This window comes from Miniphocaeibacter sp. (genome assembly GCF_049276255.1).
Classification (GTDB): domain Bacteria; phylum Bacillota; class Clostridia; order Tissierellales; family Peptoniphilaceae; genus Miniphocaeibacter.
In genome coordinates, this window is record NZ_JBASWB010000003.1 from 1 (window position 1) to 56,908 (window position 56,908).

Below are 56,908 nucleotides of genomic sequence, written 5' to 3' on the forward strand. Positions count from 1 at the left end.
CCTCCGATTGGTATTTTGTAGTGAATTTATTGTATCGGAAAATGGTTGTTATGTCTCTTTTTTTAAATAAAATGGTGTTGGAGAAGATTTTCATTTTCCTTCACCAATACCATAAATTATAGAACCATTATTAGAGGTCTTTTTTTGTAAAAATTTAGAAATAAAAATCAGAGTAGAAAAATTTAAATTCCACTCTGAAAAAAGCCAAATTTTTAGAATATATTATGAATTAATCCTTTTTATATATCTCTATATAAACCTATAACTTTACCTAGTATTTCAACTTCTTTTACTATAATGGGAAACATTGTTGAATTTTCAGGTTTTAATTCAACATGATCATTTCTCTTATAGTATCTTTTTACTGTAGCAGATTCATCAATCATAGCTACTACAATATCACCGTTATTTGCAGTTTTTTGTTGTCTTACTATTATTTTATCCCCATCTAGTATTCCGGCTTCTATCATAGATTCACCTTGTACATTTAGAATAAATAAGTTTCCCTTTGCTGATAATTCAATTGGTAGGGGAAAAGTATCTTCTATATTTTCCAATGCTAAAATAGGTTCACCAGCAGTAACTTTTCCAACAATAGGAACATCAAAAGTTTCCTTTTTCGAATTGATTTCGTCATATTCTGTATCTATTATTTCTATTGCTCTATTTTTTAGTGGGTCACGTCGTATATAACCTTTATCTTCAAGTTTTACAATATGACTATGTACAGTAGAAGTTGAACTAATATTTAGTTTAGTACATATTTCTCTTATAGCTGGGGGATAGCCTTTATATTTTATATAGGATTTTATATAGTTTAAAATATCTATTTGTTTTTTTGATAAATCATCATACATTATTAAACACCTCAAATTTTCTTAAATAAAGTATATCATATTAAAACTTTACAAACAAACAATCGTTCGGAAAAACTTGACAAGCGAACATATATTCGATATTATATATAATACAAGAACAAATGTACGGAGGATGTTATGAAGAAATATAAAGTAGTTAATAAATTTAGATTTTATAGTTTTATAACTATATCTTTAGCTATAATTTTGTTTTTAGTCTTATTATTTTTTAATATAGGAAGTTCTTTTGGAGCTAATACTAATAAAACAAAATATGAATATTACACTGTAAGAACAGAGGATACTGTTTGGAATATAGCAGAGAAATATAATAATAAAAATAAAGCAGATATAAGAGATTTTGTTAATTTTATAATAGAAGAAAACAACATACATGATTCCAATATTATACCTGGAGAAAAAATAAAAGTACCAATTATTTAAATAACTGGTACTTTTATTTTTTATAATATTATAAATCACCTAAAGGATTTTTATTAATTGCACTCCTTAGACTTTCGTCATCTACATGAGTATAAATTTGAGTAGTAGCTACAGAAGTGTGTCCAAGAATTTCTTGTAGTATTTTTATATCAACATCTCCATGTTTATACATTAAGGTAGCAGCAGTGTGCCTTAATTTGTGAGTAGAGTATATAGATGTATCAAAACCGGATAATTCCAAATAGTAATCAACTCTTCGTTGAATAGCTCTATTACTCATTTTACTTTTCCTAATACTTAAAAATAAAAATTCATCATCAGTTTCAGGTCTAATTTTTAAATATTCATCAATAGCTGTATTACATGATTTATTTAAATATATAGTTCTTTCTTTATTTCCTTTTCCTATAACCTTTAAAGTATCATCTTTTATATCCGATATTTTAATATTGGATAATTCAGACAATCTCATTCCACAGTTTAGAAATAGGATTAAAATAGCCTGGTCTCTTTTTCTTATTATTTCATTTTCAACATTTTCTACAGATTTTATCAATCTTATAGACTCATCTAAGGTAAGGTAGACTGGATTACGTTTTTGTTTTTTTGGTATCTCCAATTCTTCACTAGGGTTAATATCTATTATTTTTCTAATATTTAACAAATATTTAAAAAAAGACCTTATACTAGAGGCTTTTCTAGCTCTTGTAGTAGCACTATCATTATAATTCCTGTCTAAAAAAGCAAGGTATGAATGTATATCTGAAAGCTGAATTTTTTTCAAATATTCTTCAGGGAAATTAGAAATATCAATTTCATCAATATTATTATCTGTAAATTTATTTAAGTTGAATCTATAAGTAATAAATTTTAGAAATTTAGAAATATCATATCCATATTCCTTTGTAGTATTAGGGGAGCGACCTTTAATGGTTTCCATATAGTCTAAATAATCGTTTAGTATTAATGGGTAGTTTAACAAAGTAGGGCCTCCTTTAAAATTTTTAAGTAGTCACAAAATAATAGTTTTGTGACTACTTAAACTATAAACCATAAAATAGTAATTGTAAAGAGTTAAATACAATATTTAAACAAATAGCGATCTTTATAGTTAAAGATTAAGCATAATTAAAAAAAGTAAACTATGTATCTAGTTTACTTTTTTAGAAAGGTCAATTAATCTTTCCAATGCTGTTTTTATTGTATTTTTATCAGTTGCATAAGAAATCCTTATGTAATTATCGTTACCAAAAGCAATTCCCGGTAAAATAGCTACTTGAAAATCATCTAATAGTATATTTGCCAAATCAGATGCATTATTAATTTCTAAACCATTATATTTTTTTCCAATAAAATATTTAATATTAATGAAGCCATAAAAAGCTCCTTGTGGTCTAATCATATCTAATGTACCTGAATTACTAATTAAATCATATACTAAATTAGAGCGATTTTTAAATTGTACAATCATATCTTCAATTTCATTTTTTTCATCTTTTAGTGCAATATATCCAGCATATTGTGCTATTGAATTTGCACAGGAAGTTGCATGGCTTTGAATTTTATTCATTAATTTAATTAAATCATCATTAGCTGTACAATAGCCTAAACGCCATCCAGTCATTGCATAGCTTTTAGAAAAGCCACCAATAGTAATGGTAATATTCTTAATTTCCTCATTAAAGGAAGCAATACTATAATGTTGACTAACAAAATTTAATCTTTCATAGATTTCATCTGATATAATAAAAATATTATTTTTTAAAGCCCAATTTGCAATTTCCATTAGTTCATCTTTGGAATAAACTGCACCAGTAGGATTAGATGGATTTGTAATAATAAGAACTTTACTTTTACTAGTTAAATATTTATCTAAATCAGAAACAGTTACTTTAAAGTCATTATTATAGCTTGTTTCTACAGTTACAGGTACTCCACTTGCAATTTTTGTCATTTCAGGATAGCTAACCCAATAAGGTGAAGGAATTAACACCTCATCTCCAGGATTACAAATAGCCATTAAGGCATTGAGAAGTGATTGTTTTGCCCCAGTTGAAACTATAACGTTATTAGGTGAATAATCTAAATTATTAAAAGTTAAAAGTTTCTTACATATTTCCGTTCTTAATTCTATTGTGCCATTTGCAGGTGTGTATCTTGTTAATCCTTTATTAATAGCGTCAATACCTGCCAATCTAATATATTCTGGTGTATCGAAGTCTGGTTCACCAGCTGTTAAATCCAATACAGGTATACCTTCTTTTATTAAATCCTTTGCTTTTGTTGAAAGAGCTAAAGTCATAGACGTAGCTAAACTTTCAATTCTTTTACTATATTTCATATATTTTATATCCCCCTTGTTCTTATTTTATGAAGAGCCTTAATCCTCTTAATATTTTTATTGTTTAAGGTAAATTTTCCTATATATTTATAGTTGTTAATAACTTTACCATGACAATCACTGCCGCAAGTTTGTATTAAGTTAAATTTACTGGAAATATTATAATATTTTTCAATTTGTTCTAAACTATGTTTAGAATTTATAATTTCAAGGCCATCTATTCCATTCATAATAATATCATATACAATACTATCATCGCCAATATCGCCAGGATGAGCTAAAATAGAAACTCCTCCAGATTTTTTTATTGTATTAATAATATCTGTATATGAAATAGAAGTCTTTTTAACATAGGCTAATCCATCGTTACCTAAATATTTTTCAAAGGCCTCTTTAATAGATGAGCAAATTTTTTTATCGACTAGAATTTGTGCAAGATGACTTCTGCTTACTATATCTTTACTTGAATATTGTTCTATTTCATCTTGTCTAATATTTATATTTAAATTAGAAAGTTTTTCTATAATTTTTTTTGTCCTAATAATTCTATTTTCCTTAGCTATTTTTATTAAATCATTAATGTCTTTATTGTGTATGTCAATATAGTATCCTAAAATGTGTACTTCTTTGTTATCTATTGTAACACTGAATTCAACTCCAGGAATAAAATCTAACTTATATTTTTTAGAAAGCTCAATAGCTTCTTTAATTCCGTTAATAGTATCATGGTCAGTTAAAGAAAAACCCTGTAAATTTAAATTAAAAATATTTTTAACAATATCGTCTACTGTATTTATACCATCGGAATAAATAGAATGTAAGTGTAAATCGTACATTATCTTCTCCTAATATCTATTAATTGTCTAAATATATTATATTATAGTATATTGAATAAAAAAAAACTATTACATAATTATGTAATAGTTTGATTTTTTATTTTGCATAATCTGTTACTCGGCTTTCCCTTATAACATTGACTTTGATTTGACCTGGATATTCTAATTCATCTTCAATTCTTGTAGAAATATCTCTAGCCAAAACAATCATTTCATCTTCAGAAATTTCTTCAGGTTTAACCATTATTCTTAATTCTCTACCTGCTTGTATAGCAAAGGATTTATCTACTCCTTTGAAAGAGTTTGAAATTTCTTCCAAGTTTTCTAATCTTTGAATATAATTTTCAATAGCTTCTCTTCTAGCACCTGGTCTAGCAGCTGAAATTGCATCAGCAGCTTGTACTAAAACAGCCTCTATAGTTGTTGGTTCAACATCACCATGATGTGACTCAATACAATTAATTACTTCAGGTTTTTCCTTAAATCTTTTGGCAGCCTGTACACCTAATTCTACGTGAGGTCCTTCAATTTCGTGATCAATTGCTTTACCTATATCATGTAGTAGTCCGCCTCTTTTAGCAAGTTTAACATCTGCTCCTAGTTCAGCAGCCATCATTCCTGCAATATTAGAAACTTCAATTGAATGTTTTAAAACATTTTGACCATAACTTGTTCTGTAGTGTAACTTTCCTAATAATTTTACAATTTCAGGGTGAATTCCATGTACATTGGTTTCGTCACATGCATTTTCACCATTTAATTTTATGGTGTTATCGACTTCTTTAGTAGCTTTTTCCACCATGTCCTCAATTCTTGTTGGATGAATTCTCCCATCTAAAATTAATTTTTCAAGAGCAATTCTTGCTACTTCCCTTCTTACAGGATTAAAAGCTGATAAAACTACTGCTTCAGGTGTATCATCAATAATTAAGTCAACGCCGGTAAGTGTTTCAAAAGCTCTTATGTTTCTTCCTTCTCTACCTATAATTCTACCCTTCATTTCATCATTTGGTAATGAAACGACTGAGACAGTAGATTCAGCTACGTAATCGGCAGCATATCTTTGAATAGATGTGGTAATAATTTCTCTGGCATAGGAATCTGCCTTGTCCTTGGTTTTAGCTTCTAACTCCTTAATAATCATAGCTTGTTCATGAGTAACTTGTTCTCTTAAATCATTAAGTAAAACAGTTTTAGCTTCATCTTGAGTTAAATTAGCAACTCGTTCTAATTCTTGAAGTTGTTTATCTACAATTTCTTGAATTTCTTTTTGTTTAATTTCAATATTTTTTAGTTCAGTGTCTAATTTAGTATTTTTTTTCTCTAAAGCATCACTTTTACGTTCAAGATTTTCTTCTTTTTGTAGAATCCTTTTTTCAGATTTTTGAATTTCTAATCTTCTTTCACGATTTTCATTTTCTTGTTCGGTTCTTAATTTAAAAATTTCATCTTTTGCTTCTACTAACATAGCTTTTTTAGTTGAGTCAGCTTCTTTATTAGCATCTTCAATTATTTTTGCTGCATGAATTTCAGCACTTCCGATATGTTTTTCGGAAATATTTTTTCTCATTAAAAAACCGACTAACAAGCCGATTATAAGGGTAACTATACTAGCTATTGTAGTAATTAATACGTTATTCAAATAACGCACCCCCTAAATAATATTTAATTTTCAATATTCATAAAAATATAACAAAATATTAAAATTTTGTTATATTTACATACTAAGTATAAGCTTTCGAGGCTTAAAAGTCAAGAAAGATGCTTTAACAATCAAAAGTTTATTGTTTCAATTTTTGAAATTAAATCTTCTTTTATTATTCTATAACCTTTATTTCCGATTGAGGCAATATGCTCATTATGAGATATTAAAATAATTTGTTTATCGAATTCTTCGGAAACTTTTTTTATAAAATTCGAAACATTAAATATATAATCCTCACTAACGTGTTTTGCCGGTTCATCTAAAACTAAAGGACCATCAATACTTGGTTTATATTTTAATAAAAATGCTAGTCTTAAAGCTAGGGAAAGTATGTCTATTACTCCTCCCCCCCTACTATCTTGAAGTTTGTATTTATATACATTATCATCTTGTCTTTCCAATATGAAAAATTCTGCACTATTTTTTCCTCTTGATTGACTTAATTCAATTTCAAATTCTAAATCGTTATTAAAGACTAATTTAAGGCAACTTGTAACAATAGATTTTATTTGTAAACTAGCCTGTTCTCTAGAAAAATCTGCTGTTTGTTTCAAAAGGGTATCTACTAGAAGTAAATCTTCATTATTCTCAATTAGTTTATTTATTCTATTATCAATTCGATTAATATTATCTTCTATAGCTTTTTTTTGTCCAAGATTTAAATGATATTTTTCTTTTTTCAAATTAAACTTAGCTAGTATTTCATTATAATCTATGTCTATCATTAAATATCCTCTGATAATAACTTACTAGCTTCAAATAAAAGTCCGTCAATTTCATTTTCTAAGTTTGCTATTTCAATTTCTAAATTTTCTGGTTTAACACCTAATTTTTCAATTTCAACTAAAAGTTCTTCCTTTTGTTTATTTAAACTTTCTAAAGTTGATTCAGCTCTTGCTCTTTTAATTTTTGCATCATCTAATCTGTTTTTTAAATTACTAATCTCTTTACTATAATCCATTTTATACCTCATATTCACTTATAATTTTATTTAAATGTCCTTCATCTAAATCATTAAAACAATATGGACAAATTGAAGATTCTTTTAATAAATCAATATATTTTTTAAGAAGATTATTGTTAAAAGTAGAATCTTTTTTTATTTTATCCTCTAAATAATTTATATTGTTATTAATTTCTTTTAAATTTTTTTCATATGAATTTAATTGTTCAAGAATAGTTTTAATAGAACTAATTGTATTATATTTAGTATTTAACTCTTCTAAATTTTCAAATTGTTGTATATAAACATTACCATTTTCAATTCTAGTTTTGACTTCAACTAAATTTTTATTTAACTTAAAAAGTTTAAGATACTTATTTTCTAAATTATCTAATTCTTTTATTTTTAAATTTAAATCTGTTACCTTACTAGTTTTAATTAAAGAGCTGTATTTTATAATATTATCGTTTAATGGCGTTAGCTTCTTAAAAATTAATTTTAACTCATTATATTTATTAATTCTTTTTATTATTGAATCATATTTAACAACAACTTTATCAAGGTTTTTTGTTTTATTTAATATTAAGTTATATTTATTTATTTCTTTATTAACTGATAATAATTTAAAATGAAGATTTTTTAAGTTATTACATTTGTCTAGAATTAAAGACGCTTTTTCAACTATACTTTCATAATTTAAAAGTTTTGAAAGCTTCTGAATATATATATTATAATCATTAGTTTTATTTTGAATGCTCATATAAGAAATATTTAAATTTCTATATTTTTCCAATAAATTATTTTTATTATCAATATTGACTACAATATTATTAATATATTTTATTTCCTCTAATTCTGAATCTAAATAATCATATTTCTTCAAGTTTTCTAAATGTATATTTTTTTCTTTTTCTAAAGATTTTTTTTCAGAATTTATTTCATTTATATCTTTAGATAATTTATTTAAAGCTAAATCTACATTTTCAATTCCAGCTAATTTACCAATAGCTACTGCTTTAATAGATGGTGATTCTGTTAATAAAAAGGGACTTTCTAACTGATCTGAAATATTTAAAGCTATTAAATTATTACCATCTAATTGAACTTTTGATATATTTGTTATTTCACTAATTTCTTTAGGAACTTTGGTACCAAAGCCTTCAAATCTTTCTGTTTCTCCTGTGGGATAAGTTATTTCATAATAATTTTTCGTTTTACTTCGTCCCCTTGTAATAATAAATTCATTATTAAAATATAAAATAACCTTGGCTTCTTTACTTTCCTTTCTTATAAAATCAATTCCAGATGGCTCATTGAATAAAACCCATTTTAAAGCACGTATAACTGCTGTTTTTCCACTGTCAGAAGGACCAATAATAACATTTACCTTATTGTCAAAATATAAATCTGTATATTTATGTGATTGAAAATTAATTATTTCCATTCTTTTTAAATAATTCATTTTTTATTAACCTCTATGTCTTCAATTCTTTTTAAGGCTTCTTCCAATATCTTTTTAGGAAAATTATTTTTATCTGAAATTTCTTTTAATATTTCATAAATATTATAACTTTCTAAATTGGTGTTTTGACGTACTAAAAGCTTAAAATCCTCTAGTGCTTCAGATTTTATTTTTTCAAAATCGTTATTAATTTTTAATACTTCTTCTCCTGGCAAAGCAGATTTTAAAGGAATTTCTTTAACTAGTATATTTTCTTTTGAAATATCTAGGATAATAATTTCTGGAATTCTTTTTAATTCTGGTTTACTACTATTAGTTCTCAGTAAGCTTCCAGGATTTATAAAATATTTATTATTTATTTCTTTTACACCAAATCCTGTATGGTAATGACCTGATAAAATTATATTAGCATCTGTTTCTAAAACTTCATCTATTAATGTATGACTAACAGTATCTACAAAGGGTTTGTCTATTAAAAAACTATGAATTAGAAAAATATGATAATCAACATTTTCAATTCGTTTAGGAAAATAATATTTTTTATATTCACTGTCTATATCATATATATATGGACAACCAGATAATTGAATACGTAAATCCTTATCTTCTAAAACAATAGGATGATCCTTACTAATAAGAGTTACAATATTTAAAGTATTTAGTAGTCCTAACATAGATCTATCAATAGTATTTGGATTATGACCATAAATATCATGATTACCACTTATTATATATATTGGTTTATTAAAATCCTTTAAAATATTTGCAAATTTACCTACAGTTTTTACAGGTATATCTGGCCTATCGAATAAGTCTCCCCCGTGTAGTATATAATCTATTTCATGTTTTGTAATTAATGATTTGATTTCAGTAAATTTATTTTCAATAGTTTCTAAAAAATTATCCTTCCGAGAAACTGGATTAGTAGCTCTAATATGTGTATCAGTAAAAAATAAAAATTTCATAAGTCACCTACAACAAAACCTCCTTTCAAGAAGGAAGTTTTTTAATTATTCTTCAATATTAATATCTTTTTCAACTATATCCTCTTCACCATCAATAATATTGTAATGAGCATACGTTCTTCTAGTAACTTCCTCTAACATTTCAGGATGATTTTCTAAGAAATCCTTGGCTTTTTCTCTACCTTGTCCTAAACGTTCTTCATTATAGGAATACCAAGCACCTGCTTTATTAATTATTCCAGCTTCAGCAGCCATGTCTAGTAGGGCACCAACTTTGGAAATACCCTTTCCATACATAATATCAAATTCTACTTGTTTGAAAGGTGGAGCTACTTTATTCTTTACAACTTTTACTCTAGTTCTATTTCCTATTATGTTATCTCCATCTTTTATAGCCTCAGCTCTTCTAACTTCTAACCTAACACTGGAGTAGAATTTTAAGGCTCTACCACCTGTGGTAGTTTCAGGATTACCAAACATAATTCCTACTTTTTCTCTTAATTGGTTTATAAATACAACTGTAGTTTTTGATTTTGCAATTACTCCAGTAAGTTTTCTTAATGCTTGTGACATAAGTCTAGCTTGTAAACCAACATGAGAATCACCCATATCACCTTCTATTTCAGCTCTAGGTACTAATGCTGCTACTGAATCTATAACTACAACATCTAATGCACTACTTCTAACAAGAGATTCAGTAATTTCTAAAGCCTGCTCTCCGGTATCTGGTTGTGAAACAATTAATTCATCTATATCAACACCTAAATTTGAAGCATATTGAGCATCCAGAGCATGTTCTGCATCTATAAAAGCTGCTATTCCTCCATTTTTTTGAGCTTCAGCAATTATATGAAGGGCCAAAGTTGTTTTACCTGAAGATTCAGGGCCATATATTTCCACAACTCTACCTCGTGGTATTCCTCCAATTCCTAAAGCAATGTCTAAATTAATAGCACCAGTTGAAATAGAAGCAATATTTTGTTTTGGTGTATCTCCAAGTAGCATAACAGAACCTTTTCCAAATTGTTTTTCTATACTTTTAAAAGTGTTTTGTAATGCTGTATTTTTATCTTTATCATTTGTAAAATTTAATGACATACTATTCTCCTTAAATATTATCTAAATCTAAAACATGAATATTTTTAACTAAATAATCTACACCAGATATAATTGTTAAAATAACTGATATATAGTATACAATATTTGTAATAATTGTTGGAATCCAAAATAAAATGCTTCCACTAAATAGAATCATAATAATTACTAAGAATTGAGAAACTGTTTTAAATTTCCCCCAAAAGCTTGCAGCGATAGTAACACCACTAGATGCTGCTAAAACTCTAAATCCTGTAATAATAAATTCTCTTGCAACAACAATACATACAGTCCATGCAGGGACAAGTCCTAACTCTATAAACATAATTAAAGCAGCTGTTACCAACATTTTATCAGCTAAAGGATCTAAAAATTTTCCAAAAGTTGTAACAAGATTTCTACTTCTAGCTAGATGTCCATCAATAAAATCCGTTAAAGATGCTATAACAAATATTAATCCTGGAATTAGGCTATCAACACCTAATACCATAAGTAAGATAATAAAAATTGGGATCAATATCAATCTAAAAATCGTAAATTTATTTGCAATATTCATTTATTCACCTATATCCTTTAAATAATCTTTTCCAACTAAAATTTTTCTAGGCTTACTTCCTTCATATCCACTTACTATTCCCATCTCTTCCATTTCATCAATAAGTCTACCTGCTCTAGCGTAGCCTATTTTCATTTTTCTTTGAAGTAGTGATATAGATGCAGAATTTTCTTCTAAAATAATTTTTACAGCATCTTTAAAAAGTTCATCAGTACTTTGGATATTTTCAGAAGCCTCCTGTTTTTTATCTATGTCCTCAATTATTTCTTTATTATAATCTGTTATATTCTGATTTTTTAAATAATTAACTATTCTTTCAACTTCTCCATCTGAAATAAAAGCTCCTTGAATTCTAACGGGCTTTGATACATTTGAAGGAAAGAATAACATATCTCCCTTACCTAATAATTTTTCTGCACCTGATGTATCAAGAATAGTTCTTGAATCTATTTGAGATGAAACAGCGAAAGAAATTCTAGATGGAATATTTGCTTTAATTGTACCAGTAATAACATCAACTGATGGTCTTTGAGTAGCTACTATTAAATGTATTCCACAAGCTCTTGCCATTTGTGCAAGTCTAGCAATAGAATCTTCAACTTCTCCTGCAGCCACCATCATTAAATCAGATAGCTCATCTATTATTATTACAATATATGGTAATTTTTCTAGACTATTATCAGAGTTTTTTTCGTTATATGATTTTATATCTCTGACATAATTTTCTGAAAATATCTTATATCTTCTTTCCATTTCTGTAACAGCCCAATTTAAAGCAAAATTAGCTTTTTTAGCATTAGTTACAACAGGTATAGCTAAATGTGGTATTCCATTGTAAATACTTAATTCGACGACTTTTGGGTCAATTAAAATCATTTTTACATCATCGGGCTTTGCTTTAAAGATAATACTCATTATTATAGTGTTAATACATACGGACTTACCACTTCCTGTTGCTCCAGCAATAAGTAGATGAGGCATTTTATCTATAGATGTTACTATAGCTTTTCCTGAAATGCTCTTACCTAAAGCAATAGGCATTAATGAATTTATTTGTGCAAACTCTTTGGAATTTATTATTTCTTTAAAATACACATCTTCTTTATTAATATTTGGTACTTCTATACCAACTACAGATTTACCAGGTATTGGTGCTTCTATTCTTATGTCTGAAGAAGCTAATGTCATAGCTAAATCATCAGATAAATTAACAATTTTACTTACTTTAACACCTGGGGCTGGTTCTAACTCATAACAAGTAACCGTAGGCCCTTTATTTATTTCTACAACAGAAGCATCAATTCCAAAACTAGAAAGAGTATTTTCGATTTTTCTTGCTTTGTTTAAAACTTCATCTTTGCTGTCACCTTTTGATAAATGAGGATTTTTAAGTAACTCTAAAGGTGGAAATTTATACGGAATTGTTTCTTTTTCAATTTCAAGGGAAAAATCTTCCATTGATAATTGCTGACCTTCATCATTTTCATTAAAATTTAAATCTTCTAATTTAGAATTGTTGTTAAATTCTTCTATTTTATCAGAATTATCACTATAATCATTTATTTTAATATCTTCAATCTCTATTTCATTTTCATCATTAAATGTAGGGGCTTTCTTTTTTAAAATAGGAGATTTCTTTTTAGGAATTTTATTCTTTTTTATTTTATTTAAAAATTTCTTTAATGTATTTTTAGTTCCAATAAAGAATTGTTTAATTTCCTCTAACAATTCCTTAAATGAAATGTTAAACATATAAATTCCAGAAAAAATTATATATAAAATAGTTAGAAGATATATTCCTATTTTACCTATGGAAATAAGCAAATAATGTGTTATAAAAGCTCCAATAATTCCTGCCCCTAGGTAATTATTAGATAATATTTTTGAATTACTTATTCTTATGTTCAATAAAGTTCCAGTATTCATATTTAAGTCTACTAACACTAGAGAAATAATAAATAATCCATATATTAATAAAAATACATTAAATGTTTTTTTATTCATTTTATTAAAAATATAGACTAGTGAATTAATAATTATAATTATGGGAAGTATGTAGGAACCTAGTCCTAATAATTTAAAATAATATTTTTTAAAAAAATCTCCCAAATATCCTGTATTATTTCCAATTATAAATATATATGAAATTAGTATTAATATACTTAATATAATGACTATATTTTTTGGATTAAATCCACTGGAATTCTTCTTTTTTTTCTTTTTACTTTTTTTTGTTGTGGCCATTTAATATCTCCTTGTGACATTATAAATTATATCATATTAATAACCTGTATGACCAAAACCTCCAGCATTCCTTTCTGTATCATCTAAACTTTCAACTAGTTCAAATTCAACCTGTTCATACTTAGATAAAACCATTTGAGCTATTTTGTCACCAGAATTAATAGTATAATCCTCATTAGAAAGATTTACCAATAAAACTCCAATTTCTCCTCTATAATCGCTGTCAATAGTTCCTATGCCATTTATTACAGTGATTCCATGTTTTATTGCCATGCCACTTCTTGCTCTAACTTGGACTTCATAGCCAACAGGTATAGATATATATAGGCCTGTTGGTATAATTTTTCTTTCTAAAGGTTTTAAAGTTAAAGGTTCCTGAAGATAAGCTTTTAAATCTAAACCTGAAGACCCTAAAGTAGCATATTCAGGTAAAGTATTATTACTTTTATTAATTATTTTTATTTTCATATTTCCTCCATTAAAAAATAAAAACATAGTTTCCTATGTTTCATTTTAATATTATTTATTATTATTGTTGTTGTTATTATTATTTTCAGGCTTTGGTAATAAAGCTTTTCTTGAAAGGTTGATTCTTCCTTGATTATCTATATCAGTTACTTTAACAAGTACCTCATCTCCTATAGATAATACATCTTCAACTTTATTAATTCTTTCGTGAGCAATTTTAGAAATATGAAGTAAACCTTCCTTACCGTTTAAAACATCAACAAAAGCTCCAAAATTAGTAATTCTAGTTACTTTTCCTAAATATGTTTTTCCTTCCTCAACTTCAGCGATAATATCTTTAATCATGGCAATTGCTTTTTCACCATTTTCAGTAGTTTCTGCAGTAATAGTTATATTACCATCATCTTTAGTATCGATTATTACGCCTGTTTCCTCAATAATTTTATTGATAACTTTACCACCTGGTCCAATAACTTCTCTTATTTTTTCAGGATCAATTTGAATTGTTAATAATCTTGGTGCATATTTTGAAATTTCTTTTTCTGGCTCTGAAATTAAAGCATTCATTTTATCTAAAATAAATAATCTTGCTTTTTTAGCTTTTTCTAAAGCTTCTTCTAATATTTCCCTATTAATACCATCTATTTTAATATCCATTTGTAAAGCAGTAATACCATCTTTAGTTCCTGCTACTTTAAAATCCATATCTCCAAAATGGTCTTCAAGTCCTTGAATATCTGTAAGAATTGAAACTTTTTCTCCATCGCTTATTAATCCCATTGCTATACCTGCTACAGGTTCATCAATAGGTACTCCTGCATCAAGTAATGCTAAAGTAGATCCACAAATAGATGCTTGAGAACTAGAACCGTTAGATTCTAATACTTCAGATACAACTCTAATTGTATATGGGAATTTCTCAATTGAAGGAATAACTGGGATTAGTGCCCTTTCTGCCAATGCTCCATGTCCTATTTCTCTTCTTCCTGGCCCTCTTAATGGTCTAGTGTCTCCAACGCTATAAGGTGGAAAATTATATTGATGCATGTATCTTTTATTATCTTCCTCTAATAATCCATCTAAGATTTGAACATCACTAGGAGAACCTAAAGTAGCTACGGATAATACTTGAGTTTGTCCTCTTGTAAATAATCCAGAGCCATGAGCTCTTGGCAATAATCTTCTCTCACATGAAATAGGTCTTATTTCATCTAATTTTCTATTATCTGGTCTAACTTCTTCCTCTATGATTAATCTACGTATTTCTTCTATTTGAATATTTTCTAATATAGATTTGATTTCTTTTTCTCTATCTTCATAAATTTCTGAAAAATGATTTAAAGTATCCTGTATAACTTTATCTGTGTCTTCTTCTCTCTGTACCTTATCAGCATTTCTAAGAGCGCTAACTAAATCGCCTTTACAGTATTCTGTAACTGTAGCTACTAAGTCTTGATCTATTTCAGGTGGTATAAACTCTATTTTTTCTTTACCACAATCCTTTTGAATATCTTCAATAAAAGAACAAATTCCCTTTATTGATTCATGGGCAGTTAAAATCGCTTCTAATACTTCGGCTTCAGTTAGTTTATGACAACCAGCTTCTACCATCATAATTGCATCTTTTGTACCGGCAACAGTTAAGTCAAGAGATGAGTTTTCCCTTTCCTCTTGAGTAGGATTTATGATGATTTTTCCATCTATCATACCTACAGATACTGAACCAGTAGGTCCATTAAAAGGAATATCAGAAATACTTAAAGCTATTGAAGAACCAATCATTGCAAGTATGTCTGGGGTATTGTCTTGATCTACAGACAAAGCAGTTGCTATAACTTGAACATCATTTCTGTAGCCTTCTGGAAATAATGGTCTTAAAGGCCTGTCAATTAATCTAGATGTTAGAACTGCTTTTTCACTAGCCTTACCTTCTCTTTTAATAAAACCACCCGGTATTTTCCCAACTGCATATAATTTTTCTTCAAAATCACAGCTTAAAGGAAAAAAATCTATTCCTTCACGAGGTTCTTTCGATGCTGTTGCTGTAACTAAAACTACAGTTTCTCCACATTGAATTGTACAGGAACCATTTGCTTGTTTAGCAACTTTTCCAATAGTTACTATTATTTCTTTTCCAAGCAAGTCATATTTATATTCTTTTATCATTTAAATCTCCTTTAGATTTTAAAACATTTAAAAATAAGAGCGTTGAACCGCTCTTATTAGTGTAAAAATTAACCGAAATTAACCTCTAATGTTTAATTTTTTAATTAATTCACGGTATCTATTGATATCTTTATTTTGTAGATATTTAAGTAAACCCCTTCTTTTACCAATCATTTTAAATAATCCTCTTCTAGAATGATGGTCTTTTTTATGAGTTTTCAAATGTTCTGTTAAATAGTTTATTCTATAAGTCAATAAAGCTATTTGAACTTCTGGTGACCCAGTGTCTCCTTCTACTGTTTTATATTCATCAATTATTCTTTTTTTGTCTTCTGCTGTAAACATAATTTTCCTCCTAAATTTTAATTCACCATAACTATTGGATTCGTTGAGGAGTCGATATCCAACGTTACAGTACCTACCGAATTATAATATCATAAATAGTTAAAAATGTAAATTTTTATTGTAATTTTTTACAAAATCTACATCTTTATTCATTTGATTTATTAATTCAAACTTAGAATTAAATTTATAATTTTGTCTTATAAAATCTATAAACTCAACTCTAATTTTTTCTCCATATATATTATTAGAAAAATCAAATAGAAATGTTTCGATTTTTTTATCAAATTCATTAAATGTAATATTGTTTCCAATAAAACTCAGCGAATCATACTTTTTTTGGAAATCCTTGCTAATTATTGTAGTTTTAGTGTAATAAACACCTTCTTTTGGAAGGACATAGTTATAGTCGTTAATCATATTAGCTGTGGGAAACCCTAATTCTCTACCTCTTTTTTCTCCGTGTATTACATTTCCAGTAATAAAATAATTTCTACCGAGTAATTTATTGGCCTCAGTAATCATTCCTTCATTAATATAATTTCTTATATTTGTACTTTTTACATTAATATTTTTATCTTTTACCGTATCTATTATATTTAAAATAATATTATTTTCGCAACATAATTGTTTCAATAATTTAGTATCCCCCATTGCTTTTTTACCAAATCTGTAGTCATTACCTACAACTATTCCCTTACAATTTAAATTATTAGTTAAAAAACATATAAATTGATTAGGGGTTAAATTAGAAATAGATTCAAAATTAATTAGGAAAATATAATCTATATTTAAATCAGACAGTATATCAATTTTGTCATTTGTATTAGTTAATTTAGGTATAGGGTTTTTTGGATTTAATATATCCTTTGTATGCTCAGTAAATAATAATATACCAGATTTATAGTTATTTTTAGTAGATATTTCTTTAACTTTATCTATTAAAAATCTATGACCACGATGTATTCCATCAAAATTACCTAAACCAAAAACTATATTATCTTTCACAATTATATCATTTGAAACTTTAACTATTTTCATGTATACCTCTGTAGAACATATTTTGTATTTTTAGATAGTTATTTCCTTCAATATTTTTTATAATGCCTAAACCAATAAATTCATTAGAGCAATATATTAAAAGTAAATTATCTGTATAAAAATCTCCTACATTAATTTTAACACCATTTATAATTCTTTTAAAATATTTACTAGGTAAATTAAATTTTTCAAAAGAATTAAGGGCTTTATCAATAGGAATAATAAAATCATTAATATTACAGTTAGCTAATTCTTTTACTTGATCTATAGTTAAAGCATTAACTATACTAAGACCTCCTGCTTGAGTTCTAATAAGATTTGACATAGTACCTATTGTTCCAGATTCTATACATATATCTTTAATAAAAGTTCTAATATAGGTTCCCTTTGAACAACTAATTTCCAAAACAATCTTATTATTATACTTTCTTAATATTTTTGTTTCATATATTTTAGCAAGTCTTTCTTTTCTTTCTATTGATAGGCCTTTGTGCGCTAATTCATATAATCTTTTTCCATTAACCTTTACAGCTGAATACATTGGAGGAATTTGTTTTATTTCAGCGTTATTATATTTTAATAAATTTTTTTCAAAAACTTTAAAATCTGCTGGCTCATTGTTAGTTCTTGTAATATTTCCCCAAATATCCTCAGTGTCGGTTTCTATTCCAAAAGTTATTTCACCAACATAAGTTTTACCAAAATTCATTAGGTATTGACTGATTTTTGTGCCTTTTCCAATACAAATAGGTAGAACACCACTAACGTTAGGATCCAATGTACCAGCATGACCAACTTTTTTTGTTTTTAAAACTTTCCTTAAAATAGCAACAATATCATGTGAAGTATAGCCAGGTTCTTTAAAGATATTTATCACTCCATCGATATTATTGCCAGTTAATTGTTTTGAATCTTTCAATTATTTTATCCTCTACTTGTTTTAAATTACCCTTAATAACACATCCAGAGGCAAATTTATGCCCTCCACCATTAAAATAATTGGCAATTAAATTTACATCTACATAATTCTTACTTCTAAAACTAACCTTAAAATTATTGTTTTCCTTTTCTTTTAGCATACATGAAACTTCCACTTCATCTGCGTCTCTAAAATAGTTAATGGCAGTTTCTACATCAGAAATTTCCAAATTATACTTAGCTAAAAAATCTTTTGTAACAAAAGTAATAACTAAATGATTGTCATAGTAGAACTTAGCATTATTATTAATAATATTCATTGCATTTAGTGCATTTAATTTATTAGATTGAAATATTTTTTTCATTAATAAGTTTTTTTCAGCACCATTTTTTATTAATTTTGCTGTAATCTGAAAAGTATTTTCATTTGCACGTTCATATAAAAATCTTCCTGTATCAGTTAAAATACCAAGTAATAAAGCAGTAGAAATTTCAGGTGTTATTTTTATATTCAAATTAAAAAACATTTCTGAAATAAGTTCACAAGTAGAAGAAATTTCAGAATCCACTATATTTAGAGTTCCATAATTTTCTCCGGAAATATGATGATCGATTTTTATAATTTCTTTAGAATTACTAAAAGTATAGTCTATGTTTCCTAATCTTTTTTTATCACCACAATCAACAGCGATTACCACATCTACTGTAAGTTTATCATTTGTTGTAAAGGGAATATTTTCTGTAATAAAGCTTAGATTATCAGGAATTTTATCAAATTGTAGGGGATAGACTTCTTTATTTAAATCTTTTAAGAATAAATATAATGATTTTATGGCTCCTATATTATCACCATCGGGACTTAAATGAGAAATAATTGCAAATGAATTATATTTTGCAATTATTTCTTTAAATTTAATAAATAAATCATTCATCCGTATTACCCGTTTTATTTAATTCGTTTATTATATTTTCTATATGCATTCCACGTTCTGTAGAATCATCAATTTTAAATATTAATTCCGGAGTATGTCTTAACTTTACATTTTTACTAATTTCTCTTTTTAAATATCCCTTAGCATTTTCAAAACCCTTTAGAGTGTCAGATTTTTTTTGGTCGTCTCCAATTACACTAATATATATTGTTGCAAAGCTTAAATCATTAGTTACCTTAACTCCGGTAATTCCAGTATAAAGTGGATCTAAATTAGGATCTTTAATTGTATTGTACAAACAATGGGATATTACTTTATTAATTTCAGATGAAATACGATTAACTCTTTTTTGATTCATAAAATCACCTATTTTTTAACTTCCTTCATTATATATGCTTCTAAAATATCATTTTCTTTTACGTCATTATAATTTTCTAAACCAAGTCCGCCTTCAAATCCAGCTGCAAGTTCTTTTGTGTCATCCTTAAATCTTTTTAATGATGATATTTCCCCTTCATGTACAACAATATCATTTCTGATTAATCGAATAGTTGCATTTCTAGTTATTTTACCATTAAGGACATATATACCTGCAACAGAACCAACATTAGGAACTTTGAATATAGCTCTAACTTCTGCTCTACCAATTACTTCTTCAACATATTTTGGAGCCAACATTCCTCTAATTGCATTTTTTATATCTTCAATTGCATCATAAATAACTCTATAGGTTCTAATATCTATATTCTCATAATTAGCTAAATCAATAGCACTTTGAGAAGGTCTAACATTAAAGCCAATAATAATTGCATTAGAAGCAGCTGCTAGGTTAACATCAGATTCAGTAATACCACCTACTGCACCATGAATAATATTTACCTTTACCTCTTCATTACTTAACTTTTCAAAGGATTGTTTAACTGCATCTATTGTTCCTCTAACGTCGGTTTTAATAATAATATTTAAATCTTTAATGGTACCATCTGATATTTGATTAAATAGATCATCTAATTTAATATTTGAAGATGATTTTACCATATCCGCCTTTATAAAATTCTTTGCTTTTTCAGCATAGGAACGAGCTGTTTTTTCATCTTTCGCAACATATATAAAATCTCCAGCTTCAGGTACATCTGAAAGACCTAAAATTAAAACAGGTATAGAAGGTCCTGCCTTTTTAATTTTTTTACCTCTGTCATCAAACATAGCTCTTATACGGCCACTTGAAACACCAGATACAACTATATCTCCAGATCTTAATGTTCCTTTTTGTACAAGTACTGTTGCAGTTGGTCCTCTACCCTTATCTAATTGAGCTTCTATAACAGTACCAACAGCAGCTCTATTAGGATTTGCTTTAAGCTCTTCCATTTCAGCAACAGTTGCTACCATTTCTAGTAAATCATCTATTCCTTGACCTGTACGTGCTGAAACAGGTACACAAATAGCATCTCCACCCCAATCATCAGGTACTAAACCATTATCAGATAACTCTTGTTTTATTCTGTCAACATTTGCACCTTCTTTGTCCATTTTATTAATTGCAACAATAATTGGTACATCAGCAGCTTTTGCATGATTTATAGCTTCAATTGTTTGAGGCATTACACCATCATCTGCAGCTACAACAAGTATAGCTAAATCTGTAACTTGAGCCCCTCTAGAACGCATAGCAGTAAAAGCTTCATGTCCAGGTGTGTCTAAAAATACAATTTTGTCATCATTGATTCTTACTGTATAGGCTCCTATATGTTGAGTTATTCCACCGGCTTCTCTTTTTGTAACATGTGTATTTCTAATACTGTCCAATAAAGATGTTTTACCATGGTCAACATGGCCCATAACTGTAACAACAGGAGGTCTAGGAAGCATATCTTCTTCTTTATCTTCATAATCTAAATCAAAGATGTCCTCCATACTTTCTTCATCATCAGATTTTAAAACAATTTCTTTATCAAATTCCAAACCTATTAACTCAGCATTTTCAAAATCTAATTCTTGATTTTGTGAAGCCATAATACCTAACTGAATAAGCTTAGATATAACTTGATTAACAGATACTCCTATAGCAGCAGCAAAATCTTTAACTATTATAGTTTCAGGAATTTCAATAGCGCCTGATTCTGTTACATTTACAATTCCTTCAAGATTAGGAGTATCAGAGGCTTTCTTTTTCGCCTTACTTTTACTTTTATGTTTAGGTTTAGCTTTTTGTAAATTTTTAAAATGATCTTCGTTTATTTTTTTCTTACTGTCATTGGTTTTTTTCTTTTTATTTTTTGAAAAATCTTTTTTATTTTTATTATCTTGACCTTTATTAATTTTGTTAGTTTGACTTTCTTTTATGACCTTATCCCTTTTACCAGGTTGTGTTTCCTTAGTAATTTTATCCTTTTTATTATATTGATTTTTTTTAATTATATTGTCTTTTTTATTAGATTTTTTTACTGAATTTGTATTTTTAGCATTTTTATCGTTATTGTTTTTACGCGTATTATTTTTAGAAAATACACTATATACCTTATCTATAACATCACCTTCAATTGATGACATGTGGCTTTTCACATCTATATTTAACTTGTTTAATTCAGAAATAATTTCTTTTGCAGATACATTAAGTTCTTTAGCTATCTCATATATTCTGATTTTTTTCATATTTGTTGCTCCTCTCTATTCCGAATCCATTACATAATTTGCAATCTCCTTATATATTTCTTCGTTAATTTCAGCTTTTAATGCATGATTTATATTTTTGTTCTTTTTAGCTAATTCAACACAATTTATATCTTTACAGATATAAGCTCCCCTACCATTTTTTTTACCTGTAGGGTCTATTAATACACCCTCTTCCTTGTTATTAACAATTCTTAGTAAATCTTTTTTAGGCTTGTTTAAACCACAAGCTACACATTTACGCATTGGTATTTTTTTAACTTTCATTTAAATATCACCTAATAAATTATTAATATACTCTTCTTCTTCTGGGAATTCAGCAACAATACTGTTGTTTTCAATTCCTTCTAAATATTGTTCTGTTCCCTTTATATCTATTTTCCAGTTTGTAAGCTTGGCAGCTAATCTAGCATTTTGTCCTTCTTTTCCAATTGCTAATGACAATTGGCCACTATCTACAATAATTCGAGCTATTTTTTCTTTTTCATTGACAAATACTTTTAAAACTTCAGCTGGACTTAAACTATTTGCTAAAAATACCTTAATGTCCTTGTCCCAAATTATTATATCTAGTTTTTCCCCATTTAATTCATCAACAATTGCTTTTACTCTAGTACCTTTAAAGCCTACACAAGCTCCTACAGGATCTATATTTTCATCTCTGGTAAATACAGCTAATTTTGTACGGGAGCCAGCCTCTCTAGAAATAGAGAATATTTCTACAATTCCATCATGTATTTCAGGAACTTCTAATTCTAAAAGTCTTTTAACTAGTCCAGTATCTGATCTTGATAGTATTACCTGTGCTCCCTTAGTTGTATTTTTTACTTCTTTTATATAGAATTTGTATCGGTCATTTACTTTATATTCCTCATTTGGAATTTGTTCACTTAAGGGAACAATACCTTCGACTTTTCCTAAGTCTACGTAAATAATACCATGGTCAATTCTTTGAATAATACCAGTTATAATTTCTTTTTCTCTGTTTATAAATTCGTTATAAACAATTTCTCTTTCAGCATCTTTTATTTTTTGAATGACAATATTTCTTGCAGTTTGTGCTGCAATTCTACCGAAGTTTTTTGGAGTTACTTCAACGGTTACCTCATCTCCAATATTTAAATTACTATTAATTAAATGAGCTTCATCTAACGATATTTCAGTAATTTTATCATCGACTTCTTCAACAATTGTTTTTATTGAGAATATCTTTGCTTCCCCAGTATCTCTACTGACAGAAACAGATACATTTGCATTATCATCAAAATTTTTTTCATAGCTTTTAATTAAAGCTTTTTCTAATGCATCTATTATTACATCACTTGAAATTCCTTTATTTCTTTCAATTTCGTTTAATGCATTAATAAATTCTTGATTCATTTGTCTCTCCTATTAAAATATTGATAATCTAATTGTAGCTATTTTTTTTCTTTCATAATTACTAGTCTTATCTTTTCTTTCTAATGTAATAGATTCATCATTAAAATCTATTAATTTTCCTATAATTTCCTTTTCCCCATCTACAGGTGCATAAAATTTTACAATTACTAAGTTTCCAATATTTTTAGAATAATCTCTATTATTTTTAAAAGGTCTATCTATTCCTGGAGAAGACACTTCTAAATAGTATTGTTCATCAATTGGGTCTATTTCATCCAGTTTGTCACTGATGACTTTACTTGATTTTTCACAATCGTCTATATTTATGGTACCTTGATCTTTATCAATATAAACTCTAAGTACATTTCCTTTAGGTTCTTTTACATATTCAATATCATCTAAAATAAATCCTAAATTAGTTACTATAGGTTTAAATTCTTTCCAACATAGGTCTAATAAATCTTTTTTATTCATCATACCTCCTAATTAAATAAATAAATAAGAGTGGGAAAATCCCACTCCGAAATAAACAATATTTTTCTAACTAAATTATAGCAAAAATCCTCTAAAATATCAAGTTATTAATATTTTCTATTAAAAATTTCTGAATAAATAAAAGCTTTTTTTGGATTATTTTTAAAGTCTTTTTTTATATCATCTAATAATTCAACTTTAATATAGTCTTCTTTTAAAGTATCATCATTTTTTATTTTTTCAAGTTCTACATAGGAAGATAAACTATCTTTAATATTTTCCTTTATACTATCCTTAATATTTTCATCAATAGATAATTCTTTTTCTATATTTTTTGTTTTAATGCTGTTTTTCTTTTTCTTATTTTTTGTATAAATATGTTCCATATTTTTTACTGGTCTAGTTCTTTTAACCTGCTTTTTCTTTTCCTTATTAATTTTTTTATTTGAGCTATATATAGTAGAAGCTACAATTAAAATAATTAAAAATATAATATCCATACTATCACCTATTTTGAGGTGTCATTTTCGTTACTATTATCAATTCCGGATATTGATGAACGCATATTTGTATCCGCCTTAATGTTTTCCATTCTATAATAGTCCATTACACCAAGGTTACCACTTTCTAATGCATTCGAAATAGCAATAGGTACTTTTGTCTCTGCTTCAACAACTTTTGCACGCATTTTTCTAATTTCAGCTAACATTTCTTGCTCTAAAGCTACAGCCATAGCCCTTCTTTCTTCAGCTTTAGCCTGTGCTATTCTCTTATCTGCCTCAGCTTGGTCTGTTTGAAGTTTAGCACCTATATTTCTTCCTACATCTACGTCTGCAATATCAATTGATAATATTTCAAAAGCAGTACCGGAATCCAAACCTTTTGAAAGGACTGTTTGGGATATTGAATCAGGATTTTCTAAAACATCTGAATGACTTTGTGCTGAACCGACTGTAGTTACAATACCTTCGCCAACTCTAGCAATTATAGTTTCTTCTCCTGCTCCCCCAACTAATCTGTCAATATTAGCTCTAACAGTAACCTTTGCTTTAGCAATGACTTCTATTCCATTCATAGCTACTGCAGAAATCTGAGGAGTCTCAATTACTTTAGGGTTAACTGATACTTGAACAGCTTCTAAAACATTTCTACCTGCTAAATCTATAGCAGCCCCTCTATCAAAATCTAAGGGTATTTCAGCTCTTTGAGCAGCTATTAATGCATCAACTAATGTATTTACATTACCACCTGCTAAATAATGAGCTTCTAATTGGTTAGTACTTAAAATTAACCCTGCTTTTGTAGCTTTAATTAAAGGGTTTATAATTCTACTTGGCGCTACCCTCCTAAGTCTCATACCAATTAGAGTTGAAATTTTTACCTTTACTCCTGAAAAAAATGCTGTTATCCATAAACCTACAGGAACAAAAGTAAAAAATAAAATTAAAAATAGAAATACAAGTACTGCAATAATTATTATACCAAAACTACTAAAACTAATCATAATACCTCCTTACAAAAATTTTAAAACCTTCAATATTTATAATTTTAACTTTTTCATCTTTATCTATAAACTCACCTTCAGTTAAAACATCTATTTTTTTATCTTCTATTTCTACTGTACCAGAAGGTCTTAAAGGAGTTATAGTTTTTCCTACTTTTCCTAATAAATGTTTATTATCTGATGAAGTAGATGACTTAATTTCCTTGTCTAATACTATCTTATTAAATAATTTACTTCTATATCCCTTTTTTATTATAGCAATAAGTACTAAAAAACCTATTATCGAGGCAATACTAATAGATAGTAATCCGATGTATAAATTTGACATGGATAATATTACTCCTAAAACAATAAGAACTATACCGGCAATTCCCGGAATTCCAAATCCTGGTACTAGAATTTCTATTGCTATAAGAATACAACCTACTATAAAGATAATTAAATCTATTATGTCTGTATCACCATAGAGAAAATTTCCTGCAAAAAATAATACAATAGAAATTATAGATATTATTCCAGCTATTCCGTATGTAGGTAAAAATATTTCGATAATTATTGCTATTATTGAAATAATTAGTAATAATCCGCTAATAATTGGATTTGAAATATTCTCAAGTAAATTGTTGAAAAAATTATTATTAGAAGATTTAAATGTAAAGTGATTTAAATTTCTTGCAAAAATACTAGTATTTATTTCATTATTTGTATAATTATTTCCAGCAGATACTGTACACTGTTGATTTAAGTCATAATTATTATAATCTTTGGCAAAAGATTCTGTATTAATACAATATCCTAAAACTAAAACCATAATAATCAAAAAATACTTTTTCATATTAGCCTCCTTTAACATTTTATACCCAAAATATAAGGAGCAAATAAAAATGTCCAGTTTTTACTGGACATTAATTAACTATATTAACCTCTTTTAGCTTTCTTACGTCTTGCTGCTTCTGATTTCTTTTTCTTTTTAATACTTGGTTTTTCGTAATGCTCTCTTTTTCTATATTCAGATAAAACACCAGATCTAGCACATTGTCTTTTAAATCTTTTTAAAGCGCTATCTAATGATTCATTTTCACCAACTTTAATTTCTGCCATAGGTTATCCCTCCCCTCTTCTCTTGCAAGAGTGCTCTTAATGAGCAGAATAATACTATAATAGTATAACTCATATAGATGTTAATTGCAAGAATTTTAGCCTGGTGGCCATTGTAATTGTCTGCCTGCAAGAACATGATAATGAATATGGTCTACAGACTGACCTCCATCTTTTCCACAATTATTGACAATTCTATATCCTGAATTATCAAATCCTAGTTCTTTAGCTAATTTTGGAATAACCATCATAATATGAGCAATAATATCAATATTAGATTCATCGATATAATTTGCAGATATTATATGTTTTTTTGGAATAACTAAAAAATGAGTAGGTGCTTGAGGATTTAAATCGTTAAAAGCAATTATTTTTTCATCTTCATAAATAATATCGGAATTAATTTCCTTATTTGCAATTTTACAAAATATACAATCCATTAAATTCACCTCCTATTAATTAATTATACCAAAAACTCCCTCATCTTGTATATCGGTAATTTTAATTTTTGTGATTTTATTTATAAAATCTTTGTTATAATTTGTAGACACTCTAATATAATTAGTAGAATAACCATTCATTATTTTACTATCATTTTTTTCTTCAAAAAGAACCTCTACATCATCACCGATAAATTTGTTTAAAAACTGATTAGTAAGTTTTTTAGATTCATCAATTAAAAGTGAACTTCTGGCTTTTTTTATATTGCCGTCTATTTGATTTTCCATTTTTGCAGCTTTTGTTCCACTTCTTGGTGAATATTTGAATACATGAATTTTTGAAAATCCAACTGTATTAACAAATTCTAAGGTTTCTTGGAAATCTTCTTCTTCTTCATTTGGAAAACCAACAATTATATCTGTAGTTATACCAGCATTAGGAAAATATTTACGAATTAATTTAACTTTTTCCAGGTATTCCTTAGTGTCGTATTTTCTATTCATTAGTTTTAGAATTTTATCAGAGCCACTTTGTAAAGATAAATGAAAGTGATCACAAAATTTATTTGTATTTTTTACTCTGTATAAAAAGTCGTCAGTTATAATTCTTGGTTCTAAGGAACTTAATCGTATCCGCTTTATACTATTAATAGTTGCTATTTTTTCAATTACATCTACTAATGAAATATTGTTTTTAAAATCTAATCCATAAGAAGCAACATGTATACCAGTTAAAATAATTTCTTTAAAGTTGTTTTTAGATAATAATAAAGCCTCTTCGTATATTTCGTCTAAATTTCTAGAACGTATTGGTCCCCTAGCATAAGGAATAATACAATAAGAGCAAAATTGACTACAGCCTTCCTGTATTTTTATATAGGCTCTAGTCATATGATTTTGTTTTGTTATAGATAAAGATTCAAAGTCCTTATTGGTTTTAATATTTTCAACCTTATTTATTATTTTGTTAGTTTTCATGGCTTCTTCGCAGTATTCAACAATTTTTGCTCTATTGTTTGTGCCTAAAACTACATTTATTCCATCTATAGCTAAGACTTCCTCTGTACTAACTTGTGAGTAGCATCCTACAGCTGCAATAATTGCCTGGGGATTTTTACTTTTAGCCTTTGATATAAATTGTCTTGACTTTCTATCGCTTAAATTTGTAACTGTACAGGTATTAATTACATAAATATCGCAAATCTCATCATTGTTTGATACTTCATAACCCTTATTAGAAAATAGTTCCATCATTGCTTCGGTTTCATATTGGTTAACTTTGCATCCTAAAGTTAAAAAACTTACTTTTTTCATAAATCACCTATTAATATCTCCTATTTCGTATTGTAATATTGATAACATAGTTATAGGAGCAGTTTCTGTTCTTAATATTCTTTTTCCTAAAGATATTGTATTAAAACCTTTCTCTTCCAAAGAAGAAATTTCATCTTTATCAAAACCACCTTCAGGTCCTATTATAATTTTAATATTCTTTGTTTTAGAGTTTACTAGAATATCCTTCAATGTATAGTTATCTGAAGATTCATATGCGAGTAGCCCTAATTCATCTTTTTCTAAAGATATATCTAATAAATTTATTGGTTCAAATACTTTAGGAATATAATTTCTATGGGATTGGGAAGCAGCTTGTTTAGATATTTTATTAAACCTGACTAATTTTTTTTCGGTATTTTTATTATTTAATTTAACAATAACCCTATTAGTTATTAAAGGAGTAATACTTTTAACTCCTAATTCTACAGATTTTTGTATTATAAAATCAAATTTATCGGATTTAGTTAACCCTTGATAAAGATGAATATTTAAAATCTCTCCCTCAATCTCATTATAGTTTAAAATGTTAGTAATAATTCTGTTTTTTTCTAAATTCGACACTTCTACTATATATAGATTCTCATTAATAACAATTTCTAGTTTTTCATTTTTTTTAATACGTAATACATTTTTTAAATGATGAAAATCTTCACCATCAACTATTATATTATTATTAATAATATCTTCACTTGTTCTAAAAATTCTATGCATTATATTTAGCCAGGATACAAACCCATTCTCCTTTATTAGTAATATTTACTATTTCAAAATTATATTCTTGTAATTTTGATACTATTAAATTCGATTTTTCTTTAATAATACCTGAAGTAATTATTAAGCCATTGTCATTAATTACTTTTCCTACATTAGGTATTAAATCCAATATTACATTAGGAAGAATATTAGCAATGAAAATATCGTAGTTTTCACTAACTGTATTTAATAAATCACCTTCATAAACAGAAATTACACTATTGGTATGATTTAAAATAGAGTTTTCTTTAGTGGTTTTTACACTTATAGGATCTATATCTATTGCTGTGACTCTATTAGCTCCTAATTTTGCAGCAACTATTGATAATATACCAGATCCACATCCAATATCACAGACTTTCTTATTTTTCAAACCAATATTTTGTAATTCTTCAATGCATAAATAGGTACTTTCATGAGTTCCAGTACCAAATGCCATTCCAGGATCAATATTGATTATTACATTATTTTCTTTGGATTTGTATTCTTCCCAAGAAGGTTTAATAATTACTCTCTCACCAACTTTAAATGGTTTGTAGAATTTTTTCCACTCTTCAGACCAATCTTTATCCTTTATTTTATTATTTACATTAAATTCTATAGCCTTATCTAAATTTATTAAAGAGTTTTTCAAATCTAATATTTTCTTTTCATCAAATTCGCTTTCAGACAAATATAGTTTAATTGTTATTAATTCGTATTTAGGTATTAAATCATCTTGTAGTTCAACCCAATAGGGTTTTGTTTCTTTTATTTCATCCATAGTTCTATAATCAATTATTTCAAAAGTCGAGATATTATAGTCATATAATATAGAATATATAATATCTTCAAAATCTTTAGGAGTGTTAATTATAATCTCGGACCATCTATTAGTTTCCAACATCAAATTTATCCTTTATTTTATCAAAAATACTTTTTTTACCTTTGCTTTCTTTATAATCTTCATCAGTTATTTTAGAAAATTCCAACAGTAATTCTTTTTGTTTGTTGTTTAGTTTTGTAGGGGTTATTATTTGTACATCAAAATATAAATCACCATGTTCATTATTTTTTCTGTTTAGAATTTGTACCCCTTTATTTTTCAATCTGAATCTTGTGCCAGTTTGAGTCCCCGCAGGAATTTCAAACTCTTCAATTCCTTTTAATAAAGGTACATCTATTTTTGCACCTAAAGCTGCCTGAGTAAAGGTTATAGGCAATCTAAAGTAAATATCATATCCTGAACGTTGGAAGAAATCATGAGGTTGCACTTCTAAAATTAAATATAAATCTCCATTAGGTCCTCCATTTACTCCTGCATTACCTTCACTTCGTAGATTAATTACAGAATCATTATCTACACCGGCAGGTATTTTTACCTTTAAGGATTTACTTGTACGTATTTGACCTTTTCCCTTGCATTTATGACATTTTTTCTCTATAATTTCTCCACTGCCATGGCATTTATCACATGTAGCAGTTCTAACAAATGTTCCAAATGCCGATTGTTGAGTATATCTTACTTGACCACTTCCGTGGCATTTATCACAGATTTTTTTATCAGTTCCTTTTTCAGCTCCAGTACCATTACATTCATCACATGTTTCCATTCTTCTTACAGAAATTTCCTTTTCTACTCCAAAAACAGCTTCTTCAAAAGTTAATTGTACTTTTAATTGAATGTCTGAACCTTTTTGTGGTGCATTAGGATTTCTAGTTTTTCTAGAAAAACCTCCACCAAATATATCAAAAATATCTCCAAATAAATCTGAAAAATCCATAGTAAAGTCATTTGGTCCCATACCGCCATTTGTAAATGCTGCTTCACCATATAAATCATATTTGGATTTTTTTTCGTCATCACTTAAAACTTCATAAGCGAAATTAATTTCTTTAAATTTTTCTTGAGCTTCATCATCATTGGGATTTAAATCAGGATGATACTTTTTAGCTAATTTTCTATATGCTTTTTTTATATCTTCTTTTGATGAGTTTCTATCTACCTCTAAGATTTCATATAAATCTTTCATTAATACACCAACCTTAAAATATCTTTCTTAAATATTCTACTAAAAATATAGATTTGTTCAATACACTAATAAAGGCTCATGAAAACATGAGCCTTTATTTATATAACAATATTATCTATAATACTACTTATCCTCTTCATCATCAACTACTTCATAGTCAGCGTCAACAACATCATCTTCTGGATTTTGTTGAGCACCTTCTTGTGAACCTTGTTGACCATAAAGTTTTTCAGACATTTTGTAAAGTTCTTGAGTTAAATCCTCAGTTTTATTTTTAATTGTTTCAGCATCTTCACCAGTAATAACATCTCTTAGGTCTTTAATTTTACTATTTATATTTTCAACTTCGTCAGCTGAAATTTTATCACCTAAGTCTTTAATTGTTTTTTCTGTTTGATATATAACAGATTCGGCATTATTCTTGCTTTCAATTAATTCCTTTTTCTTTTTGTCTTCTTCTGCAAATTTTTCAGCATCATTAACTTTTTGTTGTATTTCTTCATCTGTAAGTTTAGTAGAAGAAGAAATTGTCATTTTTTGTTCTTTTCCAGAGCCTAAATCTTTTGCTGTTACATTTACTATTCCATTAGCATCTATATCGAAAGTAACTTCAATTTGAGGAACTCCTCTTGGAGCAGCTGGTATATCAGCTAAAGTAAATTTACCAAGTAAAGTATTATCTGCCGCCATTTCTCTTTCACCTTGTAGTACTACAATTTCTACATTTGTTTGACCATCAGCAGCTGTAGTAAATACTTGACTCTTTTTAGTTGGAATAGTTGTATTTCTTTCTATTAATTTAGTTGTAACTCCACCTAATGTTTCAATTCCTAATGACAATGGAGTAACGTCTAATAATAGTAAATCTTTAACTTCTCCACTTAAAACTCCACCTTGTATAGCAGCACCCATTGCAACACATTCGTCAGGGTTTATATCTTTTTGTGGATCTTTACCTATTAATTTTTTAACGGATTCTTGTACTGCAGGTATTCTAGTAGAACCACCTACTAATAAAACTGATTGAATATCACTTGCAGAAAGACCAGCATCCTTCAATGCTTCTTTAACAGGGATTGTAGTTTTTTCAACTAAAGCGGAAGTTAAATCTTCAAATTTAGATCTACTTAAATCCATATTTAAATGAGCAGGTACACCATTAATTGCTGTAATAAATGGTAAGTTAATATTTGAACTTAAAGTTGAAGATAATTCTTTTTTAGCTTTTTCAGCAGCGTCTTTTAATCTTTGTAAAGACGTTGGGTCGTGTCTTAAATCAATTCCATTTTCTTTTTTGAATTCATCTGCTAAATAGTCGATAATTATATTATCAAAATCATCTCCACCAAGCTTGTTATTACCTCTAGTAGCTAGTACTTCAAAAACACCATCTCCTACTTCTAGAATAGATACGTCAAAAGTACCTCCACCTAAATCGTATACCATTATTTTATGTTGGTCATGGTCTTTATCCATTCCGTAAGCTAAAGCTGCAGCAGTAGGCTCGTTAATAATTCTTTTTACATTTAGACCTGCAATTTTTCCAGCGTCTTTTGTAGCTTGTCTTTGGCTATCTGTAAAATAAGCTGGAACTGTTATTACTGCTTCAGTGATTGTTTCTCCTAAATAACTTTCTGCATCTGTTTTTAATTTTTGTAATATCATGGCAGAAATTTCTTCTGGTGTATAATTTTTTCCGTCAATATCAACTTTAAAATCAGTTCCCATATGTGTTTTAATAGAAGAAATTGTTCTATTTGGATTAGTAATGGCTTGTCTTTTAGCAGTTTCCCCAACTAATCTTTCACCGTCTTTTGTAAATGCTACTACTGAAGGAGTTGTTCTATTACCTTCTACGTTTGGAATTATTGTAGAAGTACCTCCCTCCATTACAGCTACTGCTGAATTTGTTGTTCCTAAGTCTATACCTATAATTTTTCCCATAATTATATCCTCCTAAATTATTCACTAACTTTGACCATACTAGGTCTTATAACTTTTCCGTTTAATTTATAACCTTTTTGTAGAGTGTCTATAATGTAACCGGACTCTACATCATCATTTTTTTCAACTAATATAGCTTGATGAACATTATGATCAAATAAAGTATCTTTTGATTCTATTTCTTCAAGCCCTTCTTTTTTTAATATTTCTTTAAAATTATCTAAGATAATTTTAATTCCATCAGAAAACTCATCTTCTTGTAGCTTGTTTTCATAAGCTCTTTCTAAATCATCAACAATTGGAAGTAATTTTAAAATTAAACCTTCATTTGCTAAAGATATAGATTGTGATTTTTCATTTTCTATTCTTCTTTTAAAGTTTATAAAATCTGCTTGTAAAATTGTTAATGAATTTTTAAGACTTTCATTCTCTTCAATTAATTCATTTTCATTGTTTTCAACTTCTTCTGATACCTCATCATTATTAATTAAATTTTCTTTATTTTCATCAGAATCAAAAGTTTCGTTATTTTTCTTGTTTTTAGCCACTTTATCACCTCTTTTAATCTATCATATTAACTATTTTCCAAGATATATTATAAAGGGTCACTATTGTGTTCTTATAATCCATCCTTAAGGGTCCAATAACACCTATTTTACCTATATAGTAATTGTTTAAATATAAATTGGTTAGTATGAGACTATTTTCATTTAAAATAGGTATTCCTATTTCTGAGCCAATATACACTTCAACATGTTCTTCTATATTTTTATCCAGAAGCTTAACTAAGTTTTCTTTTTTATCTATAAACTGGAAAAAATCTTTAACTTTTTCTAAGTTGTTATATTCTGGTAAATTAAAAATATTTGATAGACCATATATCTTTGTTTTTATATTTCCAAAATTTGTAAATTCTAATTTTAAAATTCTAAAAATATTTTGTAGTAAATCAAAATAATTATTTAATTTATTTATGATATCTAAAAAATCATTTTCAAAATCTTCAATAGTTAAACTATTTTTAATTAAATGATTTAATAAAAAGTTTACTTTTTTTAAATCTTCATTTGAAATATTATTTCGTAGATTAAAAATTGAACTATTGACTTCACCATTTTTTAAAACCATCAATAAAATATAATCATATTTACTAATTTTTAAAACTTCAACATGATATATTCCTATATTATATGGTCTTTCTAAAGAAGTTATTACAACATTATTAGTCATAGAAGATAATATTTCAGCAGCTGATTTAACAAGTTGCTCAACATCTATATTTAAATCACTTCGTTTTACTTTTAGTGCAGTATTTGAAGAATTAGCAAATTGATTTCTAAAATTCGTTAAAGCTTCTTCCACATATAGCTTGTATCCCATTTCTGAAGGAACTCTTCCAGAAGAAGCATGAGACTTTTTTAGTAACTCTAAATCTTCTAAATCACTCATTTCATTTCTAATAGTAGCTGCACTTACGCCTAGATTTGAATTTTTAGATATTGTTCTTGAACCAACAGGTTCAGGATTCAATAAGTATTCTTCTATAATATAATATAGTATATTTTTTTTTCTAATATCTAAGTCTTTATAGTTCATTTAACTCAGCCCTATTCTTTATTAGCACTACATGTTGCTGAGTGCTAATATTATAATAGTATTAATATTTAGATTTGTCAATACTAAATATTAATATCTATAAAAAATTTATTGGAAATATTAAATCCTTCTTCAGTAAAAGACAATCTGTCATTATGAAGGATTAATAGATTTTGTTTAATATATTCATTAATTATCTTTTCATTTTTCTCAAAAATATCATAATTGTATTCTGATTTTAATTCTTTTAGGCTTAGACCTGTAACGAGTCGCATATTCATAATTATTTTTTCAAATATTTTATTATTATAAGTTAAGTATTCTTTTGCTTGAATAGGAAGAACATCTTTATTAATTTTATTTTTATATTCTTTATATCTATATTCATTTGTATATCTATAATTATGAATATAACTTGAAGCTCCAATTCCAAGACCTAAGTATTCATTTACAAGCCAATACTTTAAATTATGTTTCGATTCAAAACCAGTTACAGCAAAATTTGAAATTTCGTATTGATTTAAATTCATACTATTTAATGAAGATATAATATTTTTATAAAATTTTCTATTTTCATCATCTGTTGGAAGTAATAGTTTTTTCTCCTTATATAATTTATTAAATCTGGTATTTTCTTCTATTATTAAATCATAATAAGAAATATGTTTAGGGGAAATTTCTTTTATAATTTGCAAATCATTTTTTATATTAGATAATTTTTGTTTTGGAAGCCCCATTATTAAATCTAAACTTAAATTTTTAAATCCCACTTCTTTTATTATTTCTATGTCATTAATAATTGTTTCAGAACTATGATTTCTTCCTAATATCTTTAAAATATTATCGTTAAAAGTTTGAACTCCTAAGGAAATTCTATTAATTCCATAATTAATATAATCATTTAATTTATACTTATCTAATGTATCAGGATTAGTTTCAATGGTAAATTCTATATTTTCTTCAATAAAAAAATATTTTTTTAATAATAATATTAAATCAATAATATATTTTGAATCTACAAAAGAAGGAGTTCCACCACCAAAATAAATACTGTCTATTGTATAATTTTTAAACTTATCTTTGTACATATAAACTTCCTTTTCCAATAGAGAAAAATACTCGCCTATTCTTTTTTCTTGATAAGGCATTGTAATAAAATCACAATAATAACATTTTTCTTTACAAAATGGAATATGAACATATATACCTAATTTTTTCATTTAACCTCCAAATAACCTTTAAAAAAATCTCATAGCAAAGCTATGAGATTAATCTTCATCATATTTTAATACCGATAAGAAGGCTTGTTGTGGAACTTCTACAGATCCAATTTGTCTCATTCGTTTCTTTCCTTCTTTTTGTTTTTCTAGTAATTTTCTTTTTCGTGAAATATCTCCACCGTAACATTTTGCTAAAACGTCTTTTCTTAAAGCTCTTACAGTTTCTCTAGCTATTATTTTAGAACCTATTGAAGCCTGAATAGGAATTGCAAATTGGTGTCTAGGTATTTCTTCCTTAAGTCTTTCAACGATAATCCTAGCTCTTTCATAAGCCTTTTCACTGTGGACTATTAATGAAAAAGCATCAACAAGTTCTCCATTTATTAAAATATCCAATTTTACTAATTCGGAAACTTCATAACCTTTTAGTTCATAGTCTAAAGACGCATAACCCTTTGTTTTTGATTTTAAAGCATCAAAGAAATCGTAAATCACTTCATTTAAAGGTAGAGTATAATTTATGTTTACTCTTTTTTCATCTAAATACTCCATATTTACAAATGTTCCCCGTTTGTTTTGACATAATTCCATTATTACTCCAACATAATCTTTTGGAGCCATAATATTTGCATCTACTATAGGCTCTTCCATATACTCTATTTCAGTAGGTTCAGGAAGATTACTTGGATTTTGTATATTTAACACTTCACCAGTTTTTTTAGTAACCTTATAAATAACCGATGGAGCTGTTGTAATAATATTTAAATCAAATTCTCTTTCTAATCGTTCTTGAATTATTTCCATATGTAACAATCCTAAGAAACCACATCTAAATCCAAATCCAAGTGCTACAGATGATTCTGGCTCAAAAGTTAGTGAAGCATCATTTACTTGTAATTTCTCTAAAGCTTCCCTAATAGCAGTAAATTCTTCACCTTCAGCAGGATATATACCACAATATACCATAGGAGTAACTTTTTTATAGCCTGGTAAAGCCTTGTCAGTAGGATTATTAGCATCTGTTATAGTGTCACCAACTCTTGAATCTTCTACATTTTTTATACTGGCTACAACATATCCTACATCACCTGCAGTAATCTTATCAGTTACTATACTGGAATTAGTAGTATAACCAACTTCAGTAACTTCAAATTCTTTACCAGATGACATCATTTTAATATTCATCCCTGGTTTTATTATTCCTTCAAAAACTCTAACATATGACACTACACCTTTATAGGAATCATAGTATGAATCGAAAATTAAAGCCTTTAAAGGATTAGAATCATTTCCTTCTGGTGCTGGTATATTATTTACAATATCCTCTAAAACATCTACTATATTAATTCCTTCTTTAGCAGAAATTTCCGGTATGTTAGAAGCATCCAGCCCTATAATTTCTTCTATTTCATTTTTTGCATATTCAATATCTGCAGAAGGTAAATCAATTTTATTAATAACAGGAAGAATTTCTAAATCTTGGTCTATAGCTAAGTAAACATTTGCTAACGTTTGGGCTTCAACTCCCTGTGTAGCATCGACAATTAAGACAGCTCCTTCACAAGCAGCCAAACTTCTCGACACTTCATAGTTAAAGTCTACATGACCTGGAGTATCAATTAAATTTAGTATATATTCTTCTCCATCTAAAGACTTATAAAATAATTTTACAGCCTTTAGTTTTATTGTAATTCCTCTTTCTTTCTCTAAGTCCATACTATCTAATACTTGACTTTCCATTTCTCGTTTAGTCAACATTCCGGTTTCTTCAATTAGTCTATCAGCTAATGTGGACTTACCATGATCAATATGTGCAATTATTGAAAAATTTCTTATATTTGATTTTTTTATATTCATTAAATCCCCTACTAATTAATATTTAAATTTCCAAACTTATTAAAAGGATAAAACCTAAAAAAAGCAATACCTACAATAGAATCTTTTTTTATTGGACCAAATAATCTACTATCATCACTTTTTGGTCTATTATCACCTAGAACAAACACCTCATCATTTTTGATTTCCCAATAATATTCAGACTCTATTTTTGTTTCACCATTAGTGCTGGTGTATTCTTCAGTAAGCAAATTTTGATTTACATATACCCTATTTTCTATTATTTCTACAATATCTCCCTCTAAAGCAATAACTCGCTTAATATAGTTATCATCATTTTTATTATAAGGATTATGGAATTCTACAATATCACCATATTCTATATTGTCTACTAAAAATCCTATTTTATTAATTAATAATCTATCATTAGTCTTCAAGGTAGGTTCCATACTTGACCCCTTTACTATTGTCTGACTAAAAATAAAGGTATTAATTAATACAGCTAAAATTAAAGTTAGGACAATTAGAAATATCCACTCTAAAAATTCGGATTTTTCTCTACTATTATCGTTCATAATTTCACCATAAATTATTTTATTAATCCAATTTTCGAGAAGGGATAAAATCTAAAAAATGCTATCCCTACAATAGAATCTTTTTCTATAGGTCCAAAAGCTCTACTATCGTTACTATTTGGCCTGTTGTCTCCTAGTACAAAAACCTCATCCTTTCCTACTTCCCAATAGGATTCTGCTCCAAAAGTTGTAAAACCATTTTCTGTACTAGTATATTCTTCTTTTAAGGGCTTGTTATTAACATGTACAATATTGTTTTTTATTTCTACTACATCTCCCTCTAGTGCTATTACTCTCTTTATAAAATCTTCTTTTTCATTATGAGGGTTATGGAATTCGACAATATCACCGTATTTTAAATCATCGACCATAAAACTTATTCTATTTACAAGTAGTCTATCATTTGTTTTTAAGGTAGGTTCCATACTAGAACCATTTACTAGAGTAGAACTTAATACGAAGTATCTTATAATTAAAGCTAGTATTACAGCTACAATAATCATAATAATCCACTCAAAAAATTCAGACTTAACTTTTTTACTACTATTCATTCTTACGCTCCTGCATTTAAGTATATATTTAAAATAAATCCATTAATAATTATAACATAAATTCTCTTGATTTTTGTTTTTTGCTATTATATAATAACAATGTTATGTTTAGGAGGTGAAATAATGGCAAATATTAAATCAGCAATTAAAAGAATAGATGTAACTAAAAGACAAACTTTAGAAAATAAAGCAAGAAAATCTGAAATTAAAACTTATATTAAAAAATTTGAAGATGCTATTTCTTCTAATGATTTTGATGAAGCAAAAAGCTTATTAAGGGTTATAGATAAAAAATTAAAGAAGGCTACTTCAAAAAATGTTCTTCATAAAAACACAGCTTCTAGACAATTAAGTAAACTTTCAAAAAAATTAAATTCATCTAAATAGGTTTTATTGAGATAATGTAAAAGGATCCATTACATTATCTCTTTTTTTATTAAAATTATTTCAATAAATTTATTATATAATTTTCTACAATATAGTTAGAATTTACTGATGTAGATTTTAATAAAACCTCAGTATTGTAGGAATTATGGATTCCTGTTTTTAAAGTATCATATTTCCATAAATTTATAACAGATTTAATTTTTTTTATTTCAAAGCTAGATATTGAAAAATCTTTGCTAATATTATGTTCTGACATATTTAGTCTAGTTCCTTCTTTAACAATTATGATATTTCTAATAAGTCTTACTATCATATAAAAAATCCTAAAAGGATCATTACTATTAATAAGTAATTCATTATAAAGTTTTATAGAACTAGATATGTTTTTTGTAGAAATAGCATCTGTTAATTTAAAAATGTTATTTTCAAAAGAATCTGTAAAAACATCATCTACTATTTTCTTAGTAATTTTTACTTTAATATTTTTTAATTTCTCAAGTTCGTTATTAACATTGTATAGATTTTTATTAAAATCTTTATTTAAATAGGCAGTCTTATCAATTATATAGTCAATAGTATTTAAGTTATAATCTAAAGAGTTTTTTTTAAAAAATTCTTTAATATACTTTTCTAGTTCTGAATAATTAAACTTTTTAAATTGTTTTAATGTCCCATATTTTTCGATTTTTTTAAAAAATTTTCCTTTAAAGGGTTTATCTAAATAGGAATTTATAATTATATTATTGTAATTTGAAATATTATCAATATAATTATATAGATTATCAATGAATTCAGAATTTGATGAAATTCCTTTTTTACTGGTATCTAAATCATCAATAATAATTATTTTGTTTTCATCAAATAGAGGTAAGGTTTCTAATGCATTTACAATAGAATCAAATTTTAGTTTTTTAGATTCAAATTTTATTAAATTAAAATCTAAGAATTCTTTATTCAGTGTTTTATCTATTATTGCTTTATTAAATTTATCGATTAAAAATTTTTCCTCACCATAAATTAAATATATATTTTTTTTAAAGTTCTCCATATTCCATCCTATTATAGTAGTTTTTTAATATTATAATTAATATTAGTCCATATATAGTGTATATTAAATTAGTAGAATTTAAAATATTGTATTTTATAATTTCATTATATTTATAAATATTATAATTGTTTTTATAAAAATCTATTATTACAATTCCATCTTTGTCAGTTCTTTTTATATTTATATTATTTTCCATATATCTTTTTATTACTTCATCGTTTGGCAAGTTATATATATTGTTTTTCCCGACAGATAATAATGCATCTTTAGGGTCTACCGAATTAATAAATTCTATAGTAGAACTTGTTTTAGATCCATGATGTGGTATTTTTAGAATATCACTTTTAAGATTTTTATAAAGTATATTTTCTTCTACTTCTTTTGAAATATCTCCAGTGAGAAGAATTGTGTTGGTGTAAATTTTGATTTTTAAAATTACCGATTTACTATTTTCATCATTATGCTTTTCATTTTGTCCTATTACTTGTATTTTTAGGTTTTCTAAATCAATATTTTCATCATTTTTTAACTCAAAATAAAAATCGTTTTTTATATTATATTTTTCTTTTATTATATCTGCCCCACCGATTCTTCCAAATATTGGTATATTGCCAAAATTATCTAATAGGATTCCAATATTTCCTGCATGGTCCTCATCAAAATGAGATAGAAAAACAGCATCTATTTCCTTGATTTTTTCATATTTTAAAAAATTTATCAGTCTTTCTCCAGAAGTATTATATCCTTTAAAATAAGAACCTCCAGTATCAAATAAGATATTATAGTTTTTACTTTCTAATAAAAAGCAGTCACCCTGTCCTATATTTATCATACTAAACTTTATTGGACTATGATAAATTGTGCAAAAAAATAAAAAGATTAAATGAAAGGGTATTAATTTAATAAATATATAAAAAAACTTCTTACTATTCCTTTTAAAATAATAGAAATTATATGAAATTGTTAAAATTAATAGTATTGATATATAAATTATAACTATATTATACAAGTTTAAATACATACCTCTATTGAATTTTTCAAAAATATTATTTATACCTACTATACAATATGTGGCAATATTATATAGTAAATTTATTATTGATATAAAAATCGTATTTACTATAGGTACAAGGGAAAGGCACATATATATAACAGATATATTTATTATAATAGTTAATAATGGTATTACTATAATATTTCCTAGAAAAAAAGCCATTGAAAAATTTCTAAAATAAAAAATTTGTAGTGGAATTATTAATATATTAATAGCTAAAGTCAAATATAGGATATTTAAAATACTACTGTTAGCATAATTTTTATTTTTTAGTAAAGGATATATTAGTGCAATTCCTAAAACTGACAAAAATGAAAATTGAAATCCTAGGTCAAATATGCTCCAAGGATTAATGAGTAATATCAAAATTGCAGACACGGATATGGTTTTTATTTGGACTTTAGCTTTCATATATATACTTGATAAAAAATCAATAAATATGAAAATAAAGGCTCTAATAGAGGACATAGGAAATCCAATTAATAGACAATATATAAATATTATTACTAAGGTTAAGATTCTTTTAATATTTCTATTAACAATAATGAAATTTAAACAAAATAGTAAAAGTGACTGAAGTATGATTATATGTAGCCCACTAACGGATAAAATATGCATTATTCCTAGATTTTTGTATAGATTAGTATATTCCCCTGGTAAAAAATTATTTCCTGTTATAACTGAATATAGGAAGTCCTTACTATTAGGATTTAATTTAGATAAGACTTTATTAATTTTTGTAAAAAAGTTACCTCTAGCTGTAAGTAATAAATTATTACTTTTACCAATAACTTGTAAATCATTTGTATAGGAGTAATAAAATATATTATTTGAAATTAAATAATTATAATAATTAAATTCACCAGGGTTGAAGTTTTCAATAGGAACAAATAATTTATTTGTAAATTCTATTTTATCTCCAACAGAAAGATTGTTTTTTTTACCATCATAATAGACGATTATGTCGTCGGTATTTAGACTAGAGTCAAGTAATACATTTGTAATAATTAAGGTTGTTTTATCTTCATCTTTTTTCAAACTTTTTATTTCACCAGAAATTATATAGTGATTTCCATCTAATTCAGGATTTAATTTATTTAAAGAATTATTATAGTTAAATAATGACAATATAGTTAAAATTAAGGCCAGCCCTAAATAATTTAAATTCTTACTTTTTAAAAAGAATAGAAAAATTCCTAAAAACAATATTACAATTAAAATATTTTTAGGTAAATTTAAAATACTATTTAAAATAATTCCCAATAATAATATTATTGCTATAATAAGAGCTGGATATTTTTTCATAAAACACCTTTATAATAAATATTACAACTATTATATCAAATAAAAATTTAAAATTCAGATACAAAAAAACACTAAAAAGAGAAATAATTCTATTTCTCTTTTTAGTGTCAATAATATAGTTATATTATTTTTTTAAATTATAGAAAGTACTTAAACCATCATATTTTGAATTATCATCTAAATAATCTTCAATTCTTAATAATTGGTTGTATTTAGCAATTCTATCAGTTCTAGATGCTGAACCTGTTTTAATTTGACCAGCATTTGTAGCAACTGCTAAATCAGCTATTGTAGTGTCTTCTGTTTCTCCAGATCTATGGGAAATTACTGCAGTATATCCGTTTCTTTTAGCTAATTCAATAGCATCAAGAGTTTCAGTAATTGTTCCAATTTGATTTAATTTTATTAAAATTGAGTTGGCTATTCCTAAGTTAATTCCTTTTTCTAATCTTTCAACATTAGTTACAAAAAGGTCGTCCCCTACTAATTGTACTTTTTCGCCTAAAACATCAGTTAGTTTTTTCCAGCCATCCCAGTCATCTTCTGCTAAACCATCTTCAATGGATATAATAGGGAATTTTTCTACTAATCCTTTGTAGTAGTCAATTAATTCATCAGTAGTTCTTACTACACCTTCTCCTTTGAAATTATATTTCCCATCTACAAACATTTCAGAAGAAGCAACGTCTAAAGCTAAAACAATATCTGATCCAGGCTCATAACCTGCTTTTTTTATAGCTGTTACAATAGTTTCTAATGCTTCTTCATTAGAACTTAAGTTAGGAGCAAATCCTCCTTCGTCACCTACAGCAGTGTTTAATCCTTTTTCTTTTAATACTGATTTTAAGCTATGGAATACTTCTGTTCCCATTCTTAAACCCTCTTTAAAGTTAGGTGCACCTACAGGCATAACCATAAATTCTTGAATATCTACATTATTGTCAGCATGTTCTCCACCATTTAGAATATTCATCATAGGTACAGGAAGTGTCTTAGAATTTACTCCTCCTATGTATTCATATAATTGCATTCCTAAATCATCTGCAGCAGCTTTAGCAACAGCCATAGATACTCCAAGTATTGCATTAGCACCTAATTTTCCTTTATTACTTGTTCCATCTAAAGCTATCATTGCATTGTCAATACCGATTTGATCAAATACTGACCAGCCAACAATTTCATCAGCAATAATATCATTAACATTATCTACTGCTTTAGTAACACCTTTTCCTAAATATCTACTTTTATCTCCATCTCTTAACTCAACTGCTTCATGTGCTCCAGTAGATGCTCCTGAAGGAACCATAGCTAATCCCACAGCTCCTGAATCGGTTGTTACTTCAACTTCGACAGTTGGATTTCCTCTTGAATCTAATACTTCCCTTGCATATATGTCTATAATTGTACTCATTATAACCTCCTATAGTTTTTTAATAAGTGATTTACCAGTCATTTCTTTTGGTTGTTCAATATTCATAATATCTAATATAGTTGGAGCTATATCAGATAATTTACCGTCTTCTAATTCTAAATCCTTTCTTGGAAACTCAATGAAAGGAACTTTATTTGTAGTATGTGCTGTAAATGATTCTCCTGTAACTTTATCAATTAAATATTCACTATTACCATGATCAGCAGTAATAAATAGAGTTGTATCATTTTTTTCTATAGCTTCTAATACTTTTCCTATACATTTATCTACAGTTTCAACAGCTTTTATAGCAGCGTCTAAAACACCTGTATGGCCGACCATATCTGTATTAGCATAATTCAAAATTATTAAGTCATATTTGTTATCATTTATGGCTTTAACAACATTTTCAGTAACTTCAATAGCACTCATTTCCGGTTGTAAATCATAAGTTGCTACTTTTGGAGAAGGAATTAATTTCCTATCTTCTCCTGGGTTAGGTTCTTCATTACCACCATTAAAGAAAAATGTTACATGGGCATATTTTTCTGTTTCAGCAATTCTTAATTGTGATAAATTATTTTTTGAAATTACTTCCCCTAAAGTATTTTTATGAACATCTGGTGGAAATGCAATTTTAACATTTTCTATTGTTGCATCATACTGAGTCATGCAAATATAAGTTATATTCTTTAGAACTTTTCTTCTTTCAAATCCATCAAAGTCTTTATCTATTATTGCTCTAGTTAATTCACGAGCTCTATCTGGTCTAAAGTTAAAGAATATAATAGAGTCGTTATCATTTATTAATCCTTGAATATTTTCGGATATTATAGTTGGAACAAGAAATTCATCGGTAACTTTATTTTCATAGGAGTCAGTAATTGTTTTAATAATATTATCTGATTTATTACCTTCTCCAAGTACTATGGAATTATAAGCTTTTTCAACTCTATCCCATCTTTTATCCCTATCCATTGCATAATATCTTCCAGCTATTGTAGCTAATTTACCAACGCCTATTTCTGCCATTTTATTTTCTAATTCAGCAATATCATTTTTAGCAGCAGTTGGAGAAACATCCCTACCATCTAAAAAAGCATGGACGAATACATTTTCAAAATTATTTAGTTTACATAGTTCTAAAAGAGCAAATAAATGGTCCATATGGCTATGAACACCACCATGGGATACTAATCCTAATAGGTGTAAATTACTATTGTTTTTCTTAGCATTATTTATAGCGGACAATAATTGCTCATTTTCAAAGAAGCTTCTATCTTTTATAGCTTTTGTAATTTTTGTTAAATCTTGATAAACTGTTTTACCAGCTCCAATATTTAGATGTCCTACTTCAGAGTTACCCATCTGTCCTTCAGGTAATCCAACAGCTAGACCACTTGCTTCTAAAGTTGAATGAGGATATTCATTTAGTAATTTATCAAAATTAGGAGTATTAGCTAAATTTATAGCATTACCTTCATAATTTTCTCCTATTCCCCATCCATCTAAGATCATTAACATTGTTTTTTTCATATTTACCTTCTAAAATTTACTAATGATGCATAACTATCAGCTTCTAAACTAGCTCCTCCAACTAAAGCACCATCAATATTTTCTTTTTCCATTATTTCTGTAACATTACCAGGTTTAACAGAACCACCATATTGGATTCTAACTTTGTCTGCTAATTCTTCATTATATAATTCTTTTAATAAATTTCTAATGAATTTACACATTTCTTCAGCATCGTCACTAGAAGCTGTTTTTCCAGTACCAATTGCCCAAATAGGTTCATAAGCAATTACTACTTTTGCAATGTCATCAGCAGAAACATCTTTTAAATCATTAATTAATTGATTTCTAACTTTTTCCTCTTGCTTGTTGTTTTCTCTTTCTTCTAAAGTTTCTCCACAACATAAAATTGGATTAATATCATGTTTTAAAGCAGAAATAACTTTTTTATTAATTAAATCATCATCTTCACCGAATATTTCTCTTCTCTCTGAATGTCCTATTATTACGTATTCAATTCCCAAGTCCTTAAGCATTAAAGGTGAAACCTCACCAGTAAATGCACCAGATTCTTCAAAATACATATTTTGACATCCAACTTTTATATCTGAATCTTTTAACATATCAATAGCAGAGTATGCACTAGTAAAAGGAACAACAACTACTTTTTCTACATCTTTATCTAAATTTAATGAAGTAATGTCTTTTAATAAACTTATAGTTTCTGTAACAGTATTGTTCATTTTCCAGTTACCTGCAATTATTGGTTTACGCATAATTCCTCCTATTTATCACTAATAGCTGCAACACCTGGAAGTTCTTTTCCTTCTAAGAACTCTAAAGAAGCTCCTCCTCCAGTTGAAACATGTGTTACTTTTTCTTTATATCCTGCTTTTTCTATTGCAGATGCAGAATCTCCTCCACCAATAATAGTTATAGCATTTGATTCTGCTAATGACTTAGCTATAGCAAAGGTACCTTTACTAAATTGTTCAACCTCAAATACTCCCATTGGCCCATTCCAAACAACTGTTTTTGATTTCTTTATTTCCTCTGAAAATTCCTCTATAGTTTTAGGCCCTATGTCAAATCCTGCAATATCATCTGAAAAATCATTAACAGAAATAATTTCTGCCTTTGCAGTATCTGTCATTTCTTTTGCTGCAACTACATCAGTTGGTAAGAATAATTTTACTCCTTTTTCTGTAGCCTTATCCATTAATTCTTTTGCTAAATCTATTTTATCTTCTTCTAATAAAGATTTACCTACATTTTTACCTTCGGCCTTTAAGAAGGTAAAGGCCATACCTCCACCAATAATTATAGAGTCTACCTTATTTAAAAGATTTTCAATAACACCAATTTTATCACTTACTTTAGCACCACCTAAAATTGCTATAAAAGGTCTTTCTGGATTTTCTAAAGCCTTACCCATTATATCTAGTTCTTTTTCTACTAAAAACCCTACTGCAGATGGTAATAAAGAAGATACACCAACATTAGAAGCATGTGCTCTATGGGAAGTACCAAAAGCATCATTTACATATAATTCTCCTAAACCTGCTAATTCTTTTGCAAATTCTTCTCCATTTTTTGTTTCTTCATTACGATATCTAGTGTTTTGTAGTAAAGCTACTTCCCCATCTTTTAAATTATTAACTTCATTTATAACATTGTTGTCAACAACAACATCAGAATCTAAAAATTTAACTTCTTTATTAATAAGTTCAGATAATTTTTTAGCTACTGGGGCTAAAGAAAATTCTTTTTTAGGCTCTCCTTTTGGTCTACCTAAATGAGACATAAGAATTACCCTAGCGTTATTATCTATTAAATATTGTATAGTTGGTATTGCTGCAACAATTCTTGCATCATCAGTAATAACACCTTCTTCAGTTTTAGACATTGGAACATTAAAATCTACTCTGACTAAAACCTTTTTTCCATTTACATCTAAATCTTTAACGGATTTTTTATTTAACATAGAATTCACCTCGTTCATTCTTTAAATAAGCCCAGTCAAAGACTGGGCTTATTAATTTATTATATAACTATTTTGTAGCAACTAATTTAGCTAAATCTACAACTCTTTGAGAATATCCCCACTCATTATCATACCAAGAAACAACTTTTACAAAATTACCATCTATAACTGTTGTTAAATCAGCATCAAATATTGAAGATCTTGGATCTCCTTGGAAATCTATAGAAACTAGTTTTTCATCAGAGTATCCTAAAATGCCTTTCATTTCGTTATTAGCAGCATTTTTAATAGCGTTGTTTACATCTTCTTTAGTAACATCTTTATCTAATTCAACAGTCAAGTCTGTTAAAGATACTGTAGGGGTTGGAACTCTTACTGCAAATCCATTTAGTTTACCTTCTAATTGTGGTAATACTAATGCAACTGCTTTTGCAGCACCAGTAGTAGTTGGAACCATACTTAAAGCAGCAGCTCTAGCTCTTCTAATATCTCTATGCTTATTATCATGTAGATTTTGATCTCCTGTATAAGCATGAATAGTAGTCATTAAACCTCTTTTTATACCAAAGTTTTCATCTAAAACTTTAGCCATAGGTGCTAAACAGTTAGTTGTACAAGAAGCATTTGAAATAATATTATCATTTTCAGGATCGTAAGTTTCTTCATTTACACCCATAACAATAGTTTTTATTCCTTTACCAGGAGCTGTTAATATAACTTTTTTAGCACCTGCTTGAATATGCTTACCTAGGCCTGCTTCATCTTTAAATGCACCTGTAGAGTCTATTACTAATTCTACTCCTAATTCTTTCCATGGTAAATTAGCTGGATCTCTATCATTTACAATTTTTACTGTTTTACCATTAATTACAAATGAATCTCCTGCAACTTCAACAGTACCATTGAATTTTCCATATAATGAATCATATTTAAATAAGTGAGCCATTGTATCAATATCTGTACTAAAGTTTATAGCTACTAATTCTAAATCTTTTTCATCTCTTTCAAAAATTTGTCTTACTACATCTCTACCAATTCTACCAAAACCATTTACTGCTACTTTCATTAAATTTCCTCCTTAAATTTAGATATTGCTATCTTTTAATTCAATTATTTTTTTTGCACATTCTTCAGTAATTATTAAAGTAATATCTTTCCTTACTTCAGAAATAGCAATTATCGCCTTTTCTTTTTCATCATCACCAGCTATGGCAATAACATCCTTAACATTTAGAAATTGTTCCAAACTTATTCCTATAGACTTAGATTTTAATACTATATTCCCATTTATATCAAAATAATTTCCAAATGCTTCTGCAACCGCATTATTTTCTATTAACAGATTTTTTTCCTTTTCAGATAATAAACGACGATTTGCCATTTTAAGGGCATCTCCAATACCAAAAACCAATAAATCTAAATGATTGATTAAATTTAATGTTTTTTGAACTTCTGGTAATTTAGAAATATCCTTTAAGTTATCTAAATCAAAATCATCTGGTAAATAAAAGTTTGCGTATTTTGAATTTAGTTTTTCTGCTAGTTTTACAGCTAGGATATTGGTTTGGTTCTTTACTGACCCCATTAAGCTCCCTCTTACTGGAACTATTACAATATCTGAAAAACTTTTATTTGTTTGTATATTTTCAATGGTTTGTCCAATAGTTGAACCACCAGTTATACCAATTATCATATTGTTTTTTATATTCTTCAAAAAGTAATTACTTGACACTTTAGCCAGTTCAAGTCTGCCGTTTGATTCATAAATACTACCTTGGGAAATAATAACTTTTTTTATTCCAAGTAAGTTTTTGATTTTTTGACTTAATTCTTCATGACTATATAAATCCTTTATAAAATCAGATGCTTCATCTAGTACGGCAATACCTTCTTTTGTAATATTCATACCCACTTGCTCTATTATTATTAAATTCATTTGAAAAAGTTTTTCTGTTTCATTACGAATTAATCTTTCATTTAAATTTAAAATATTAGATAGTTTTCTTCTGCCGATATTATTATTCATTTTAATTTCATTTAGAATATTATATCGTTGTAGCATTTTTTCCTTATAATCGGGGTATAGAATATCGATTATATTTTTATTCATAGGCACCACTCTTTTTTGTCCCATAAGGGACAATTTCGTTTATATAGATAATACTACAATTTACAAATAAATGCAATAAAAAAAGCCAAGATAATTTTCTTGGCTATATTAAATCTAAAAAATTATTTTGTTTTAAGGCTTCAAATAAAATAATATTAACGCTATTGGCTAGATTTAATGATCTTTTTAAATCTTTTATCATTGGTATACGAATACAATTATTTCTATTTGAATTTAAAATTGATTCAGGAATTCCGGCAGATTCCTTTCCAAACATAATATAATCACCATCTTTAAATTTAGCCTCTGCATATGTTTTGTTTGTTTTAGTAGTTGCGTAATATATATTTATATTTTGATTCTTATTTAAAAAATCTTCATAGTTATCATAAATTTCTATATTAACGTCTTTCCAATAATCAAGTCCAGTTCTTCTTAAGGTCTTATCATCCATTTTAAAATAGAAAGGCCTTATAAGATGAAGTTTTGAATTTGTTAAAAGACAAGTTCTTCCTATATTACCTGTATTTGCTGGTTTTTCAGGTTCTAATAAAACTATATTAAACATAATATCTCCTAAACTTATTTTTTATTATAGTATAAACAACAGTTTTGAACACTGCATATCTCACAAGCAGGATTTCTAGCTTTACAAACCCTTCGCCCATGAAAAATTAAAACATGATGACTTTTGCTCCACCTGTCTTTTTTTATTCTCCTGCGTAATTGTTTTTCAGTTTTTTCTACATTATCTGCATTGGCGATTCCTATTCTATTAGAAACTCTAAAAACATGAGTATCTACTGCTATACTAGGAATATTAAAAGCATTAGATAGAACTACATTTGCTGTTTTTCTACCTACACCTGGTAGTTCTATTAACTTTTCCATAGTTGCAGGTACTTTTGAATTATAGTTTTCTATTAAGATTCTTGAAGTACTTAAAATATTTGCACTTTTAGTTTTATAAAAACCACAGCTTTTAATTTTTTTACCTAACTCCTCAGTAGATAATTCTACCATTTTTTCAGGTGTATTATATTCTTTAAATAGAACATCAGTGGTTTTATTTACTTGAACATCTGTACACTGGGCAGATAAAATTGTAGCAACTAATAATTCATACGGTGTAGAAAAGTTTAATTCCGCTTTCGCATCGGGATAATCCTTTTCTAAAATATCCAATACTTTATCTATTTCTATTATTTTTAAATGTTTACTCATATCTATTCCTTTAAACTATATAATAATTCAATTTCCTCTTTATATCCCTCTAAATCATTAGGTGTTTCTAATATTATAGGTATATTTGTAAAATAATCATAATTAATAAAACTTTTAAAGGTATCAATACCTAGTGAACCTAGTCCAATTTTCTCATGTCTATCTTTTCGTGAATTAAATTCAGTTTTACTATCATTAAAATGTAAAATTTTAATATTATTAATACCTATTATATTATCAAATTCTTCCATAACATATGAAAACTTATTTTTTATATTATAACCTGCACTGAATATATGACATGTATCCATACAAATTCCAACTTTTTTATAATTTAAATTATCCATAATATATTTTAATTGTTTAAAATCATATCCTAATTCTGTACCTTTTCCAGACATAGTTTCTAAACAAAGAGTAAATTTATAGTCTTCATCTAGTATAGAATTTAATCCTTCTATAATGAAATCCAAACCTGTTTTCTCACCTTGCCCAACATGGGAACCAGGATGAAAAACATAATTTTCTACTCCTAGTTTTTTAATTCTTTCAAAATCATCTTTCATTAATTCAATACTATTATTTCTTACAGATTCTTTATTTGATGCTAAATTCATAGTGTATGCCCCATGACAAACTACTGGGCCAAAATTATATTTGTTGAGACCTTCATTGAATTTAGAAATTTCATCATTTTTTATTTTTCTAGATTTTGAGCCTCTTGGATTCCTAGGAAAAAACTGGAAAGTATTTGCCTTATATTTAATTGATTCATTAATTGCATAATGAAATCCCTTACTAGTCGTTATATGAAATCCTATTTTCATAAAATTACCCCTAAATTATTATAGCATAAAGTTAGTTAATAATATTTCATCTATGATATAATAATCGAAGGTGATTAGATGTTTAATTTACGAAAGAAAAATTTAGGAAAATTAGATAAAAAATTAGTTATAATACTATTAGCCTTATTAGCTTTTGGACTAGTGGTTTTATTTAGTGCAACTAGAAGCCTAGGGAATAAAACTATTTTAGCACAAGTCATTGCAACTATATTAGGCTTAATATCAATAGTATTTATTTTATTAATAGATACTGATTTCTTAAAACAAAATTATATGAAGATTTATATTGTTAGTATTGCCTTATTAGTTTTAGTTCTACTAATAGGTACTGGTAGAGAACAGTGGGGTTCTAATAGTTGGATTGTATTGGGACCAATTAGATTTCAACCTGCTGAAATTGTAAAAATCGGATTTATAATTTCGTTTTCTAGATTTATAGAAATAAATATTAAGACTATAAATCATCCTAAAATCCTATTAAAAATTATAATTTTTGCCCTAATACCAGTAATATTAATCTTATTACAGCCTGATGCTGGGACTGCTATGGTTTTTATTTTTATTATTGTTATAATGTTATTTTCCGCTGGTGTAAAGATGAAATATTTTTTTATGGCTCTAGGATTAGGTATTGTGTCCTTACCTTTTATATATTTATCACTAGAAGATTTTCAAAAAAAGAGAATTTTAACTTTTCTTAATCCAGAACATGATGTTTCAGACTCAAGTTACCAAGCCATACAAGGAAAAATTGCTATAGGATCTGGAAAGTTTTTTGGTAAAGGATTTTTAAAAGGAACACAAAGCCAATTTAATTTTATACCAGAAAAACAAACGGACTATATATTCCCTGTTTTAGTAGAAGAATTTGGTTTTTTAGGCGGAGGTTTACTTATAGCTTTGTATTGTGGACTATTATATAGATTTGTTGTATTAGCAAAAAATAGCAATCAAGTTTTTACCAGATTAGTCATTATGGGATTTGCTGCTATGTTTCTGTTTCATATATTTGAAAATATAGGAATGACTTTGGGAATTATGCCAGTTACAGGTATTCCATTACCATTTTTTAGTTATGGAGGTACATTCCAATTAATTAATCTTATTTCAATAGGTATAATTCTTTCTGTGTCAATTCAAAAAGAGGCCTTGTCATTTGAATAAATTAGATTATGATTTTTTTAATAGAGATATTTTATTAGTAGCAGAGGATTTAATCGGTAAAACATTGGTTTTTAAAAATACTAAGTATATTGTATCTGAATTGGGAATTTATAGAGGAGAAGAAGATACTGCTTGCCATGCTAGTAAAGGTTTAACCAATAGAACAAAAATATTATATGATGAAGCAGGAACTATATATGTTTATCTTTGTTATGGAATTCATAATATGTTTAATATTGTTACCGGCAACAAAGGTCAGCCACAAGCTATATTAATACGAGGACTTAATAATATATATGGACCAGGTAAAATTACAAAAAAATTAGGAATAGATAGAAGTTTAAATGGAAAAACTGTTTTTAGTAAAGATTTATATTTTGAGGATAATAAAAAAACATATAATTTCCATAGAAATAAACGTATAGGTATTAATTATGCCAATGAAATAGATAGAAATCGATTATGGAATTTTAAAATAGAAGAAAAGGATTTGAATTATGGATAAAATTGATAGTTTTAAAGTAGATCATTTAAATTTACTACCAGGTATTTACGTTTCACGAAAAGATTTTTTAGGGACAAATTGTTTAACAACATTTGATATTAGAATCACTAGGCCTAATTTTGAGCCAGTAATGAACACAGCTGAGATTCATACCATTGAACATCTAGGAGCAACCTTTCTACGTAATAACAGTGAATTTAAAGATAAGGTCATATATTTTGGTCCTATGGGATGTCGAACAGGATTTTACTTAATTTTATCTGGAGATTATAAATCTAAGGATATTGTAGAACTTTTAAAAGACATGTTTAGGTATATTATAGATTATAATGATGAAATACCTGGAGCAACAGCTAAAGACTGTGGAAATTATTTAGATATGAATTTATCTATGGCAAAATATATAAGTAAAAAATATTTAAATGATGTTTTAAATAACATAAATGAAAAAAATCTAAACTATCCTGATTAAGATAGTTTAGGTTTTTTATAATATTTCTATGTTCTTTATTTTAATCTCCTCAATAGGTTTGTCATTAATTCCAACTTCACTACTGGCGATTTCATCAACAATATCCATTCCACTATAAACATGGCCAAAAACTGTATGTTTAAAATCTAACCAAAAAGTCCCTCCAAATTTTTCATATGCATCGATAATATCTTTAGGGTATCCATCTTCTTCTTCCATATCTCGCATTTGTTTAATATAATTAGGTTCTGTATTGTTTTTTTGAACTATAAAAAACTGGCTACCATTGGTGTTTGGGCCCGCATTAGCCATTGATAATGCTCCTCTGAAATTTCTATAATTTAAATCAAATTCATCTTTGAAAGGTTTATTCCAAATACTATTTCCACCTCTGCCCGTTCCTTCAGGATCACCTGTTTGAACCATAAAATCATTAATAACTCTATGGAAAATAACATTATCATAATATCCTTTTTTAGCTAATGTTATAAAATTTTCTACAGCTAATGGAGCAATATTAGGAAATAATTTCACCTTAATTGTTCCTTTTGTAGTATTAATATTTGCCAGTATATCTGAATTTTTTAATTCATCAAATTGATGTAAAGTCATTTTATTCACCTGCTTCTAAATTTCCATAATAATAGCCTTTACCCCACTTGGTTTTAATAATTAGGCCATCATTATCAAAGATTTTTTCTCTTAATCTTTTTATATGAACATCTACAGTACGTAAATGTCCTTCATAATTTTCATCCCAAATTTCTTTTGCTAAGTCTATTCTAGAGTAGACTTTACCAGAATTTGAAACTAAAATATATAAAAGGTCAAATTCCTTACCGGTTAAGTCTATATCTTCTCCCTTTAGGGTAACCTTCCTTCCAACAATATTAAATTCAAAATCATCAAATATGATAATATTTTCTTTTTCTTGCTCAATCATATTATCATCTTGAGGTTTTGCTACTCTTCTAATAATAGCCCTTATACGAGCTTTTAGTTCTAAGATGTTAAAAGGATATACAATATAGTCATCTGCTCCGTATTCTAAAGCCAATACTTTTTGTATGTCATCATTAACATCTGTAACAAAAATAGTTGGAATATCCCTTATATCATTTAATTTCTTCTTTAGGTCTAATCCAGTACCATCGCTATAATTCATATCAAGTAAAATTATATCGAATTCAAAATTATTAACTTTTTCAATAGATTCTGCAATAGTACTTGTAGTTGTAATAATATAATTAGGATCATCAGAAAAATTATATAATATTTCATTTTTATATTTTGATTCTGGAAACGATAATAGTACATTAAGTTCCATTTTACACCTCAATCATATATATTATACTAAATATATATACTTTTCTTTTAAACTTTCTACTTCTCCAATAATTTCTGAGTCTATATTATTTTTCTCTAAATCCTTTTTTAAAGATATAGCCTCATCTTTAGGAAGACTAAATAATAACCCTCCTGAAGTTTGTGGATCAAAAATAATATCTGTAAAATCATCTTTTATTTTATATTCAATATTTTCACCTACAAAATGTTTGTTATTATAAGTACCTGCAGGAATTAATCCAAAATTAAAAAATTCTTTTGTTCCTTCAATAATTGGAATATTGTTAAAATGTAAATTTATACTACAATTACTTCCCTTAGCCATTTCATATAAATGGCCAGCTAGTCCAAAACCTGTAATATCGGTACAACTATTTATATTATAGTTCTCTGCTACTATTTTAGCATACTTGTTTAAAGTTGACATTGTTTCAATAGCTTTTAGTTCTATTTTTTTATCGACAATGCCACCTTTAATAGCAGTGTTAATAACTCCAGTACCTATAGGTTTTGTTAAAATTAGGTAATCATTAGATTTACAATTAGAGTTAGTCCAGATTTTATTTGGATGTACAAAACCTGAAACAGATAAGCCATATTTTGGTTCATCATCTTGAACTGTGTGACCACCAGCTAAAATACAATCTGCTTCATTTACTTTCTCAAATCCGCCTTTTAGAATTTCGGCTAAAACACTTGGATCTAAGCAATTAGGAAAACAAACAATATTCATTGCAATTTTAGGGTCCCCTCCCATTGCATAAACGTCTGAAAGAGAGTTTGCAGCAGCAATTCTGCCATAATGATAGGGATCATCTACAATAGGCGTGAAAAAATCCAAAGTTTGAATTAGTGCTAAGTCTTCATTTATTTTATAAACTGCAGCATCGTCTGAAGTTTCTAAACCTACAATTAAATTTTCGTCATTATTCTTTGGTAAATTACACAAAACTTGTGCAAGGACATCAGGTCCGAATTTAGCAGCTCAGCCAGAAGTTTTTGCATAATTAGTCATTTTTATTTCATTATCCATTTTTTCTCCTTAATAAACAGAAATTAAATCTTTTAATCCCTCAAAGGTCTTTTCTCCAATTCCTGAAATATTCATTAAATCTTCAATTTTCTTAAAATTGTTCTCTTCCCTATATTTTAAAATAGCATTGGCTCTCGTTTCTCCAATACCTGGTAGTAACATTAATTCTTCTTTAGAAGCAGAATTAATATTAATAAGCAGGGAATCAGATTCTTCTTTAGAATTATTTTCACCTTGGTTTTCATTAGAGTTTTTAGTTGGAATAAATATTTTCATCTCATCTTCTAATTTTTGGGCTAAATTTATGTTTTTCAAATCGGCTTTATTAGTAACTCCCCCAGCTTTAGAAATAGCATCATTTACTCTATTATCATTATTAAATTCATAGAGTCCAGGATTATTAACTTCACCATCTACATGGACGAAAATATTTTCTGTTTTAAGGGAAACATCCGTTGAAGTTAAGTTGTTGTTTTTTATTTCTCTAAAATCTAATTTAGAGTTATTTTTACTTGAAATAAAACCGTATATGGCGAAAACAATTACAAGAATACCAATAATAATTTTGTCTTTATTAATATTTTTCATAATATCCTCTTTAAATATCATAGCATTAAAATATATTTTTTGCTATTAAAAAAGCACCCTAATGGGTGCTTGAAAATTATTGGTTCTATAATTTATAGTGTTGATGGAAATAAATCCATTAGCACTATTTTTTATTGGAATATAAAAGAATAGACAAATTATTCACTTTTCCTATAAAATATATGCTACCACACAAAATATAAAGGA

Annotated in this window: 59 protein-coding genes; 5 read left to right on the plus strand and 54 right to left on the minus strand. The window is 27.2% G+C overall.

Annotation, left to right across the window (positions count from 1 at the left end; genetic code table 11):
* Positions 1-239 precede the first annotated feature (239 nt).
* A complete protein-coding gene (gene lexA / locus WAO56_RS00315; RefSeq protein WP_422144610.1) occupies positions 240-857 on the minus strand; it encodes a transcriptional repressor LexA in 618 nt (205 codons plus the stop codon).
* A gap of 138 nt (positions 858-995) precedes the next feature.
* On the opposite strand from lexA, the gene yneA reads away from it, so the two are divergent.
* Positions 996-1,301 (plus strand): cell division suppressor protein YneA, encoded by a 306-nt coding sequence (yneA, locus tag WAO56_RS00320; protein ID WP_422144611.1) that lies wholly within the window; start codon positions 996-998, stop codon positions 1,299-1,301.
* Positions 1,302-1,329: 28 nt separating this feature from the next.
* On the opposite strand, the gene WAO56_RS00325 is transcribed toward yneA, so the two are convergent.
* From WAO56_RS00325 to lepB (WAO56_RS00510), 38 genes are all read right to left on the minus strand, one after another.
* Positions 1,330-2,283, minus strand: a complete 954-nt coding sequence (locus WAO56_RS00325; RefSeq protein ID WP_422144612.1) for a tyrosine recombinase XerC — start codon at positions 2,281-2,283, stop codon at positions 1,330-1,332.
* A gap of 168 nt (positions 2,284-2,451) precedes the next feature.
* Positions 2,452-3,642 (minus strand): pyridoxal phosphate-dependent aminotransferase, encoded by a 1,191-nt coding sequence (locus tag WAO56_RS00330; RefSeq protein ID WP_422144613.1) that lies wholly within the window; start codon positions 3,640-3,642, stop codon positions 2,452-2,454.
* A gap of 5 nt (positions 3,643-3,647) precedes the next feature.
* On the minus strand, positions 3,648-4,478 hold the full coding sequence (locus tag WAO56_RS00335) for a PHP domain-containing protein (RefSeq protein WP_422144614.1): 831 nt from the start codon (positions 4,476-4,478) through the stop codon (positions 3,648-3,650).
* Positions 4,479-4,575: 97 nt separating this feature from the next.
* Positions 4,576-6,120 carry a ribonuclease Y gene (gene rny / locus WAO56_RS00340; protein WP_422144615.1) on the minus strand — a complete coding sequence of 515 codons (1,545 nt, stop codon included), beginning with the start codon at positions 6,118-6,120 and terminating at the stop codon, positions 4,576-4,578.
* 131 nt (positions 6,121-6,251) lie between these two features.
* Complete coding sequence (locus WAO56_RS00345; protein ID WP_422144616.1) at positions 6,252-6,908, minus strand: ATPase; 657 nt, start codon at positions 6,906-6,908, stop codon at positions 6,252-6,254.
* The gene (locus WAO56_RS00350; protein ID WP_422144617.1) at positions 6,908-7,144 is read right to left on the minus strand and encodes a hypothetical protein; all 237 of its coding nucleotides are present in this window, start codon (positions 7,142-7,144) and stop codon (positions 6,908-6,910) included. Before WAO56_RS00350 ends, WAO56_RS00345 begins: the two co-directional genes overlap by 1 nt.
* 1 nt (position 7,145) lies before the next feature.
* The gene (locus WAO56_RS00355) at positions 7,146-8,588 is read right to left on the minus strand and encodes an AAA family ATPase (RefSeq protein ID WP_422144618.1); all 1,443 of its coding nucleotides are present in this window, start codon (positions 8,586-8,588) and stop codon (positions 7,146-7,148) included.
* Positions 8,585-9,553: a metallophosphoesterase family protein gene (locus tag WAO56_RS00360; protein ID WP_422144619.1), complete on the minus strand. Its 969-nt coding sequence runs from the start codon at positions 9,551-9,553 to the stop codon at positions 8,585-8,587. Before WAO56_RS00360 ends, WAO56_RS00355 begins: the two co-directional genes overlap by 4 nt.
* A gap of 45 nt (positions 9,554-9,598) precedes the next feature.
* On the minus strand, positions 9,599-10,651 hold the full coding sequence (gene recA, locus WAO56_RS00365; protein WP_422144620.1) for a recombinase RecA: 1,053 nt from the start codon (positions 10,649-10,651) through the stop codon (positions 9,599-9,601).
* A gap of 10 nt (positions 10,652-10,661) precedes the next feature.
* Positions 10,662-11,204 (minus strand): CDP-diacylglycerol--glycerol-3-phosphate 3-phosphatidyltransferase, encoded by a 543-nt coding sequence (pgsA, locus tag WAO56_RS00370; protein WP_422144621.1) that lies wholly within the window; start codon positions 11,202-11,204, stop codon positions 10,662-10,664.
* Positions 11,205-13,448, minus strand: coding sequence for a DNA translocase FtsK 4TM domain-containing protein (locus WAO56_RS00375; RefSeq protein ID WP_422144622.1), 2,244 nt, complete (start codon positions 13,446-13,448; stop codon positions 11,205-11,207).
* 36 nt (positions 13,449-13,484) lie between these two features.
* Positions 13,485-13,916, minus strand: coding sequence for a dUTP diphosphatase (gene dut / locus WAO56_RS00380; RefSeq protein ID WP_422144623.1), 432 nt, complete (start codon positions 13,914-13,916; stop codon positions 13,485-13,487).
* A gap of 51 nt (positions 13,917-13,967) precedes the next feature.
* On the minus strand, positions 13,968-16,082 hold the full coding sequence (locus WAO56_RS00385; protein ID WP_422144624.1) for a polyribonucleotide nucleotidyltransferase: 2,115 nt from the start codon (positions 16,080-16,082) through the stop codon (positions 13,968-13,970).
* A gap of 78 nt (positions 16,083-16,160) precedes the next feature.
* A complete protein-coding gene (gene rpsO / locus WAO56_RS00390; RefSeq protein ID WP_422144625.1) occupies positions 16,161-16,427 on the minus strand; it encodes a 30S ribosomal protein S15 in 267 nt (88 codons plus the stop codon).
* 99 nt (positions 16,428-16,526) lie between these two features.
* Complete coding sequence (locus WAO56_RS00395) at positions 16,527-17,465, minus strand: bifunctional riboflavin kinase/FAD synthetase (RefSeq protein WP_422144626.1); 939 nt, start codon at positions 17,463-17,465, stop codon at positions 16,527-16,529.
* On the minus strand, positions 17,452-18,384 hold the full coding sequence (truB, locus tag WAO56_RS00400) for a tRNA pseudouridine(55) synthase TruB (RefSeq protein ID WP_422144627.1): 933 nt from the start codon (positions 18,382-18,384) through the stop codon (positions 17,452-17,454). Before truB ends, WAO56_RS00395 begins: the two co-directional genes overlap by 14 nt.
* Positions 18,353-19,315, minus strand: coding sequence for a DHH family phosphoesterase (locus tag WAO56_RS00405; RefSeq protein WP_422144628.1), 963 nt, complete (start codon positions 19,313-19,315; stop codon positions 18,353-18,355). Before WAO56_RS00405 ends, truB begins: the two co-directional genes overlap by 32 nt.
* Complete coding sequence (gene rbfA, locus WAO56_RS00410; protein WP_422144629.1) at positions 19,308-19,673, minus strand: 30S ribosome-binding factor RbfA; 366 nt, start codon at positions 19,671-19,673, stop codon at positions 19,308-19,310. Before rbfA ends, WAO56_RS00405 begins: the two co-directional genes overlap by 8 nt.
* 8 nt (positions 19,674-19,681) lie before the next feature.
* Positions 19,682-21,970: a translation initiation factor IF-2 gene (gene infB, locus WAO56_RS00415; RefSeq protein WP_422144630.1), complete on the minus strand. Its 2,289-nt coding sequence runs from the start codon at positions 21,968-21,970 to the stop codon at positions 19,682-19,684.
* A 15-nt stretch (positions 21,971-21,985) separates the two neighbouring features.
* On the minus strand, positions 21,986-22,255 hold the full coding sequence (rnpM, locus tag WAO56_RS00420; RefSeq protein ID WP_422144631.1) for an RNase P modulator RnpM: 270 nt from the start codon (positions 22,253-22,255) through the stop codon (positions 21,986-21,988).
* Positions 22,256-23,368: a transcription termination factor NusA gene (gene nusA / locus WAO56_RS00425; protein WP_422144632.1), complete on the minus strand. Its 1,113-nt coding sequence runs from the start codon at positions 23,366-23,368 to the stop codon at positions 22,256-22,258.
* A 12-nt stretch (positions 23,369-23,380) separates the two neighbouring features.
* Positions 23,381-23,842: a ribosome maturation factor RimP gene (rimP, locus tag WAO56_RS00430; RefSeq protein ID WP_422144633.1), complete on the minus strand. Its 462-nt coding sequence runs from the start codon at positions 23,840-23,842 to the stop codon at positions 23,381-23,383.
* Positions 23,843-23,949: 107 nt separating this feature from the next.
* Positions 23,950-24,342, minus strand: coding sequence for a hypothetical protein (locus WAO56_RS00435; protein ID WP_422144634.1), 393 nt, complete (start codon positions 24,340-24,342; stop codon positions 23,950-23,952).
* Positions 24,343-24,350: 8 nt separating this feature from the next.
* Positions 24,351-25,346 carry a flotillin-like protein FloA gene (floA, locus tag WAO56_RS00440; RefSeq protein WP_422144635.1) on the minus strand — a complete coding sequence of 332 codons (996 nt, stop codon included), beginning with the start codon at positions 25,344-25,346 and terminating at the stop codon, positions 24,351-24,353.
* A complete protein-coding gene (locus WAO56_RS00445) occupies positions 25,339-26,181 on the minus strand; it encodes an NfeD family protein (protein ID WP_422144636.1) in 843 nt (280 codons plus the stop codon). The genes floA and WAO56_RS00445 overlap by 8 nt, the downstream gene beginning before the upstream one ends.
* 83 nt (positions 26,182-26,264) lie before the next feature.
* The gene (gene rpsU / locus WAO56_RS00450) at positions 26,265-26,447 is read right to left on the minus strand and encodes a 30S ribosomal protein S21 (RefSeq protein WP_243660677.1); all 183 of its coding nucleotides are present in this window, start codon (positions 26,445-26,447) and stop codon (positions 26,265-26,267) included.
* Positions 26,448-26,542: 95 nt separating this feature from the next.
* Positions 26,543-26,884: a histidine triad nucleotide-binding protein gene (locus WAO56_RS00455; protein WP_422144637.1), complete on the minus strand. Its 342-nt coding sequence runs from the start codon at positions 26,882-26,884 to the stop codon at positions 26,543-26,545.
* Between the two features lie 15 nt (positions 26,885-26,899).
* On the minus strand, positions 26,900-28,198 hold the full coding sequence (gene mtaB, locus WAO56_RS00460) for a tRNA (N(6)-L-threonylcarbamoyladenosine(37)-C(2))-methylthiotransferase MtaB (RefSeq protein WP_422144638.1): 1,299 nt from the start codon (positions 28,196-28,198) through the stop codon (positions 26,900-26,902).
* A 3-nt stretch (positions 28,199-28,201) separates the two neighbouring features.
* Positions 28,202-28,930 (minus strand): RsmE family RNA methyltransferase, encoded by a 729-nt coding sequence (locus tag WAO56_RS00465; RefSeq protein WP_422144639.1) that lies wholly within the window; start codon positions 28,928-28,930, stop codon positions 28,202-28,204.
* Positions 28,923-29,858, minus strand: coding sequence for a 50S ribosomal protein L11 methyltransferase (gene prmA / locus WAO56_RS00470; RefSeq protein ID WP_422144640.1), 936 nt, complete (start codon positions 29,856-29,858; stop codon positions 28,923-28,925). Before prmA ends, WAO56_RS00465 begins: the two co-directional genes overlap by 8 nt.
* Positions 29,845-30,984, minus strand: a complete 1,140-nt coding sequence (dnaJ, locus tag WAO56_RS00475; protein WP_422144641.1) for a molecular chaperone DnaJ — start codon at positions 30,982-30,984, stop codon at positions 29,845-29,847. Before dnaJ ends, prmA begins: the two co-directional genes overlap by 14 nt.
* Before the next feature lie 123 nt (positions 30,985-31,107).
* On the minus strand, positions 31,108-32,928 hold the full coding sequence (dnaK, locus tag WAO56_RS00480) for a molecular chaperone DnaK (protein ID WP_422144642.1): 1,821 nt from the start codon (positions 32,926-32,928) through the stop codon (positions 31,108-31,110).
* A gap of 17 nt (positions 32,929-32,945) precedes the next feature.
* Positions 32,946-33,476: a nucleotide exchange factor GrpE gene (locus WAO56_RS00485; protein WP_422144643.1), complete on the minus strand. Its 531-nt coding sequence runs from the start codon at positions 33,474-33,476 to the stop codon at positions 32,946-32,948.
* Between the two features lie 13 nt (positions 33,477-33,489).
* Complete coding sequence (gene hrcA, locus WAO56_RS00490) at positions 33,490-34,524, minus strand: heat-inducible transcriptional repressor HrcA (protein ID WP_422144644.1); 1,035 nt, start codon at positions 34,522-34,524, stop codon at positions 33,490-33,492.
* A gap of 83 nt (positions 34,525-34,607) precedes the next feature.
* On the minus strand, positions 34,608-35,744 hold the full coding sequence (gene hemW / locus WAO56_RS00495; protein WP_422144645.1) for a radical SAM family heme chaperone HemW: 1,137 nt from the start codon (positions 35,742-35,744) through the stop codon (positions 34,608-34,610).
* Between the two features lie 48 nt (positions 35,745-35,792).
* Positions 35,793-37,601 carry a translation elongation factor 4 gene (gene lepA / locus WAO56_RS00500; protein WP_422144646.1) on the minus strand — a complete coding sequence of 603 codons (1,809 nt, stop codon included), beginning with the start codon at positions 37,599-37,601 and terminating at the stop codon, positions 35,793-35,795.
* An 11-nt stretch (positions 37,602-37,612) separates the two neighbouring features.
* Positions 37,613-38,155 (minus strand): signal peptidase I, encoded by a 543-nt coding sequence (lepB, locus tag WAO56_RS00505; protein ID WP_422144647.1) that lies wholly within the window; start codon positions 38,153-38,155, stop codon positions 37,613-37,615.
* A 14-nt stretch (positions 38,156-38,169) separates the two neighbouring features.
* The gene (gene lepB / locus WAO56_RS00510; RefSeq protein ID WP_422144648.1) at positions 38,170-38,706 is read right to left on the minus strand and encodes a signal peptidase I; all 537 of its coding nucleotides are present in this window, start codon (positions 38,704-38,706) and stop codon (positions 38,170-38,172) included.
* 123 nt (positions 38,707-38,829) lie between these two features.
* On the opposite strand from lepB (WAO56_RS00510), the gene rpsT reads away from it, so the two are divergent.
* Positions 38,830-39,093, plus strand: a complete 264-nt coding sequence (rpsT, locus tag WAO56_RS00515) for a 30S ribosomal protein S20 (RefSeq protein ID WP_422144649.1) — start codon at positions 38,830-38,832, stop codon at positions 39,091-39,093.
* 55 nt (positions 39,094-39,148) lie between these two features.
* Here rpsT and holA read toward each other — a convergent pair whose 3' ends face one another.
* From holA to WAO56_RS00570, 11 genes are all read right to left on the minus strand, one after another.
* Positions 39,149-40,141: a DNA polymerase III subunit delta gene (holA, locus tag WAO56_RS00520; RefSeq protein ID WP_422144650.1), complete on the minus strand. Its 993-nt coding sequence runs from the start codon at positions 40,139-40,141 to the stop codon at positions 39,149-39,151.
* The gene (locus WAO56_RS00525; RefSeq protein ID WP_422144651.1) at positions 40,128-42,500 is read right to left on the minus strand and encodes a DNA internalization-related competence protein ComEC/Rec2; all 2,373 of its coding nucleotides are present in this window, start codon (positions 42,498-42,500) and stop codon (positions 40,128-40,130) included. The genes holA and WAO56_RS00525 overlap by 14 nt, the downstream gene beginning before the upstream one ends.
* Positions 42,501-42,624: 124 nt before the next feature.
* Positions 42,625-43,911 carry a phosphopyruvate hydratase gene (gene eno, locus WAO56_RS00530; protein ID WP_422144652.1) on the minus strand — a complete coding sequence of 429 codons (1,287 nt, stop codon included), beginning with the start codon at positions 43,909-43,911 and terminating at the stop codon, positions 42,625-42,627.
* Between the two features lie 9 nt (positions 43,912-43,920).
* Positions 43,921-45,447 (minus strand): 2,3-bisphosphoglycerate-independent phosphoglycerate mutase, encoded by a 1,527-nt coding sequence (gene gpmI / locus WAO56_RS00535; RefSeq protein ID WP_422144653.1) that lies wholly within the window; start codon positions 45,445-45,447, stop codon positions 43,921-43,923.
* A 2-nt stretch (positions 45,448-45,449) separates the two neighbouring features.
* A complete protein-coding gene (gene tpiA / locus WAO56_RS00540; RefSeq protein ID WP_422144654.1) occupies positions 45,450-46,202 on the minus strand; it encodes a triose-phosphate isomerase in 753 nt (250 codons plus the stop codon).
* 8 nt (positions 46,203-46,210) lie between these two features.
* Positions 46,211-47,410 (minus strand): phosphoglycerate kinase, encoded by a 1,200-nt coding sequence (locus WAO56_RS00545; protein WP_422144655.1) that lies wholly within the window; start codon positions 47,408-47,410, stop codon positions 46,211-46,213.
* A 67-nt stretch (positions 47,411-47,477) separates the two neighbouring features.
* Positions 47,478-48,476, minus strand: coding sequence for a type I glyceraldehyde-3-phosphate dehydrogenase (gene gap, locus WAO56_RS00550; protein ID WP_422144656.1), 999 nt, complete (start codon positions 48,474-48,476; stop codon positions 47,478-47,480).
* A gap of 18 nt (positions 48,477-48,494) precedes the next feature.
* Positions 48,495-49,520, minus strand: a complete 1,026-nt coding sequence (locus tag WAO56_RS00555) for a sugar-binding transcriptional regulator (RefSeq protein ID WP_422146174.1) — start codon at positions 49,518-49,520, stop codon at positions 48,495-48,497.
* 103 nt (positions 49,521-49,623) lie between these two features.
* Positions 49,624-50,088 (minus strand): tRNA (cytidine(34)-2'-O)-methyltransferase, encoded by a 465-nt coding sequence (locus WAO56_RS00560; RefSeq protein WP_422144658.1) that lies wholly within the window; start codon positions 50,086-50,088, stop codon positions 49,624-49,626.
* 14 nt (positions 50,089-50,102) lie between these two features.
* Positions 50,103-50,744: an endonuclease III gene (gene nth, locus WAO56_RS00565; protein WP_422144659.1), complete on the minus strand. Its 642-nt coding sequence runs from the start codon at positions 50,742-50,744 to the stop codon at positions 50,103-50,105.
* Between the two features lie 2 nt (positions 50,745-50,746).
* Positions 50,747-51,571, minus strand: coding sequence for a deoxyribonuclease IV (locus WAO56_RS00570; RefSeq protein ID WP_422144660.1), 825 nt, complete (start codon positions 51,569-51,571; stop codon positions 50,747-50,749).
* A 78-nt stretch (positions 51,572-51,649) separates the two neighbouring features.
* Between WAO56_RS00570 and rodA the strand changes: the two genes are divergently transcribed.
* From rodA to WAO56_RS00585, 3 genes are read left to right on the plus strand one after another with little or no spacing between them, the layout of a single operon-like run.
* Positions 51,650-52,756: a rod shape-determining protein RodA gene (rodA, locus tag WAO56_RS00575; protein ID WP_422146175.1), complete on the plus strand. Its 1,107-nt coding sequence runs from the start codon at positions 51,650-51,652 to the stop codon at positions 52,754-52,756.
* The gene (locus tag WAO56_RS00580; protein ID WP_422144662.1) at positions 52,749-53,261 is read left to right on the plus strand and encodes a DNA-3-methyladenine glycosylase; all 513 of its coding nucleotides are present in this window, start codon (positions 52,749-52,751) and stop codon (positions 53,259-53,261) included. The genes rodA and WAO56_RS00580 overlap by 8 nt, the downstream gene beginning before the upstream one ends.
* On the plus strand, positions 53,254-53,733 hold the full coding sequence (locus WAO56_RS00585) for an S-ribosylhomocysteine lyase (RefSeq protein WP_422144663.1): 480 nt from the start codon (positions 53,254-53,256) through the stop codon (positions 53,731-53,733). The genes WAO56_RS00580 and WAO56_RS00585 overlap by 8 nt, the downstream gene beginning before the upstream one ends.
* A gap of 15 nt (positions 53,734-53,748) precedes the next feature.
* On the opposite strand, the gene WAO56_RS00590 is transcribed toward WAO56_RS00585, so the two are convergent.
* The 4 genes from WAO56_RS00590 to WAO56_RS00605 are packed head-to-tail and all read right to left on the minus strand — an operon-like array spanning position 53,749 to position 56,701.
* A complete protein-coding gene (locus WAO56_RS00590) occupies positions 53,749-54,345 on the minus strand; it encodes a peptidylprolyl isomerase (RefSeq protein WP_422144664.1) in 597 nt (198 codons plus the stop codon).
* A gap of 1 nt (position 54,346) precedes the next feature.
* Positions 54,347-55,060: a response regulator transcription factor gene (locus WAO56_RS00595; protein ID WP_422144665.1), complete on the minus strand. Its 714-nt coding sequence runs from the start codon at positions 55,058-55,060 to the stop codon at positions 54,347-54,349.
* 21 nt (positions 55,061-55,081) lie between these two features.
* Positions 55,082-56,113 (minus strand): selenide, water dikinase SelD, encoded by a 1,032-nt coding sequence (selD, locus tag WAO56_RS00600; protein WP_422144666.1) that lies wholly within the window; start codon positions 56,111-56,113, stop codon positions 55,082-55,084.
* Positions 56,114-56,122: 9 nt separating this feature from the next.
* Positions 56,123-56,701, minus strand: coding sequence for a helix-hairpin-helix domain-containing protein (locus WAO56_RS00605; protein WP_422144667.1), 579 nt, complete (start codon positions 56,699-56,701; stop codon positions 56,123-56,125).
* Between the last annotated feature and the right edge of the window lie 207 nt (positions 56,702-56,908).

What these genes read in the sequence shown, in the direction of transcription:
- lexA (WP_422144610.1), bottom strand. Translation starts at nt 857, where the DNA reads ATGTATGATGATTTATCAAAAAAACAAATAGATATTTTAAACTATATA.
- yneA (WP_422144611.1), top strand. Translation starts at nt 996, where the DNA reads ATGAAGAAATATAAAGTAGTTAATAAATTTAGATTTTATAGTTTTATA.
- WAO56_RS00330 (WP_422144613.1), bottom strand. Translation starts at nt 3,642, where the DNA reads ATGAAATATAGTAAAAGAATTGAAAGTTTAGCTACGTCTATGACTTTA.
- WAO56_RS00335 (WP_422144614.1), bottom strand. Translation starts at nt 4,478, where the DNA reads ATGTACGATTTACACTTACATTCTATTTATTCCGATGGTATAAATACA.
- WAO56_RS00345 (WP_422144616.1), bottom strand. Translation starts at nt 6,908, where the DNA reads ATGATAGACATAGATTATAATGAAATACTAGCTAAGTTTAATTTGAAA.
- WAO56_RS00350 (WP_422144617.1), bottom strand. Translation starts at nt 7,144, where the DNA reads ATGGATTATAGTAAAGAGATTAGTAATTTAAAAAACAGATTAGATGAT.
- WAO56_RS00355 (WP_422144618.1), bottom strand. Translation starts at nt 8,588, where the DNA reads ATGAATTATTTAAAAAGAATGGAAATAATTAATTTTCAATCACATAAA.
- WAO56_RS00360 (WP_422144619.1), bottom strand. Translation starts at nt 9,553, where the DNA reads ATGAAATTTTTATTTTTTACTGATACACATATTAGAGCTACTAATCCA.
- recA (WP_422144620.1), bottom strand. Translation starts at nt 10,651, where the DNA reads ATGTCATTAAATTTTACAAATGATAAAGATAAAAATACAGCATTACAA.
- pgsA (WP_422144621.1), bottom strand. Translation starts at nt 11,204, where the DNA reads ATGAATATTGCAAATAAATTTACGATTTTTAGATTGATATTGATCCCA.
- WAO56_RS00375 (WP_422144622.1), bottom strand. Translation starts at nt 13,448, where the DNA reads ATGGCCACAACAAAAAAAAGTAAAAAGAAAAAAAAGAAGAATTCCAGT.
- dut (WP_422144623.1), bottom strand. Translation starts at nt 13,916, where the DNA reads ATGAAAATAAAAATAATTAATAAAAGTAATAATACTTTACCTGAATAT.
- WAO56_RS00385 (WP_422144624.1), bottom strand. Translation starts at nt 16,082, where the DNA reads ATGATAAAAGAATATAAATATGACTTGCTTGGAAAAGAAATAATAGTA.
- rpsO (WP_422144625.1), bottom strand. Translation starts at nt 16,427, where the DNA reads ATGTTTACAGCAGAAGACAAAAAAAGAATAATTGATGAATATAAAACA.
- WAO56_RS00395 (WP_422144626.1), bottom strand. Translation starts at nt 17,465, where the DNA reads ATGAAAATAGTTAAAGTTTCAAATGATATAATTGTGAAAGATAATATA.
- WAO56_RS00405 (WP_422144628.1), bottom strand. Translation starts at nt 19,315, where the DNA reads ATGAATGATTTATTTATTAAATTTAAAGAAATAATTGCAAAATATAAT.
- rbfA (WP_422144629.1), bottom strand. Translation starts at nt 19,673, where the DNA reads ATGAATCAAAAAAGAGTTAATCGTATTTCATCTGAAATTAATAAAGTA.
- infB (WP_422144630.1), bottom strand. Translation starts at nt 21,970, where the DNA reads ATGAAAAAAATCAGAATATATGAGATAGCTAAAGAACTTAATGTATCT.
- rnpM (WP_422144631.1), bottom strand. Translation starts at nt 22,255, where the DNA reads ATGAAAGTTAAAAAAATACCAATGCGTAAATGTGTAGCTTGTGGTTTA.
- nusA (WP_422144632.1), bottom strand. Translation starts at nt 23,368, where the DNA reads ATGAATCAAGAATTTATTAATGCATTAAACGAAATTGAAAGAAATAAA.
- rimP (WP_422144633.1), bottom strand. Translation starts at nt 23,842, where the DNA reads ATGAATAAAAAAGATTTATTAGACCTATGTTGGAAAGAATTTAAACCT.
- WAO56_RS00435 (WP_422144634.1), bottom strand. Translation starts at nt 24,342, where the DNA reads ATGGATATTATATTTTTAATTATTTTAATTGTAGCTTCTACTATATAT.
- floA (WP_422144635.1), bottom strand. Translation starts at nt 25,346, where the DNA reads ATGATTAGTTTTAGTAGTTTTGGTATAATAATTATTGCAGTACTTGTA.
- WAO56_RS00445 (WP_422144636.1), bottom strand. Translation starts at nt 26,181, where the DNA reads ATGAAAAAGTATTTTTTGATTATTATGGTTTTAGTTTTAGGATATTGT.
- rpsU (WP_243660677.1), bottom strand. Translation starts at nt 26,447, where the DNA reads ATGGCAGAAATTAAAGTTGGTGAAAATGAATCATTAGATAGCGCTTTA.
- WAO56_RS00455 (WP_422144637.1), bottom strand. Translation starts at nt 26,884, where the DNA reads ATGGATTGTATATTTTGTAAAATTGCAAATAAGGAAATTAATTCCGAT.
- mtaB (WP_422144638.1), bottom strand. Translation starts at nt 28,198, where the DNA reads ATGAAAAAAGTAAGTTTTTTAACTTTAGGATGCAAAGTTAACCAATAT.
- WAO56_RS00465 (WP_422144639.1), bottom strand. Translation starts at nt 28,930, where the DNA reads ATGCATAGAATTTTTAGAACAAGTGAAGATATTATTAATAATAATATA.
- prmA (WP_422144640.1), bottom strand. Translation starts at nt 29,858, where the DNA reads ATGTTGGAAACTAATAGATGGTCCGAGATTATAATTAACACTCCTAAA.
- dnaJ (WP_422144641.1), bottom strand. Translation starts at nt 30,984, where the DNA reads ATGAAAGATTTATATGAAATCTTAGAGGTAGATAGAAACTCATCAAAA.
- dnaK (WP_422144642.1), bottom strand. Translation starts at nt 32,928, where the DNA reads ATGGGAAAAATTATAGGTATAGACTTAGGAACAACAAATTCAGCAGTA.
- hrcA (WP_422144644.1), bottom strand. Translation starts at nt 34,524, where the DNA reads ATGAACTATAAAGACTTAGATATTAGAAAAAAAAATATACTATATTAT.
- hemW (WP_422144645.1), bottom strand. Translation starts at nt 35,744, where the DNA reads ATGAAAAAATTAGGTATATATGTTCATATTCCATTTTGTAAAGAAAAA.
- lepA (WP_422144646.1), bottom strand. Translation starts at nt 37,601, where the DNA reads ATGAATATAAAAAAATCAAATATAAGAAATTTTTCAATAATTGCACAT.
- lepB (WP_422144647.1), bottom strand. Translation starts at nt 38,155, where the DNA reads ATGAACGATAATAGTAGAGAAAAATCCGAATTTTTAGAGTGGATATTT.
- lepB (WP_422144648.1), bottom strand. Translation starts at nt 38,706, where the DNA reads ATGAATAGTAGTAAAAAAGTTAAGTCTGAATTTTTTGAGTGGATTATT.
- rpsT (WP_422144649.1), top strand. Translation starts at nt 38,830, where the DNA reads ATGGCAAATATTAAATCAGCAATTAAAAGAATAGATGTAACTAAAAGA.
- holA (WP_422144650.1), bottom strand. Translation starts at nt 40,141, where the DNA reads ATGGAGAACTTTAAAAAAAATATATATTTAATTTATGGTGAGGAAAAA.
- WAO56_RS00525 (WP_422144651.1), bottom strand. Translation starts at nt 42,500, where the DNA reads ATGAAAAAATATCCAGCTCTTATTATAGCAATAATATTATTATTGGGA.
- eno (WP_422144652.1), bottom strand. Translation starts at nt 43,911, where the DNA reads ATGAGTACAATTATAGACATATATGCAAGGGAAGTATTAGATTCAAGA.
- gpmI (WP_422144653.1), bottom strand. Translation starts at nt 45,447, where the DNA reads ATGAAAAAAACAATGTTAATGATCTTAGATGGATGGGGAATAGGAGAA.
- tpiA (WP_422144654.1), bottom strand. Translation starts at nt 46,202, where the DNA reads ATGCGTAAACCAATAATTGCAGGTAACTGGAAAATGAACAATACTGTT.
- WAO56_RS00545 (WP_422144655.1), bottom strand. Translation starts at nt 47,410, where the DNA reads ATGTTAAATAAAAAATCCGTTAAAGATTTAGATGTAAATGGAAAAAAG.
- gap (WP_422144656.1), bottom strand. Translation starts at nt 48,476, where the DNA reads ATGAAAGTAGCAGTAAATGGTTTTGGTAGAATTGGTAGAGATGTAGTA.
- WAO56_RS00555 (WP_422146174.1), bottom strand. Translation starts at nt 49,520, where the DNA reads ATGAATAAAAATATAATCGATATTCTATACCCCGATTATAAGGAAAAA.
- WAO56_RS00560 (WP_422144658.1), bottom strand. Translation starts at nt 50,088, where the DNA reads ATGTTTAATATAGTTTTATTAGAACCTGAAAAACCAGCAAATACAGGT.
- nth (WP_422144659.1), bottom strand. Translation starts at nt 50,744, where the DNA reads ATGAGTAAACATTTAAAAATAATAGAAATAGATAAAGTATTGGATATT.
- WAO56_RS00570 (WP_422144660.1), bottom strand. Translation starts at nt 51,571, where the DNA reads ATGAAAATAGGATTTCATATAACGACTAGTAAGGGATTTCATTATGCA.
- rodA (WP_422146175.1), top strand. Translation starts at nt 51,650, where the DNA reads ATGTTTAATTTACGAAAGAAAAATTTAGGAAAATTAGATAAAAAATTA.
- WAO56_RS00585 (WP_422144663.1), top strand. Translation starts at nt 53,254, where the DNA reads ATGGATAAAATTGATAGTTTTAAAGTAGATCATTTAAATTTACTACCA.
- WAO56_RS00590 (WP_422144664.1), bottom strand. Translation starts at nt 54,345, where the DNA reads ATGACTTTACATCAATTTGATGAATTAAAAAATTCAGATATACTGGCA.
- WAO56_RS00595 (WP_422144665.1), bottom strand. Translation starts at nt 55,060, where the DNA reads ATGGAACTTAATGTACTATTATCGTTTCCAGAATCAAAATATAAAAAT.
- WAO56_RS00605 (WP_422144667.1), bottom strand. Translation starts at nt 56,701, where the DNA reads ATGAAAAATATTAATAAAGACAAAATTATTATTGGTATTCTTGTAATT.